Consider the following 57,671-nt stretch of genomic DNA (forward strand, 5'->3'; position numbering starts at 1 on the left):
CTGGGTAGCTGGGATTTATGTTTGAAAGCCGGTCAGGCATTAATGAAATAGAAACATCAAAGGGCTTACGACTCTCATTGAGATAATATAATAACACCGCCAACAGCGCCACAATTGAAATGCCAGGCAAAAACCATTTGGACCGTAAAAAACTTTTCCGCTTTGGTTTGTATGCAGGGTCCTGGTAATCCCTATCAACATATGATGCAATCTGATCAAAATTTTCTTTCTCAAAAAATATTACCTGGAAATAACGCAGACTCGCGGGAAGATCTTCGATCTCAATATCATTGGTAACGACGGTCAGGATATTGCCATTCTTCCTGCCCGCACGTTTTTCATTGATAAAAAAGCCCCATTCCGCTTCTACCCATGAGGAAGATAAGTATTCAACTTTGGAGCCAATAACAATCATATGCCTGCACTGATCCAGGGCATGATCAATGGCCTTTCTATAATCAGCGTTTCCTAGTTTTGGAAGAGATTCGGATGATAAAAAAACGACCAGACCTTTTGATTGTAAATAATGAAACAGTTCTTCGGCCATATCAATATCAGCACTTTTATAAGAGATAAAGACATCTATCGGGGCCGGGTTTTGATTCATATTAGTTGCTTGTGAGTCTAATACTATTTTTTTAACTGTCTGTATTCGGTGATGACCTATTAAACAGACTTATTCAACTAAAAATGACTTAATCTTCTCAAAGCCGGGATGTATAAAGCCTGCGTTTTTTAATTCGGTGATATCATCTAAAAATATGCTGACATAAGTTCTTCCATCCGTATAAGTTTTATCTTTCAGTGCACCATATAGCTTCTTTGCTTCATCATATTTATTTTGCAGCAAAAGAGACATGGCAAGATTAGCTTTCGCATACTCAATTTCTTTATCATAGTCAGCCGGCTTTTTGACTCCCGGTTCAAGAGATTTTCGGGCTGCCAGCTCAGCTTCAGCAAAATTCCGGTTTAGAATGAGATACCAGGATAAATTATTATAGTCATGACCGAGCGAAATCACATCTGTAAACTTACCAGATTTGATCAACTCCAACTTCCTTTGAACCAGGTACTTTAGCAGTATCAGTTTATGATAATCGGTATTAGCCGCTTGTATATCATAGCGAAGACCATCCAGTTCATATTCAGCTTTTTCTAAATCGCTTTTTGGACTATATATAGACGGATCAAGCGCTTGCACCCTGGCGATCTCTTTATTTATCCGTTCTATCGAAGATGAAATACTTTTCAAACTCTCAGCAAACTTACCCCCGCTTTTCTTATCAAGGCGATTATACAGCTCCAGCAATTCTTTATACTTCGCCAGTGATTCTTTTTGGTTGTTCAGATTGTCTTCCTTTGAAAAAACCTGCCTGGAGCTATTCCCGTTAATCGCAATCTCATACATAGTCTCAGCAATCTCCTCCTCCATTTCCAGGGGTTTGACTGAAGCATAACGCTTATAGATACTGATTGCTTTATTGAAAACTATGGTTGCCGATATCGGGTTACCCCACTGGTAAATTTTGCCAAGCTTTCGCAGCACCCTGGCAAAAGGCAAATCGAACATCTGGGGTACCAGCCCGGCATAGTTTTCATAAATCAATGCTGCTTCCGTATAAAATAGTTCAGCTGAGTCCCTGTCATTTACCTCGGTAAAGAAAAAACTTAATTGCTCATCAATCCCTGCCAATGACGGCGAATAAACAGCAGGTGCTGTATTTACAAGCCGCAGCATGGTAACCCTTGATTCTTCAAGACAATTCCTGGCCAGGGCGCTGTCCTGTTTTTCAACCACATAAGTCCCTAGATTAGCTGTCTTCGTATACAGTGAACCTAAATTGGCAAGCACGCCGGCAAGCAACCGATCATAAATACCAGGAGAAGTTTTCTGATACTTTTTGCAGACCGCCAGGGCATTTTGAAGTACAACTTCAGCAGCCTCATTTTTGTTCTGGGTTAAATAAAGGGATCCGAGGTTATTCTGAATTTCTGCAATAGATATCTGATTCGACAAAACATTGAGACTATCATGTTTTTTCAGCATGTTGAGTGCAGTCTTGAATAATGAGTCAGCCGGTTTATACATCCCGGAATGCAGATAAAGCAAAGCGAGCTTTACCTGTATGTCAGAAACAGCTTCCTCATATATATTTATGTTTATCTTTTCCAATGGCTTCACCGCACCCAGTGCCTTTATGAACTCCCCTTCAGCTTGTCGAAACAATTGTTTATCTCCATGTAATACTGCCAGCGCAGACAACGTTTCACCAAGTTTTTGGTTAAATAACAAACCATCTTCTTTATTCGCCTGCGTGTAAAGAGCTAAAGCCTCTTTAAACTTTTCTTCTGCTTCCTGGTATTGATATTTATTTTTGAGGATAGCGCCTGAATGATATAATACATTTGCAAGGTTTGAACCAAATGCTTTGGAATTTCCCTCTTTTAATTCCCGGTAAATCTTCAGACAATTTTCATAAACACCCTGGGCTTTATCGAACTCGTTCTGACTGTAAAGAAACTCACCATAATGAATCAGGTTCTCATGATCAAAACTGTCATTGACAGAAAGAAACTTTAGCTTATCCTCAGCAGTTTTCCAGTCGAGTCGCAGCTTTGCCAGGTTTATTTCTTCTTTGAGGTTTCTCCGGTGAAGGGCAATCAGCTTTTGTATACTAACTATTGATGAATCTGATCCTACCGGCTTATCCGGCAGATCCTTTAATCTTTGTGTAGCCAACAACAAATTCTTTTCGCTTTGCAATGTGCCCCGAAGTAAAACAGCCTCGTCGATCTTTCCTTCCGAAAAATAAGCATAGGCAGCTTTTTCAGTTTCAGACACATCGTCGAGGTTCACCCGGCTGAAAGCATCTGTCAATTCACTAAGTTGGCTTTGGGTTTTTATAAACTGATCCTCTAAAGAATCGATCGTCTTTTGATAATTCTGGCTTTGTTTGTTCAATTGTGATTTTTGCTTCCGCAATGCTTCACGGACCATCTTGTCTAACAGTTGGTAGTTAGACTGGTTAGCTTTCGCCCATTCATCTGCTTTGCAAATAACAACTGTATGGGGATAATTAAACGGGTCCGCAGGCAAATTTACTTCTAACCGGCTTTTTTCAACTATTACCCACTCATCCTTTTCAATTACCAGTACAGCATTATCGCCAGGCTTCGCGTTTTGAAAAGTAAGCGTAAATGTTCCTTTTTCTGTTGTTGCCGTCTGGTTGGCAAACCTGGCCTTAACCATAACCCCGGGAACAGGTTTACTGCCGCTATTTTGTTCAACCACATAGCCAAACAGCTTTTGTGCATGTGCGCGGGTTGCACCTAATACCAGGAAAGCAATTAACATCAGGGGCAGCTTATGCATTGTGGAGATGTTCGTTGCTGACAATTGCGATTTTGTTAGCAAAACTGTTTATGGCTTTATTTACTTTAAATTTAGGTAAATGGAGGGAACTAGAAACAATATGAATTGTTCCACCGGCCTATGATCAAAATGTCAATTATTTTTTACCTGATAGGTCAAGCTCTACTGTTACTCCAGAAACCGGGGCGGGGATTATGACCACCTGGATCTTACCATCAACAAAAAGTGAACTTCCAGAGACAGGCATCCACACTTCTTCAAAGGAATTTTCCGGATTTCGCATCACGACAAGGTTATATCCTTCGTATGCAAGATCATGGTATAGCAGAACTGTGTCGGTCTTACCAAAATTGCACTTTTGGCTCCCTGCACTATCATTTGCAATTGCCGGCTTTACTGTTGGGAGACGTTCACTAAAGAAATCATTTGTTGTGATGGGGATAGTTATGGTCCTGTTTTTCTTATTTTTCGAGTTGTTATGGACATCCCTGTAATTTAACGTCAACGACGGCCTGCTTCGCCTCTGGTGTCACTTCTACGTAGCTACTTGCGAAAAAGGTCAGGATTTCCTTTGATAGATATTGTTTATTTTCATAGTATCGTAAGTAGATTTACTTTGCAATCGTCACTTATCCAATCAAACACAGAATTTTATCCAACCACTCAAAAGAAGCGAGGGATAGTCATCGTAGCTCATGGGCTCAATGTGAAGCCTACCGCAATGCTTTCGTTAATAGGATGGTTTAATACCCACGGTTGTGATTGCTTCCTTCCCAGGTTTTCAGGCCACTACGAAAATCCTTCTGACACTGCCGGCATCACCGTAAAAGTCTGGCAGAAGGAAATGATAAATGGGTATGAAGCTGCAAAAGAAGCAGCCGGACAACATAACATCCCTTTGTTCTTTTTAGGTTATTCCCTGGGCGGTTTGCTCGGAGTAGACCTGGTTCTTTCAGCAGGTAATGATGTTGCCATAAGCAAACAGGTATTGTTAGCCCCAGCTATCGCTGTTCGAAACACGGCAAGCCTTTTAAAACTGTTCTTCTGGTGGAATTCTTTATACCTCCCGAGTTTTACTCCTGCAAAATACAGGGCCAACAAAAGTTTATCTATAAACGCATACAAGACAATGTTCAGGATTGTCTCAAACATCACACAGGCAAAAGCCAGGCTAATTATTCCTACCCTGGCCGTAGTTGACACTATGGATGAACTGATCAGCACTAAAAAACTAGTCAATTTTCTTGACAAGTTCGCTGATGGTCACTATGAACTGTTACGCCTTGATAGTGAGATGAAAAATCGTCAGGGAGGCTATCATCATCTCATCATAAACAAGGAAACTATGGGCGAAGCCAACTGGAAATTGTTCACCGAAAAAATGAAAGCTTTCCTGTTTAACTAATGAATCGTTGTTGGTTGCGGCTTTTTCTTTCTTAACCTGTTAAACATAAAATCATAGGTAACAGTCCAGCAACCAGTCATCAATTTATAGTTATTCTCTTTTATACCGTAGGTCGCATAAAGGGGATTTTCATTGCTGGTTACCATATCCTGCTTCACAATATCGCGCAATAAATAAGAACCTGTAAATCCTATATTTACGTAATTGCGGCCTACGCCAAATTGTGCAAACACCTGTAAAATTAATTCAAGATTTACCCGGTTTCGATAGTCCGTGACATTCTTAGCATAGAATACGTGATTCCCGTTAACATCGACGATAGTTGCATACGACCTGGAAAGGTAATCGACAGCGAAACCGCCACCGAAAAAAAGTTTTCCAATCGGTTTACCATTTTCATTTTTAAATAGGCCCAACTTATTGACGCTACTAATCTGAAACAACGCCGGGATCCTGACCCAATCCTGCTTCTCTTCGTGATAAAAATCAAAATCATTTTGAGATGAAGTTCTCTTCTCTGTATATACGATAGTTGCGCTATTTATCAGGTAACCGGCATTAATTGCAATTGTTGGCTTAAAAAAGTATTTGAACTGAGCGCCCAGTACAATTTTCGCTGTCGATTGATATCTGAAATTTAAATCATAACCACCATTATTTTGTATTGCAGCCGGCACGACATATAACCAGCCCAGGTATGGCCCTACAGACCATTGCCGCACCCTGTCTAATTCTTCAGAATAAGTTCTGTTAAAACCCAGGCTGTCATTAGCCAGTTCCACATCAGGTTCAATCAATATCGCTCTTAGTGCAAAATATTCAGAAAGCCTTATGGCCCCTAGTTGATCATACAATTTTCCAAGCAGCACAAAGGCACGGTTTCTTTCACTCGGCTTAAAGAATTTGTTCCTTTTTTGTTTGAATGCTGATTTTGTATTAACGAAATTAACCCAATAACCCAGCAGTGGACCCAGCTGTTGAGGATACATTGAATCGGCATTTTTCATTTCTCTCATCATAACCTTATAGCCAACAGGTTTAATTTCTCCTTTTTTGTCGTCACGGTAAATGCCAAAGCATTTACAAATCTTCGGTACGATGACTTCAAGTAAGCCGTTGCGATAATCCTGCTCCGCCTGTGACAATAATTCAGCGCACTCCTGCCCTTTGACAGCCGGTGTTAACAATGATAGTAGCAATATGAGTGTTAATCTAGGCATCTTAATTGTTGGCATTTAAGCAATCCGCGATTATTTCATTCCCCGATTCCCATAGATATTTTTTTTACGACAACTAGCAGCAAGTTCATCCTGGTTGAAATTTAGTATGTAAAGTTTTCCTTCTGCAGTCCCTATCAGCAGTTTCATAGGTGCAACAAATGATATCGCATTTACCCATGAATTAAATCTATATTCCAGAGGGGCACTTTCAACTAATTTTGTTGTAGTCAGCCGAAGCCTGGAATCAGCGCCGGCCGTGGCAAAAAACAATCCTTGTTTATCGATTGCAATATCATTGACACGGGAATTTGGCAATTGAAATAAACCTTTAAAATGTTGACCTGATTTAATTGGATATTCAGATAAATACAGCCATCCATTAGTTGTACCAGCGACAACAATATTTTTGTCAGCGCTCAATTCAAATGTGGATCCAAAGTTTTCATCAAAATTGAAGATCAGATTGTTGCCCTCTTTTGCCTGCGTTCTTAATTCCCTGGAAAATAATACAAGGGTTTCCCTGGAGATCAAAGAAGATTTTTCATTGCCTGCCAAATATTTTTCCCTTAGTTCAGCAGCTGAATTATGAATACTGAAAACATAAACCATATTGTCCATATCCTTTATGACTAACTGACTCTTCTGCCTGTCGAAGTATCCCGAATTGTTGACATAATGAAATCTCTTATCGCTCCAAAGTAATTTGCTCGAATCTTTTTTTAATAAATCGAAACTTCTGATTTCTCCGGCATCGGTTATTATCAAAAGTGTTGATCCGGCTACAGGAATGATATCAAGAACGGAATTGGGAAGCGAAAGCACCTCCTGCATGGAAGTATCGGGAACAGCTTTGGCCAACGCCTCTGTAATCTGGGGAACCCAGGCGTTGTGATTATGTTCCGCGTTCAGATCGTAAGATTGCGTTGCGAGACTGATTTTTTCGTAAGGTTTTTCGGACAGGATTGATTCGAGTGCAAATTGTATTGACTGGGTGATATTTTTTTTATTATTCTCAGCAGTCCTTAAGCTGTCTGCGAGGTGTTTCTGCTGATAAGCTACCCGCCTGCTTGAATCAGCAATTTCTGCAGACTCCCTTGCTTTATCCCGATCTTGCCTTGCCTGTTGCGCACTTAAATTTGCAGCGTGCTGGCTTATTGCCAGGCTTGAAGCATATCTTGTAGCTTCCAGGCTGGCAGCATCAGCACGTTTCCTGGCAAGCATTTCATTTTCGGAAGCAATGATTTGTTTTGCCAGTGCACTGTCCGCCTGTTGTTGACTCCTGATGGCATCCTCTTTTGCTTTGTCTGCAACTATCGTGGCATCTTCAGCTTGTTTTCTTGCATCCTGGGCCCTGTTCTTTGCATTATTCATGATAATAGAGACAAGAATTAGTCCCACTATAGTTGTAATAATGATTGCATTTTGAGACAGATTTCTTCTCCTCTCCCTTTTGATACTCAGATCGACAAACCGATTTTGCTCCTCCGTGATCTTAAGCTTACGGCGGATGGGTTTAATATATTCCAACTGCCATGCATTAAGAAAATCCTGTCTTGTCGGATCAGGCGAAAACCTGCTTTTTATTATTCTTTCTGCTTCCAGGATTTTTGATTGTTCAGGCGACCGGTTTTTTGCAATTTCATTTCCGAGGCTGTCATGTGCTATCTCAAACAAATTGTCGTTCTCAAGATATCTCAAAACACGCCTGCTCACCAGGGCATTGATAGCCTCCTCCACGGTCTTTTCAGGTACTTCGCCATTTAGGCGATGTTGGATTGAAGCCAAAGACGCCGGAGCCTTTGTGCCTTCCATTGTAACAAAAGGCCAAAGTATTGACCAGATGTTTTCCCTGGTGACCTGTATTCGTTTGTCCACCAATATTTTTGTCACTACCTGAACCTGGTCTTCAAGAAAATCTTTCAAGACATCATCAATCCCACCAAACGCCAGTAATGCCTCAGGGGAAAACATGGCTTTTGCTTTCCGGGTTTCATCGTTTGTAATATGCAGGTAAAGCTTATCAAGATAAACCTGCAGGTAGGGCAATTGGATGGTCAGCGTTTGCTCACGGCCCCTGACCTTTTTGAATAAATTATCGACAAACAATTCTATATCCGGCTCTTTCAGAATTATATTGGTCTTTCTACTCCCTGCTATGCCAGTGATAACCTGCCTCACTTTATCGAGGTTCATCTTTTCGATCCGAAGCTTTTTGCGCAGTAATTGTGGTACTGATTTTTCGAACTCGTACAAAAAAGCCAGGTATTCTTCCCGTATACTGAAAATGATTTTTACAGGTTGTTCAACCGTGAGGATATTTTTTACAGTTTTTATAAAAAGATCCTGTTCCTCTTTATCTCCAAGAATATAAATTTCCTCCAACTGGTCGAAGATGAGATATATAGGACGGAAATTGTTAAGATAAATTGCTCTGAAAGAGTTTTCAAGTGGGTTGAAATCGTCGGCGACTTCCTCAGTAGTAGTGATATGATCCGTTGAATGTTCATTGTTGCCGGCGGCTTCTGCGATCGCCCGGTCAAAAGATTGATTAATATTGGTGCCCCGACGGATGTTCAATGCCAGCCAGTCATGCGTCTGAAACTTTCCTGCCAGCCCACACTGGATTAAACTGGTTTTACCTGTTCCGGAAGCACCATATACGAGTAACACATTTGTCTGGAAAACCATTTCATAAAGTAGATCAATTTCTTCCTGGCGGCCGAAAAAAATCTCCTTGTCTTTTTCCAGGTATGCATCCAATAATTTAAAAGGATAAATCATATAATATTTATCTTAAGCTTGCTGTGCCGGCTATGCGCTGTTCGATAGCGTTCCTGTTGCGTTCTCAATTATAATTTTTTTTGCTTCGGCAAATTGCCACAATACGATATTTCGTTTCAGGTTTTTTATGCCTTCGCGATCTGAGATCAGCTGACTGGGGCCGCCGGCTATGTCCATCCCTGTAGCTGAAATATTTTCTATGCTATTGTCTTCCCATGAATAATAGTCAAGGCTCTGGCCATCGAAACTAATGTTCGAATAAAAGTAGAGTTTAGCGCTTCCCTCAAGATTTAATGCATTCATATTTAGCATAAAAGGAAAAAGGTTTGTTCCTTTCCAGTAATCCAATTTGAATAGAAAAATCGCATCAATGTTGCCGGGTATATCGAGGTAATGTATTCTTTCGATATTTGATCTTTGCTTCCTGTCGAGACCCAACTCCGTATAGTTGTGGAGGTAGTGGGGTATGGTATTTCTCAAAGCATAATAACTGATATCCTTAATGGAAACCATTTTATATCCTGTCAGGAATGCAAGTGAAGAGAAAAATGACGATAATTCTTTTTCTGCCTCAAGGCAAGTCTCAAAAGATATTTCAATAACTTCCATCTCTTTCTTTATGGCTTGCAGATTTTCGATTGCTTTTACAAAATTGCTGTCAGGATTAGTAGCTTCGTGCAGATCAGCGAATTCAGTGAATGGAGCTTCCTGCGGAAAAGCCTCAAAGATGGAGACCAATGCCTGCAACAAAATAAGGTATCGGTCAAAGCCTGGCGCAATAGTACGTTCAAAAAACTTTCTGATAATCTCAAGCTCTTTTTTTGGTATGATAAATAATTTGTTGATCTCATAATCCCATAGTCTTGAAATAAATGCAAAGGACAATAACTGCAGAGTCATTTTTGTAAGATGAAAACAGTTTTCCAGGTAGGTTGCATGTTTGTTATCAATATCGTCTGTTTTAGTTTTACCTATTGCCCATAGCCTGCTGAACTGTGTTCCGAGTGTACCTGGAAATGCAGAAGAAATAAGGTTTTTCGCGAGGTTGCTGGTGTCAGTATCCCTTTCCCAATTGTCGTAGTTGCCGGACGCATCTTTTAAAAAAGCCGATGCTTCTTCATTGTATTCTGCCATTCCCACCATTAGACTTCGTGTGAGTATTTCATTAAAAACAGGCAAAGGTCTACGGCGTCTCAATTCATCGAAATGAATATCAATGGATTTTTTTAATTCAGAAAAATCATTAGCAAGGATTTTCGCGAGGTCGCTCGCATTCATATCTGCAAGTATCCCCATCAACCTGGCTGTATTGGAAGCAATTTCCCGGTAGGTTGAAAGATCTCCTGATATTTCTGCGCGGTTCGATCCACCTTTCCTGATTTCCTCTTCGAGCTCCCGGTGCTTGTTTTCCCAAAAAGTTGTATGATTTGATATTTGTAAGCCATCAAATATTTTTACGTCATCCAGGAACAGTGGAAATATTTTCTTCTTCATCTCATCAGCATCAGAATTGGAACGCCTGTAAATAGTAAGTAACTCAAACATGCAGTTATGGGACTTCAGGTATTTATCGCTGATTACAACTATGATGATTGCGGCTGAGCCTAATCGTTCCATAAAAGCTTTGATATTGCCCCTGTATCCTACATCATATTTATCCCGAACAACAGTATATCTGTCACGCCGTAGCGATTCGTATAGCTCGTTGACGATCTTCTCACGGTCATAACCTTCTTCAGTGTTATCCGCCCAGGCATACGAAAAGAATATTTCCGGTTTAGGCATAACAATAATTTTCTAATCAGTAAACGCTAATAAACAGATGGGACATTTTGGGATTACTGTTGGCTATTATCAGAGGTTTACAAGAGGCCGGAAAGACGAGTGCAGACGAGTATAGAATGGCTAGTATTATACTAAAGTTAAATATTTTAGATCAAATTGATTGCTTTTCACACCAGAACGATTTTAAGCCTGCACCTTGGCCGTTAAAACATTGATGATAGTCTTCCACGCCTCATCATTGCCGGGGGTTCCAATAAAAAATTCTCTTTTGTCAGTATGGTTCGGGTCAAACATCATCTGGTATTTTTTCAGATCGGTTTCGCCCCAGCTGCAATGAAGTAATTGAATAAAAAACAGCTCGCATTGTTTGCCCATCTCCATGTTCATTGCATTTTTTACCTCCTCATTCATGATATAAGGCGTGGCAAGAAAATCCGGACTCAATAAAAATATTACAAGATCCGAGCTAAGCATTTCCTTCTGAATACTATCATCCCATTTAGCACCGGCTTCTATTTTCCGGTCATACCAGGGCTCAATGTATCCCGCGGTTCGCAATACATCAAGATGAGTCCAGAAACGTTTAACAAATTCAGAATTTTTTGAAGAGTAAGAAATAAATAATTTCTTGGGTACCTTTTCAAAATTAACCAGGTGCTTAAAATCATTAACCGTAAATATCTGTTTACTCCCCTGGAAAATAAAATTTTTGCCCTTAACCTGTTTAATCATTGAACTAACCTCAAAGTAATCTTCACTGTTTATTGAAACTTCCTTTGTAAAGCTCCAGCCCTGATTTAATTCGTCCATTTCTTTTTCTATCTCCCGTTCCAGGCCCGTTCTTCCAAATGGATATAAGGTGCGGATTTCAATCCTGCAGGCAGATGGTTCTTTCAGGAAGTTTATGAATACCATTTGTGGGCGGCCGCCTGTTTCCTTTGATAATATGAGGCCGTTTCGCCAGTAGTAAATAGACTTTATCGCGTTGTCAGCTTCGACTTCGCCAGTTTTTTTACTGACAAATTTTGCGAATAGTGACATCACCAGCAGTTTATGAAAATATGCGGTATATACATACCGGATCTGGCAATGCACAAATGCCCTCGCGAAATTAGCGACATGTGGATCTGCCACAACAGGAAGAAACTGCGGCACGAGGTAAGTTTCATCATCCAAAGGAATTACAGAACTATTTTTTATAAGCAACGGAAGTATGTGATCAATGTATTTAAATTCTTTTATCTGATTCGCTAAAAAAACCCCTTTACTACCACCTTGCTTCGCTTCATTCATTAGTTTCTTAATCAGGTCATTGAGTTCGCTAATACTTGTGAACACTATACCTTCATCACCATTTTTATCCGAAGCAGAATGATCAAAATACAAAGCTCCAAGATTGGTTAATACACTTGCAATTGTTTTAGCATCCGGTATATCCAGGGTCCCCTTGTACTTGGGAATGAGTGACTCGCACTTATCCTTGAATTCGCTAAGTGTCAGTACTTCGAAAGGTATTTGGCCCTGGAGATATCTTTCGATGATTTCATGCTGGTAAGTAACAAGTTTCCTTCCGGCCAGGTTTAGCTTTCCCAGGCAGGCATCGAGTACTTCATTGATACTGCTTACCCGGCTCTTCTTACTCAGTGATACGTTGTAGAATGTAGTGATGTTGGAATATTTCTCACGAAGCAATACCTGGTTAAGCAACCCTTCGCCCTGGTCGATTTTATTCTGAAGCACCAATACCGGGGCCGTAGTAGACAGATCCGCTTTTACAACTGATTCTTCAGCCACAATCTTTGGGTCAGATGGGCTGGTACTTTTTAAGACAGCCTTATTTGTGAGGTCATTAGGCTCTTTCACACCATTGAAGACATGCGCTTCCTTTCCATAAAGGATATATTTGATAGATTCCAACCAGTATTCAATGGGAAAATCTTCATAAATCAATTCAGTTTTGTCAGCAAGTTTCTCTTTTCTTTCAGCATAAAAATTAGTAGCGGTATCCCATAATAGAACATAGGCGGTATCGTGTGAATAATAGAGGCGATGGAGATCATGATAGTAATCCTGCCCACCGAAATCAAAAATGTTGACCAACATAAGCTCTCCACTTTCTGACTTTAGGAAAGGCGCCCTCCAACTTTGAATCTCAAGTGTGTCTGTGGATACATGATTCTGGTTTACTTCCTTATCCCTCAAAAACTGGCTAAAATTCGTCTTTCCCACGCCACTATTCCCCATCAGTATCAACTTAAGGACTTCCAGCTTTTTCTCGCCATGTTCTTTTCCCTTGCTGAAATGATCGACTATGGCAGGAGTTCCCAGCGCAATTACTTCTAATGGAGGGTCAGAAATTGGATTTCCCCTCACAAAGATTCCGGCCTCATCTTTGCTTAGCGCGAATTTCAAGTGTATAGGAAGTCCTCCTTGTAATCTTGGCAATAAAGACCGTATAGACGAGATCCTGTTGTCAGTTAATACAATCCGGTAAAGATTTTTTAACCCTGCAAGGATTGAAACGTCGATTATCCTGTTACGGGCGGCGTATAAGGTTTTTAGATTATTTAAATGCGAGATCCCGGACAACAATTCAATATTATTTGTGGAAAGCCCAAGCAACTCAAGCTTTAAACAGTTTTCCAATCCTTTAATTTCAGACAATCGGTTTCTTTCGAGGTCCAGGTATGTTAAGTTTACTAATTTATCCAGGTTTTCTATCGTTGTGATCTCGTTGTCTGATAAATCAAGATTTTCAAGTCTGACAAGCTTATCAAGGCCATCTATTTTTCTTATGGAATTTTTCTGCAGGTCAAGAATTGTAACCCAATTCATGTCAGCAATATCCCTGGGAATGCTATATAATTTACAATCCGAGAGGTCTAACGTTGTACTTCTTTCCTGGCGACATTTTTTTATTATCCCGAGCGCTTTAGTATTTCTAACCAGATAATAAAGAGGATCCAACGCTTCTGCAACCTGAGAGTATGCTTCTTCCCTGTTTTGAAATTGCGATATTGGCCTGCCAAAAGCAGGAACTGCCTGCCATTTTGCAAACGGCTCATTGAGCCATTCGCAATTATCCAGAATAACAGGAATCAGGTAAGCTTTCCCGGTCTCAACCCTCTCAATAATTTGCGGCATCTCAAAAGAATCAATCGTCCTGGATGTTAAATAATACTGGGATATCAACAATAGAAAAACGTCCGCTTCATTTCTCAACCTTATTAGCACTTCGCGCCAGTTATCGGAGGGTGTCAGCAAATGATCCGATAATATTTCGTACCGCGTACTTGACTGCATTAAGGTTCTTATAATCTCGTCTTTTTCTTTTGTATTGCTATGAGAGTACGATATAAACACTTTTAGCGGTGCGGAAAATTGTTCCATCATAAATAGATTTTCTCAGAATTAGTTACAATGTTAATTTATTCTGCAACTCGTATTGTGAACGCCGGCAACTAGCTGGATTTAAGCAAAGGGATTACTTCTGTTGCAATATCTTTTAATACAGGCGGGTAACTATCTTTATACATCGCCGGCCACCAGTTAATGTATCTTTCAAACTGGCGAAGCGTCGATTCCCGCGCAGCCAGGCATTCGTCGCCGGTTCCCGCTGTCTTAGTAAGATACTCTTTGGCAATTACTATGGCAGCAAGCAGATCTTCATCGGTAATTGGCTTACCGCTAAGTAAAGGTTTAAGAAGATGTATCTCGGCTAAGGTTCCCCATGCCCATGACCTTTGAAGATCCGATTTTGCATTCTTTTCATCTCTTTGCGCCATTCGTTTAGTCACAAACCAGATTTCAACCTCATCCAATAAGGTTCCTTCTGTAATTGCCTTCATACTTAAATACTGCATAGCCGTCCAATGACTGGTAGGATTTGCCTCAAAGCCACCATAGTAATATTCTTTTGCTTTGTTAAGAGCAAACTTTGAGTCCCGGATTAAGTCATGAGCCCTTTCAGCATCTAACCGACTCAACTTAAAAAAAAACTCCGCCTGTCTTTTATAAGCACTGGCGAGTAAACCCAGATGCTCTGCCTTCAGGGCCTCCGTTAATAAACGACTCGTACCGTTGTCTCCAGGATTCAGATGGCGGGAGAGTTGTTTAATGGATTCTGAAAGCCTTTCTTCAAGTCGCTGCAGAGCACGCGTTCTTTCTTCATCATTTAGTTGATCCCAGAATTTAAAAACATGATCAACCCATGCATTCGTGACCCGCATCGAATTAAACATCAAGTGAAGACTTGACGCTTCCAGCTGTTCGTCAATATTTTCGGGAAACCTGGTATATGCAATAAGGCTGGCCCAGTCATGGCTCTGCTCCTGGCTTAAAATAATCCTGGCTTCATACAATGCCAGCCGCGGGTCCGTAGCTTCAACCAGGTATTTGAATAATGTTTCTAACAGTATTACAGAGCCGTTTTGTGTAAGCGGAAATTGTGATGCAAAAACACAGGGTATTCCACAGTTGTGCAAATGATAAACCAGGCTTCCGGCAGAGAAAACTGTGTTTCCCACGTTGCCACTATCACAAACCGCCAATGAAATGATAGCCGGTTTTTCCGCTGGTTGGCCGATAACAATCGCTTCAGCTAATGATTTACCCGTCACCTTCTCTTTTTCTTCATGAGAACCGTGTTGACACAGGATCAACGTGAATTCTTCCGAGCCTCCCCGCAGCGAACGTTTGCCTCCATGAGCTAAAACATGAATATGTGTATAGGGTCGCCCTTCATCATTTGCTTTTTTGATTGCGGCTGTTATTTTTTCAAGCGAGGCGTCCGGTAATTCAGTCAGAATTTGAGATGTATCAGGTAAAGGAAAAGCACTGTCTTTCCGTGGCCTTACCAATGGAGAAACTATGTCTGTAAGTACCCGTCGGTGTTCATCGTGTGGAACGCGGAGTTCTTCCCCCGGTTGTGCCCATACAAATAGTATACGCGGGATCTCTGGCCATGCATATACAGACACTGATTCCTGGCGGACTTCACGGGTTAGTATTATTTTCCGGTTTGGATTTAAGAGTAGCCGCATCGGCTTTCCATCCAAATTCTTATCTGAAGCCAAAGCAAATTCAAACGGTATCTGCGCCAATTCCAATGGAGTTGTGACAAGTCTTAAATGCAGCGGCTCTAAACTCTCTGTCCCGGTTTCAACATATTCCAGACTTAAGAAAATATCGGTTGCCAGCTTCTGAAAATACCTGATGGCTTTCGAAGTAATTGAAGGATCATTGTCATTATAACGCAGATCTTCTATGAAACTGACAAATTCGTCCTGCCTGCAATCGATCGAAAAAGTGATCTCCGGCTTGGACCCGCACATTGAAATGTATCGGGTTTCGGGGTTAAGAAGAAAACCATTAGCAGTACCGGTCCGGGCAATTCCAACTATCAAAGAATTCATTTGTAAAGAATTGATACGACTTTGTCTAAACCGGATCTATTTATCCACCCACCCTCATAACTCATAATTCATAATTCTCTTCAAACGTCATCTCCCGGAACTTCCTGTGGATCTAAAAAGATTGGCATATCATCGTCACCACGATCACCGTCACCCATGATCAGCACTTTCGATCCACCAAATATCTTCGACTTGATACGGAACAAACCAAGACCAATCACGCCGTTTTTGCCATTAATCTTCAGGCCAAGCGCTTTATTTGTGTCGACATTGACACCTACACCTCCAAGTTTCATATCTCCTATCAGTGATGCTTCGCCGGTAAAATCGAGCTTGGTCCCTTTTTCGATAGTGGATACGATGATGGCATCAATGGCATTGTATACCTGGTGTACCACCTTCCATTGACCATCCCAGGCTCCGGTAGCTTTTAACAACTTGGACAAGGCATTCACGTTTTCAATAGTTTTTACGGTGATCTTTGGCGACTTTACCAGGAATGATTTTTCCTTTGAAAACGTAATCTGGATACCAGCTTTTACCTGTCCGGCAGCTGCAACATCTACCGTAGCATTTCCACCCAGCTTAACAACTGTTGCCCCTTCAGATGTAAAATCAATATCAGCTTCAGAACCAACACCTTCTTTGAAAGTCACTTTAAAATCATCAGTGATATTCCCAAGTTTTGAGAACACGCCGTCAGCGAAGATTCCGTAATCGCCAAGGTTAAACTGGTTAACAATTGGCACCCAGGCGGCAAAGACATTTAAATGTTTTTGTATAATATCATTAAACATATTAGGTACTCCCATGGTCGTTAAATGTTTTAAGGTGAAATAATTTGCGGAATTCTTAAATCTTCATTTTGTACAAATGCTGAAAATCAGAGAGGGAAGTTTTCGGAGGGGAGCGGTGTTAATGGCGTTATTCTATAGTAAAATAATAAATTTTATTCAGAACCCGTGAATCAATCCATTTTTCTTAAGACCAGAACCGGTAACGCTTGCTACAAATCCCTGAATCAGATTAGGGCATTAGAATTCAGACTTACGTAACTTCTACTAAATAACTCCAGCTATGAATCCAAAAGAAATTATAAAACGTTGTTTTGTCATCGGTCCTATGCGCGATATCGATCGTTTGCGACGACTGGCAAATGAAATAATATTGCCTATTGTATCCCCCGAAGGTTTTAAAGTGATTACTCCCGAAGAAGGGGAGATAGGCACCATCATGCACCAGATATTATTAAACCTGGAACAGGCAGATTTCCTGGTAGCAGACATATCGAATAACAATCCAAATGTGATGTACGAACTCGGCGTGTACCATTCTTTTGGAAAACCATATATAGTGTTGAAGGATACAAGTATTGATAACGAGGGCACCAAAACACCTTTCGATGTAGCAGCTTTCCGTTATTCATTGATTGATACAAATAAGGCCGGGGAGGCTATCGCCATACTAAAGCCGAACATTGTCAATCTTATAAGGAAAATAAATGTGCTGGATTGGTTCCCAAATCCGGTGACTTCATTTTATATGTCGCCTGTTGCAGAGATACCAACGGCCGTCGGACTGTCGAAAAATTATTTGAAAAATTTCCTTAGCATCGTTCTACCAAAAGTCTTTTTACGAAATGAAATAGGATCGGGATATGAGCTGGACGTGAAAGTGCAAAACGGTAATCACCTTTCTGAATTTGAGACGGTTCCCCTGACACTACGCGACAAACTGAAATTTGAAGTTTTGATTCCTTCAAAAATGCACATGGCAGATCATGATTACATCCGCAATCTCAAGGAGAGTGGAATATTAAAATACAATAACGCAAAAGTTTTCAGACGCTCACGCGATTTCAATGTTCATTTCAGACATGATGAAGAAGGCAACCTTGTCCTGGCCGATATACCAACGGTGTTGTCAACGCTCAATGAATCAATAAGCAAGCGCAGGGGAAATCAGGCAACACAGGTTAATGACGAAGACTGGAATTTACTGGAATACCAGGAGCTTGAACGATTCGCAACAAAATGCGAGATCTTCAAAAAAGATCTTATAAAAAAGTATCCCGGAATAATTGGGAGGATAGATATAAAATGGGGCTGGGATATTTAAAAAAACATTTTTCTTGTTACCTCCCTGTACAAACTTTACGTCCAATCCATCGCACCATTATACAAGGATGTTAATAAGGTCAATCGCCTCGCTGAAAGACAACAAAAAAAAGTCAAAAAAAATATTTTTCAATGTAAAACAAAACTATTTACCTTGGAGCCGGAAATAAAACCCCTTCCCAAATTAAATACTACTACTCTAACCCATTTTTCTGACAGTATTTCTGGTTTTTTCTCCTTATGAGATCTCTGATTTTTTGTAGCTGATCCGCACTTGCTAATTGCGTTTACTAAGAGAAAATTTTCAACCCTTAACAGGTAGGTGTATTCCTATGCAGGATCACCAAATAAAGTTATGTTTCTTGCCCGCAGTTCCGGCATTGCAAGAATCGAAACTTTTGGGGGGACTCATGGAGTACGCCGCAAATAATCGGCTCTTCAAATAAGGTCGGGCTTTAATGCGCCCGTTCAGATACTATTTTATCATACCGCCAAAAGCTATCATTCATAAAAATTTCCATTTGCTTGCTCTGAATATGATTTTCCTTTTGACCCTTTTTAATGTCCAGTTTAAACTATAAACTATGATTACAGCGAATCAGTTTGAGAAAAGCGCTTTCACCCTGGCAGTTGAGCCCGCAGTAATAAAAGCTGTTGCTGAGGTAGAAAGTAATGGTGAAGGATTTTTAGCCGATGGTAAAGTAAAAATTTTATTTGAACCTCACATTTTCTGGAAACAGTTAAGACAGAAAGGAATCAAACCAGAATTGCATCAGAAGGGAAATGAAGACATACTGTACCCTATCTGGAAACCAGGAAAATATGGGCCTGTAAGCAAGCAACACGACAGAATGAACCGGGCGGCCGCTATTGACAGGGAAGCCGCGCTCTTATCTTCAAGCTGGGGAAAATTTCAAATCATGGGCTTTAATTATAGAAAATGTGATTGTGATTCGGTAGAAGCGTTTATTACGCGATTGAAGTCAGGTGAAGATGAGCATCTGAGCACGTTCATCAGCTACATTAAGAACACCTTTCTTGACGATGAACTGAGATCGCGTGATTGGAAATCGTTTGCAAGATCTTACAATGGGCCACTGTACTGGAAGAATAATTATGACAAAAAGCTGCATTTGGCTTATGAAAAATTCAGTAAAGTTCATGCCTTTCCGGGTCAGTAATTGAAACTTTTTCCGACTATCTTCATTAAGTTAGCTATCCGCCCAATTCTCCTGATTAGCAGTTTATCCATAGCCTTTTTCAATCCGCCTTTCAAAATTATCCAGGCTGACAATATCTGCTTATGCGATTTTCAAAATAAGTGAATCATGCGACTTTCAAAGTTTTTTGATCGTGCATGGCTATTTTGTTCCCGACCCGCAAGTTTTACTCTATAAAACTTAACCGAACCCTTATGCCAGTAAGCATCATGGCCAATCTATGCCTGTTCACGTTAAACCTATGCCTGTTTATAGTCTGAAATCATTGTCCATAAATTTTTTATATGTCAACCACTATCTCTAAAATAAAAATTAACCAGGTTATGACACCGAAGGTTGTCACAAACCCTGTGGCAACACCGGTGTTCATAAGGGCTGACGAAATTGCAAAAATAAAAACACCGGCTACGACTGTATTAGTGCCGCCGATTGTTACAAAACCTTTAATTAATCCATTAGACCTATCAGTTCAACTTGTTTCGATAAAACAATTTAATCCCGCACTCTCAGCACTTTTATCAAATGTAACTCCTCCCGTCGAAGGGGTTACACGTAGCGCACTAACCGTTCCTGTCAGCTTAAAAGCTACAGTAACAGACGAACAGTTTTTTGAATCTGCACAAGATGCCTCCAAAAAGTTTTACCTGCCACGATACCGTATCATAGAAAATATTACTACGGCAGGAAGGCAATTTGCTGTCAGCATGAAAGAAACTTCAGACGGTGGAATCCTTACAGTAAAGCTTGAAAAATATCCAGCTTCGCCGATAGAACAAGCCGCACCATCAGCAACCGAAATACCACATCTTATAGCTTTGGTATTACAGTTTAACGTAGTGATTCCGGGCGGTGGTACTATGGTGAAAGAAATAAATTTTCCTCCGGCCCAGCCCCAGGCTTATGGACTGCTTGCGGAATTACCTATCAGGGGATCAGCATTATTTAACCAGGTTTACCTCGCTATAACAGAAGGCGGCGCCAGCGCACATCTTATAGTAAGGCGCGAACTGCCTGTAGCGATCCCGGTGTCTCCACAGGGAGGCGGCAATATAGCAGCGTCGCGCGATATCGGGGCAGCAAGTAGATTTAAACCTGTCAGGAGATCACCCAGGGTGGTAGTGGCTTCGCGTGTAGAGAATGTGCCTGTGCGCACCAAAACAGAAACAGTACCTGTGCCCCCCAAGGCAGAGACAGTTCCATCCCGGCCAGAAGTAACATTGCCATTTCCTCCACCAGTTGAAACATTGTACAAGGCTGTTAGCCGTTCCCTGGATAATGTAATACCATTTACATTCCCGTCGGCAATATCCGGTTATATTTTTACTGACATTACAAGCGCGGGAAATAATGGTGCTCCAGCCCTTCAACAACTGCCGGTGAACGGACACCTTTACTACAAGGATATAGTACAACCTGGTGTTATTTATTACCTGCCGGATAATTTCAAGATAGCACGCAAGCCGGCGCCATCTTTCGCTCCTTTTATGTGTGTGAGTATTGATGGAGATGGATCCCTGGAAGAGACAAGCGTTACCATAGAATATGTGGCAGTACCGTATACGGATCCGGAGCGCATAAAAGCAGCAGAACCACGGCTGAAGGAATCTATCGGGCAGGGGATTGAAATAGATTTTCAACCTCTTATAGCACCTGCAACTTTTGTCCTGGCTTTACCGGGTGCCGGAACGGGTACCACCGGTCCTTTCCAGGAAAGAAATGGTGCACTTGTGGAGATTAGAGAAGGCATACATGATTCTATAACCGTTTCACTAAAAAGTTTTCAGCGATTGTATGATGCACTAATGGGAGCATCGCAAACACTGTTTACGGGGCAGGTAATTGTCTCAGTTTCAGATAAGGATAAAATACAGATTCCACTTTCAGCAAGGATGAGCGACCTGGCAGGAGACATATGTTCAGTGCGCCAGGGTTATGATCCCGAAACTGGAAAAGGAACTGTGATTATACGTAATGAAATTGAAAGCCCTGTTGTTGTTTCTGCCATTGAGATTATGTTGAGCGAGGGATCAAATGCAATACCATTTAATAGTCATCGTAATGATGTGGATGACCAAATGAATATTTTACCACAGGAGGAAATTACAATCAACATTACTCCTGTCGATATAAGCCTGGCAAGAAAACCTCTCCAGTTAAACACGGCTTTATCAAAAGTAGAAACACAACCTGATAAAGAAGCTATCTGGAACGCTATCCTCAATCCTTATTCCCCGATCGATTATGAACGTACAATAACAGTGCAAACTTTTGAAGAAATTTTTGCGCCGGGTCCGCAGGACGCGGGCGACTCAGCCATAAAAGCAATCATAGTTAATTTTTTTAATGGGAATTCAGTGACACTAAAGCCGACTGTATTGGAAGGAACCGCTACTGTTAACGTTTCACTAAGCAATTTCATTTTAGGTAAGATGGACACAAGGGAATATAAATACCAGCTGGAGGTTATAACGCTGGCGGGCAAACGAAAAATAGGCGCACCAGGCGAATGGATAACCGATCAGTCAGATGACTTATTTATAACCAGGGATTCAATCAAATAAGACATGTCATTCAAAGGCACCCTCGACTTTCAACACGTTGTTCAGTTTGATACTGAAGAAATGAGGGTGTATTATGGCTATGAATCAAATGAGGTTTTTGTTTTACCGGATTCGCTTGGGATAGCCGTAAACGGATCCGGCAAGCCTGATTTTTCCATTACCCTGGTAAAAGCAATGCATGATCTTTCACCTGTATCATTATATGGAACACTTGATCTGCAATTATCACTAAACTACCCCTTAGAAAAGGCTGTCAGTACGATGCGGCTGGGAGGCTACACCACGTCAGTAATACCTGCCACATGTTCAGGCGGTTACCTGTCACTTGTGCCTGTCAACAACACCCTTGAGTTCCCTTCGGAACTACAGTCAACAATTTCCTCAAACTGGAATCCTGTTGGTCCAACAAAATATTTATTCAGGCTTGAAGCTACTACTGCTTCACTAATGAAAGAATCATTAAGAAACGGTTCGTTGTTGTTCAAGGCCATTGCATTGCTTGAATGCAAGGGGCTGTCACCACGACTCCCATTGTTAGTTGGATTCTCCCCGGCTGAAGTGTTGAATCAATTACATGCAAGTGTAGCAGATGCGAACGGTGCAGTGGATCCAAATGAAGTCAGGATGTTTTTTAACCGCGACGCTTCACTTCTTCCGATAACAATTACCGGTGACAGGAAAGATGAAATACCTGGCTTGTTTGCAGAGGCGATTTCAGATCGGATATTGAAGCGCTTTGGAAAACCTGCATTCCCAACAGACAAATCAGACAAAGATCTTGTTCAGCTAGGTACTTCTGTAGAGGCTGGCACGGGCTTATTTGAGTGGGACTTGTCAGAAGTTATTGAAGTAAAAAGACTAGTAAGAGTAAATCTGAATCCTGCAGAAGCCGTACAACTATTATCGAACCAGGAAGGGGGAATAGAAAGCAGCATCAAAGAAACATTGGTGCCCAGGCTTCAAACAGGCTTCAAATACCTGAATGTGTCAGCGATCCTTCCGGATCACCGGCCTAACGTGCTTAAAGCGGGCGTGCAGATTGATGTACCACCAAATGTACCCCTAAGAATGCAGGCCATAAGTGAAACGGTAAATTTCGCGGCACCTGGTGATTCATCTGATATAGTGCTTCGTTATTCGCCTGTCGAAACGCTCAACTACAATTACCGGCCGTTCATGCTCGTACAAAGCATTAACGGAGTCAGAAAAATTGCGGGCAGTCCCGGCACAGCGAATAAAGCCCGGCTCCTCTTGAACAGTGATCATTTCAAAGCTAAAATAATAACCATTCAAGCAGCTTCAGACCTGCTTGAAATTGCTTCTCTTAATGTCGTATTTGGTGATGAAACCAGTATAGCTACCATGGCATATACGATTGATAATACAAATCCCATATTATCCGTATGTATTCCTGAAGATGAAGCTTTGCCGGGGATGCAAATCAGCGCTATTTCAATTACATCAGGTGCTATTGCTTCTCTTCCCGATCAGCCTGCTGTTTCAATGCGGGTAGGTCTGCATCATTTTAAAGAATATGGATTTCATTCCGTGAAAGTATGCTGCAATTTCAGCAATGGTTCATCGCCCGTGAAAATTGAACTAATGCCCGATGGAACGACCGATGATTTGCAACCAACCCTACTGTTTTTTACGCCAACCGGGAATTGTAAGGATTTCGGATATTTTACTGAATCCCCTTTTTTATATACCTACAAATACCGGTTTAAAAAGGACGACAATACTAATGGTGAATGGTTTCCTATGCAGTCACCCTGGGTTCCGCTGATACTCGACAATTCGTTGATTTGATTAAAAAAACTCCTGATGACCACGATAGAGATAAAAGAGATTTTGAGTAAATATTTTACAAACCTTGCAGCGACATTGCCAGATGCCGACGCTTATGCTGATCTATTTTGTTATAGAAAGACAACAGACCCAGCCACGATCTATTATATACCACTAAAGCTTAGTCCCGAAAAAGGACAACAGGAGAAACTGCAGTTTAACTTACTTGTTACCGGCACCGTAAATATGATTCAACTGGCAAGCCGATGGGATACTGACCGGAGCCTTTTAAAAAGATTACAGGAATCCCTGCTTGAGAAACTAAAGCCAGAGAGCATTTCATCAATCAACTTTTCTACACCATCGACAACTGTGAAAGAGGCGCGCCTGGAGCTGGCTGATGACAACAAAAAATACAATGTTCTTCAATCAACCACAACATCAGGATTCCCTCCTTTCAATGTGATTTTTAATATAAGCATAGATAACGCACAAAAAGACCGGGTGCTCCATACTTTAAATGGCACAGATAACTATATGCGAACAATATATATTGCAACCATACCTGTTAACAAAACTGCCTCTGCTGCACTAAAAGGAGACCTTACAAAAATCCCTGAATTAACCAAACCAGAATTGGATCACGGAAACATTCCCGCTTTATTAAATAAGGCAATAGAAGACGGCGTTTTTGAATTGCAGATCCAGGGCGATGACGAAATGATGCTCGCCGAAAAACTGAAGCAGTTGATCTTTGATAAGGCAATAGAAGCTATAAAAAATTATGCTGAAAACAATAGGAATTACACCAGTGCCAGCAATGACATAGTCATGAAAGAAGGAAACCTTTCAGTTAAAGCAAGCGCGCAAACAACTGCAGACATAAGCATTGAACCGGAAGGAGATATTTCAAAATGGTTTGAAGGAAAAAATACTACTGATTACATAACCAGAATTTCAGAACAGGATACCATCTCAAATAAATTGTCACCAGGTAAAACAACGGCTGCAGATGATTTTTTTTCAAAACCCGGTGCTGAAATCACCGTTTTTGCACCTCCGGATTTACAGGAGTCTACGATAAACTTTATTACAATCATTTCAGACAATTCCAAAGCAATTTTATCGCCGCCTGATTTTGTACCAGTAAAGATTTCGAGACCTGCCGGGGGTAACCTAAAACTAAACACTACTTATACTGATGGAGGACCTCCTTTCGAAACAACCGTTGCAGAAAAGACTGGTAATGATGTCAGGTTAAACCCATCGGACATCGGTTTGTCGGAAGTGGTCTTTGATGCAGAGAGTCTTGAAACTGAGAAAGCCGATTCATGCAGGATACATATTGTTTATTTACCCAGGACTAGCGGCACCGATGATGATCGCACAATCTACATGAAGCCTGGTGAATGGAAGAGCAGATGGTATGTGTGCAGCAGGGATGCAACCTTAAAAGGCGAACTACGATATGATGTAAAGGTCAAAAACAAAGACGGGAGCAGCTCAAAGTATTCGGGCCGGTCAAGCGAACCGGTTATTCATTTCAAAACCAGTTAATCTTCAAAACCACATTTTATCATTAACACCTTATCATTAATCAAAAAGATAAAACCACAATCATATGTTACAACTTGATAAAACAATCATCCTTCCGGAAGTCGACGGTGTTACCATTTACACTGACGACAGATCCGAGAGCACTTATTACATGCTCGCAGACAGTCCACGTTTTCGCATTGAAAACGGAACACCAGTGTTCAAGTTTATTAAATACAGGAATCCTATCGACCGGCAAAATGGCAAACGCGGTGGTGGGTATGTATTCTTTGATGCCACTTTTGATGTACCAAAAGATAAAAAAGATGCTGCCATTGACGGGCTGCAACAACGTCTCAACAAGATAAGAGCCAACAGGGGTTTGCCCCCCGCCCCGGTGACCATTGGTGAAATTCCCTGGACAAAAGGCTCCGCAAAACTTGTTATGGAGGCTGCTGATGGCACCATGATCGAAAAAATATGGAGCCCGGGTAAGCCTTCTTTATTTGGCAGGAATATCGCCACTTTCACCATGGAGTTGAGCGCAGAAGGTGCTACACTTTTCGAACAGGCCTTGCAGGGCAAAGGCGGTGTGGTAAGCATCGTATATGACCTGTTTACCTTTGTGAAATTGCCTCCTATCAAAGTTGTAGGTCACTTCTCCTCAGAAAAATTTTATTCTTTTAGCCAGACAATCGATACAGAGTGGAATGTATGGGCAGAAGATTCATACCAGGAAACAATACGTGAACAGTTCAGGGATTCGTCATCTTATACGCTTGATTTTGACTGGGGAGCAATGACAGATCAAAAGACCAAAGACCAGATACGTGACTGGGCTACCCGTACCATGGAAGATAATATCGAGAAAAAGATGATAGAGGCCATCGCCCCGGTTTCTGCTGATGACCGGAAAAAGCCCGATGGTATCGAAGATGTGACACGTAACATCAGTACTCAGAAAATCGCGAGCTTCGACCTCAGGTTTAAGGAAGGGGTTACTATGGATTGGAACCCTGCTCCACAGGGCATTCTACCCAATATTACAAATCTTACAGGACCAGATGGCAAGCCACTAAAATGGGAAGACTATGCCAGAACTATTGACCTGGATGACCCATTTTTCAAAATGCTCAACGTCACCATGATCGTGAATGCAGATTTTACAAACCTCCCTATTCACAGTGTTGAGATGCTAATTAAATATCCTGGCGCTGATCCAAAGGAATTCAGTATTTCCAAAGTTGAAGACCGGCCAAATTACCAGGCATTTCTTGTTAATAACAGTTTCAAATACACCTATTCATATGTAGTAAATTATAAGGGATCAAGTAAAACTTTCAAATCGAAGCCCACCGAAACAGAGGAAAATGTGCTTACGGTAAACGTGGATGATCTCGGCTACATGAATATTGCAGTAAGAGCCGGTGATATAAATTTTGAACAGGTGAATAAAGCGCTGGTCACCATCTCATACGAAGACAACGCAAATGATATTGACAAGTTTGAAGATGTGTTTACAATCGATGCTGATCATCTCGAGCACAGCTTCGAAAAACTACTGTTGGTTCCCGTTAGCAATCCTTATACATATCAAATCAAATATTTCATGAAAGGTGGTAAAGAATATTCGGTTAAGCCAAGAGAAGGGAATTCCAGGACATTATTTATAGAAGATCCTTTTGTAGACTTCAAGGATATCATGATACGTGCCGGTGGAAATCTCGACACCGAAATAGATAATATTCTGCTTGACCTGCAATACGATGAACCGGACAATAACTACAGACAAAACAAACAAATCGAGCTGAGTAAGGCAAACCCATTTGGTGAATGGAGTATACCCATTATTGATTCCAAAAGCGGAAAGGTTACTTATAGTGGAACTATAAGATACAAAAGCGGTCTGTCTGAAGATATACCAATTACCACGGCTGAACGAAACTCAATCATCGTAGGGCCGCAGGTGGAAAAGGTTTTGAAAGTGCAGGTGCTCCCGGATCTTCTTGACTTCAAGAGAGTAAAACTCGCAAAAATCACCTTGCATTATACCGATACTGTTAATGATATCGATGAAGTGATAGACTGCATTTTCAGGCCCGGTGCTACTGCGCCATTTGAGTGGACAGTCAACCTGAAGGATAAGCAGAATAGCAAGTTCAGTTGGGAGGCAAACTATTTCCTAGTTGATGGTAGCGTAAAAAGGCCAACCCGGGTTACCACAGATGAATTAACCATTTTACCGGAATTGCCAGTTTAACCACCTAAAAATACAAATATGTTATATCTGAATCCTCCATTCATGATCATAAATGGCGTTGCCGTTTTTGGTGATCACAACGATCCCTTACAATGGTATTTCGCCCCGCTTATGCCGCATCTGACTTTAATAAAAGACCCGGACACTAATGTCGATATGCCCCAGATCCAATTGATCAAATACCGTGGCACAGCGGGTAACGGCGGCTTTCTCAATTTTGATGTGAACCTCGGATTACCTGAAGATGAACTGAATGTAATTGCAAGCAAAATAAGGCAGGACATGCATCTACAGGGTAAGCCGCGTATGGCACCTATTCAATTGGAAGATGGAACAGTCAGGCTGCTCTTGCTTGGTAAACAAACAGAAGTTCCTCCACCGCCACCAGCACCCGGAGCATCAACCCCTCCGCCTCCTCCGCCTGAAACCGCAACTGACCAGCCTCGCTTTGTTATCAAGATGGATCATCATGCAAAACCAGCTTTGTATGGTGATAACCAGGCGACATTTTCAGTGCAGCTTGATCAGAACGGAGTAACAGTTTTAGAAGAAGCACTTAAAGGTCAGATGAGTCCTATCGGGATAGTTTATTCACTTAGCTTTCTCGCACTGAGACCTGCTTATTCTGTAAAGCTGTCGGTCGACTGGAACCGGGTTCAAACACATATGGACGAAAGTTTCAGCGCCTCCTTTATGTTTTCATCTGTTGAGATAGAAAAAGTCGTTGATGAACTGATCGAATCGCGGGCAATTATTATCGAAGTAGACACTTTCGTAACGGAGGACCAGGAAAACAGCGGAGTAATCGGACGGCGTGATGAAGCGGTAAATGAAGTAAAGGAAATGATTACTGAAACTTTTTTTACCTCTTCTATAAGCCCGATCGACACTTCAGCCACCGACCTGGATAAAGCTACCTCAACCGCCCAGAAAGTATCATCAATGCTGGCAACAGGAGGGGCAGCAGGTTTTGCATCTTTCGGTTATAAAAAAATTGATATAACACGTATTGATCATAAAACACTCAATACAAATATTACCGAACGTACCACGGTTAAGAAAAACATTTATCCGCAGGCACATCTATCGGGCCTCGCCTCTGTGCTCCGGAAGCCAGGTGTAAAAATTGAAGACTTTATTGTTGAAGTGGACCTGGATAATCCATGGTTTATCAAACGCCGGATTGAAATTATCAGCCGTGGCAATTTTGAAGAAGATAACATTAGTTCAATAAATGTCACGGTCAGATATAACGGTGAACCAAAAAACATCATACTTGAATCATCTACTGACAAAAAATTATTGCAATGGACAAGCGCGTTTGAACCGGGTAAAAAACTAATACGAAAGGCAACTTATTCATACCGGGTATCATTCAAAAGTGGTGATGGCAGAGAGCGGCCGCTTTTTCTGGATTCGGAAGAACGTGTTATCGAAGCTGAAAATCTTGAGATTCAACCGCGTGAATTGTATGGAATAGTTACGGTGCCTATTGTGGCTTTAGACTTCCCATGGGATCGTTATTCAGCAATAGAGATTGAACTCAGATATTCTGACACTTTCAACAACATCCGGATGGAAGACAGCTATCTGCTTAATAAAGATAAAAAGGAAGCAGCCTGGAAAATTTTTATGATCGATGCTTTGAAGGATGAATTTTCATACAAAATCACTTATCGCTCCAATGATAGCAAGGACGTTGAAATGCCATGGAAAAACTCAACCGAAGAGCGGGTGACATTACGTGATCCATTTCCTCAAAAAAGAAAACTTTCCATTGTACCCAATGTGGAATGGCAAAAAGTGGAAAATGTTTTTGTAGATGTGTCTTATGAAGATCCTGAAAATGAACTGAGCGAAAGCGAAAGTTTTGATTTCAGGGAAACGGACAGCAATCCTAAACAATTCAGTGTCGAGCTGATTGATAAGAATAAACAACTTGTTCAGTTTGATGTGACCATGCTTTTTAAGGATGGATCCCTGATCCGTATACCACCTTCATTTACGATGGAAAAAAGAGTGATTTTAAGAAGCGATATGAAGGGTCATAGAATTGTTACTACACAAACCGACAAAGTCGCTTTTAACAAGAAAAACTTAAGGGAGATAAAAGTTGATATCAGGTACGAAGATGCGGCTCATGGCCTGAGTTATACGGATGCGTTTTCACTCAAAAGCAATGGAGAACAGAAAAATTTTGAGTATGACTATGTTGATGCGAATGCCAGTGCTTACGAGTATAAAACAAGCTACATCTATAACAATGGTCTTTCACGTAGCAGCGACTGGATAAAGGAGAAGGTAGGAATAATTACCATCCCAATTAAATAATGTCACAAATATCTTAAATCATTTTTTATGTTGTTATTAGGTAGCAAGTCAATGACAATCGATGGCATCACGGTATTCTTTGATCATGCAGACCCTTCTCAATTCTGGTATTTGCCAGGACCGGTAAGGATTGCCAGGCGGCGTGAAGACGAAAGGGCTGCATTCACTTTTATTAAGTATAAACCGGCAGCTGTATCCGGTGGTGCGAAAGGCGGCGGTTTTGTAACATTTGAAGTAAACCTAAAACTCGACATGGAACAGGAAAGGCGGATCTTATCAAAATTACGCTCGGTTTCCCGGGGCAAACCAAAACTGGCGCTGGTTCCTTTTGACGAAGGCACAGTACAGTGCATCGCACTTAATATCCAGGGTGCAGGTGGTACTGCGGCAACTGCAGCTACTGAAGGCACCTTTAATGCAGTTGAGAAAATTCTTGGGGCTTCGGTTCCTTCATTACACGGAGATAATTCTGCAGCTTTTAGCCTTACACTTAGCCAGGAAGGAGCAACTATACTCGAAGAAGCTTTCAAAAAGGGCACATCGCCTATCGGTGTTATTTATGATCTGAAGTTTACAGGTATGCGGCCGGCGCTTAATGTAAAAATAACTGCCGATTTCAAAAGAATATACGATCAGTTCAGTGCAAGCCTGAATGCACAGGTATATTTTGTACAGGCGGGTATTGATGCCGGCTTTGAAAAGCTTGTCCAGGATGGTGTAATCAAAATTGAAGTAATCAATTTTACAGGTGATGATGATTTAAAAGAGCAACAGACCTGGGCACTTAACTTTTTTAAGGATACCCTTTTAAATGATTGGTTCAAGCCAACACTTACTCCGGGCCAGCTGGCAGGAGGTGGTGCACAGGCGGGTTCGCTTGATGATGTAATCAGACGGGGAACTCAAATGCGTCCACCCGCAACACCGGCTCCGCCACCAAAAGGAACGCCGGTAGCCCCTCCCACCAACCTTGGCCCCAGCCCAACTGCAGGTATGGGGCCCGCTGATGAACATGCTAATCCTTTTGCAGTTCCGGCTGCAGCCGCCGGCACCCGGCCGGCGAGGCAAAGCACAACAGGTTCAACAACCGGCACGCCGCCCACACCTGCTGTAGGAGTGCCGCCGACACCTGTTGTAGGAGTGCCGCCGACACCTGCTGTGGGTGGACCAGTTCCAGGCACAGAGACTCCCGGCACCCCAACCGTGCCAACCGTAAGCCCTACCGAAGGATTAGGAGTACCTGCGGTGCCTACACCACCAAATACTTCACAAGGTGTTCCGGCAGGAGCCTCAAACGCAGGCGCCAATGCAATATCAGCAGGTTCCAGTGCTATACCTTTCGCTGTTTCATTCAAATTAAAATTTGTAAAACAGGAAGAGCTGAAAAAATTAACCTTCGAATACAATGTGCAGGAAGCAACACAAAGAACATATGCACCACAGGGATTTTTCGGTCTGTTATTGGCCGACCTGACTAAGGAAAATCATTTTATAGAGGTTGACCTTGATGATCCGTTTTTCAGAGTCTTTACAGTAACTGCGGAAGCTCCGATTGATTTCGCGCGTATAGGACTTCAGTCTTTACAGGTTTCACTTGATTATGGCGACCGTTCAAACCCTACTGATCATAAACACGGTGATTTTGTTTTTGACACTGTTCAGAAAGACGCCAGGAAATTTGAAGTCTTTATGAATAAGTCGCGTAACACTGCTTACAGTTATAATGTTCAGTATCATTTTGATCCATTGAGCGAATGGGAGGGATCGAAATTTTCGTATGAGATTCCTGAAAAAATAACTGAAGACAGGACGTTGATGTTAAATCCTTTTAATGATATAGGATTTCTCGAGATTAAAATTAAGCCGCATAAAATAGATGCAGGGGTTGTAGAATCGACAGACGTGTTTCTGAATTATGACGATGGTAGTTCATTCAGAAAAGAAAAGACCATCACTGTTTTGCCGGATTCGCCGGAACAATCATGGAAGCTTCGCATACCGAATACAGCAGGCAGAACAATCAGTTATCGTCTTATTCATCATCTCAAAGATAGATCAACGCTCGAAATACCGGTTGTGACAACCAGGGCAACAACCATATTTGTAGATGACCCATTCCCTGCTGCACTGGAATTAAAACTCATTCCATCGTTCGACGACACGGCTATAAGACAAGCATTCATTGACGTCGAATATAAAGATGATGCCAATTCATATAGCAGGAATGAGCAAATAACAATAAAAGGCACCGAAACGGATATTGTTCCGTTGCGTATTTCGCTTATGGATAATAAAAAGAAAATATTCAGATATCGCATAACCATGGTTGGCAGGGACGGCAAGATTCAACAAAACCCATTCGTAGAGACAGACAACGAGTTCATACAAGTTGCATAATTATCAAATTCAAAGAAAAGTATATGACAAAAAGAGCAGTTATAGTTGGCATCAACGATTATTCCGTAATTGACCCGACTGGAGCATCAAACCTTCGCAGCTGTGTGAATGATGCCAACGAAATGTACCACATGCTTGTGGATGCCTTTGGGTTCGATCCAACCCAGGTATTTTGTTACAAGGACAGGAATGCCAGCAGTGCTAATATCCTCCGGGCAGTGGCGTATATTTTACAAAATTCTGAAGCAGGTGATGTGGCTTGCTTTTACTATTCAGGTCATGGCAGCCGCTTCCCGGCGGTGCAAGGGCGGTTTGACAGCGACAGGCATTATGAAGCGATCATACCTGCTTCAGGTGCACCAATCACAGACTTTGATTTATTCCGGCTGGCTGATTCATTGAATCCATCGTTTGTAAATTTTAATGTGATACTCGACTCCTGTCACTCAGGCGGAATGCACAACGCAGACGATATAGTTAAAACCAGGTCGCTAAGAATGATCCAGGAATATATCGATGCATTACTCAGGGCTTTAAGAACACTGATTCCGATGGGTGTATGCATACCGCCATCATCCACTGTGATGAATAATAATATCAGAAACGTACGCAAGGGCGCAGATGACAGGTTAGACCTTGACGTGGATCCCAATAAAACGCTTGTTCAGTTTTCTAAGTCTACCCTGATTTCAGGATGCCGCTTTGATGAACTTTCATGGGAAGTGAGTGGTAGTAATGGAGCTGCAGGTCATGGACTACTAACACAATCGTTCATAGATTTGGTAAATGCAAGTAATTTTTCAATCACTTACCATGATCTTATGACGCAACTAAATACCAGGGTTAGCCAAAAAATAACTTCCCAGATTGTTCCTCATCATCCGGGAGTTACACAAACTCCCCAGTTGATGGGTCAGATGAACAGGATGGAAGAACAATTTCTTGCAGGATGGAACGACTCAAGATAAACTACCAGGCTATTGACCGGGTATTGGGGATATTCGGCGAAACCAATGCTGAACCTGCACTTCGTGCCGCATATTCACTATCAGGGTTCCTCTGGCCTCTGCAAGAGTCTATATGGCCCGAGATTAAGTATTCTTTTAGCAGGCTAACGGGAGATGGGTTCCCGGTTGAGTTTACTTTTTCTTCTGTAACCAACGCTATCAGTTATACAACTGAAATAGCGGGTCCGGAAACAGGAGAAGCAAAAAAGATTGAGATTGCATCTGCGTTGTTACAGAGAAAATCAAATGCTTTACCACCTGTTAGTATATCAACAACAATAAGCAAACTTGTGCAACAGCCCACATTAACTTATGGGGCATGGATGGCCGGGCGTCATGACAATGGAAAAACTGATCGCTTTAAAACTTACCTGGAAGTAACTGAAACCTGCGCTGAAATCGGTGCATCCTTTTTGCAAAGATTTTTACCTGATTTTTCAGTGATGAAAAGACAGCACTTTTCATTGCGCATGTTAAGTGCAAATTCTACCGGTAAAATTGAATACTATTTCAGGCTCTCATCGATTGATGTCTGGCAGTTGCTATATCTTATGCGTTGCCTGGGGTTTGCCGAACAGGGAAAAGAGTTACTTGAATTTGTAGGTTTACTAAGTAAACGAAAGTTCGACAAATCATTTATAGGTGATAGCCTTGGCTTCAGTGTAGCCCTTGATGAAGTCGGACTACCGGAAGCCATCACGATATTTACATTCAATTACAAAGTGTTTGAGCCAGGCGATCCCTGTATCCGCAATAGCTTATTAAGATATAGCGATTGGTTTGGCTGGGACTTTGGCATTTATGCGCAGATTACAGAGCCACTTGCCAATAAAACCGGCAGGTTAACCAATCACGGCCTGGTAGCTTTTACTATTACACCTGATGGAAAAAAAATATTTCAGATTGGATTAAGACCACCAGAAATCGCGTAACATGTCATAGCAAGTCATAGCATGATGTTAATTCAATCAATATCAGAGTTGATTAGCGTAAGCCAGCAGTTAGGTGGAGGTTTTGAAACAGTGATCCGGCTAAACAATGATAGCCGAAAAGATGTAAATTCATGTATCACTTCACTGGTCTTACGCGAGTTGCAAAAAAGACCTGGCCTGGCTCCTCCAAATGTAATTAACAAAGCATTTGACTTCCTCTCCTCATGCGCTTCTTCATCGACAAAGGGTGCTTACAATTTTTATCCGTCGGAACACAACGCACAAAATATAAGTGTGCCTTCGAAAATAACAGTGCCCGATGATGCCGATGATACTGCCCTGATCACTTTGCTTCTTCTACAAACAGGCAGGATAACCCGAAATTCAATAATCAGGGATACCTGCATCGTGCTTGATAAGTATCGATTACCGGCAGTTGGGAATCGTGATCCGCACTGGTTTAAGGCAGGGGCTTTTTATACCTGGCTTGAAGCCGGCAGGAATAATATGATGGATTGTTGTGTGAATGCTAATATCGTTGCGTTATATGCCTATGCGGGCCTTCAGCATTTAAGGGGACACAAGGAAGCCTGCCGGTTGATTTCAAATGCCGTCAACTGGTGCGGAAGGTCGGCTACAAGGCTTGCTTCAATCATGCCATTTTATGCAGATAAGCAGGAATTGTTTTATGCCGTTGAGCATGCAGTCAGAATGGGAGCGGCAGAATTGACCCCTGTTCTTAAAAAACTTGAATGGGCAAATCCAAAAAACGAACAATTCGATGCTGATCGTTCAGTTTGCTGCAGCGCTTATGGAAAGATAACCTGGCATTGCTCATTGCTGCAGCGATTAAGAAATCATAGCTCGTAAAGGCATTGCAGACTTCATCTTTCGGGTGCAATGCTCAACACTAAAATTTAATCTTATTATTGCCATAATAACTGCAGCAGCTTTCATATACCCGAAGTGCTTATATTCCCATTTCTAAAGCGCTCTTAAAAGGAGATAGACCAGTCGATCATAAAACAATGGCACCGCTCTTTTTTTATATTATTTCCAAATCTTTTGAAATATAGCTGCCATGGAGATTGATTAAGTTCTCAAGAATACTTAAATTAGTTAGAATATTTCCTCATTTCATTAGATTTTCTAATACCCCCATATATCGCTGCCACCGTTAAATGATACCAAATGACCGAACGGGAATGGAACAAATTGTGCAGAAATATTTTCGAAAGAAAGTGTATCCTGATGATTGGATCAGAATTTCAAATCGAGATCCAGGATGGGAATATTAAAAAACACACCACTTTCAATGAACTTCTAATAAAAAAGGTCTCTGAAGACATTCTCCAATACCGGCGACTTCCTGAAGACTACAGTAGGCAAATTGGTGAGAAGGATTTTTGCCAGATAGTCCGGGATTTTATTGCCTATAGTGACAATAGTCATGTGCAGGCAAGGGAGGAACTGGAGACCCTTATTACAGATTACCTTTTTGAAGTCTCTCCCGAATTATCATCTGAAGGTTTTTCAAAACTCGCAACTCTTCCTTTAAACTTTATCATTGACACAAATTATAGTAGCTTTTTTCTTGATCAGGTGAACAAAGCCGGCAAATTTCCAAAATCAGACTTCTATCATTTTAAAAGTAATAAAGCCACTTTTTCGGATGATGGAACAGATACAGACCCATTTCTGTTTAGTTTGTATGGCTCGGCTCAGCAACCAAACTCTTTAGTAATTACTGACTATGATATGATTCAATTTCTAAGTAACATAATATCAAAATCGCCGGCCTTACCGCCATATGTTCGTGCTAAATTGATTCATGAAGAAACTTCTATACTCTTTCTTGGATTTGGAATTCTTGCAAAAAACTGGTATTTCAGATTATTACTTCATGCACTTACAATGGGAAATAAAAAAACAATGTCATTTGCCTTGGAATATTTGTCAACCATAAATGATGAGAATCAACCAGCCATTTTATTTTTTAAAGACGAATTAAAAGTGTGTCTCTATCATTTTGATCAGGAATCTTTTATTGATACACTGACGGAAAAATACCAACTCTTTTATGAAAAGTTTAAAAAACATTCAGGAAACAACGATAAAATTCCTTCCTCATTTAAGGAAGAAATAAAGGTTTTTATTAGTTATAAAAGGGAGGACTTAAGATTTGTTAAACCAATAGTAGAAAGGTTAGAGGCAAAGGAAATCTCGGTTTACTGGGATCACGGATCTGAATTTATAGGCGATTGGAAAAACAGGATTGAAAAAATGATTGAAGATTCGGATGCGTTTATACTGTTACAAAGCAAAAACCTTCGGGATAACCCGGTGAACTTTTTAAACAAAGAGATAAGACTCGCAATCGAAAGGGCATCCAAGTTTCCACGTGACGAAAATTATCTCTATCCCGCCTACATTGATACAATAGAGTCGAAATTGACGGATACTGATTTCAAGTTTATCAATGCAATCAATAATTGGGATCTGAGTGTAATGAGCAATGTTGATAAACTTGCAATAGAACTATTTAGAAATCAGGAACGCCTTAAAAAATCAACCGCAAGATAATGTACAAAAGGTATCCAGGCTTCAATTCATTTACAGACACGGACCTTTCCAACCAGCTTTTTTTTGGTAGAGAAAAACTTAGCCAGACTCTCTTATTTTCAATTCTCTCTGAAAACCTTACAGTTCTATATTCTAAATCCGGGTATGGAAAAACTTCGATTCTCCAGGCAGGCGTTTTCAAATTGTTAAGAGAGCAAACCTATTATCCTTTGTATCTGCGCCTTAATAAAAACGATGGGAATTTGCAAGACCTGATAAAGTCTGCATTATCCGAAAATATTCATAAAGACTTTGAAATATTGGTCAAACAGGAACAAGTATCGCTTGAACAGTTTCTTGCAGAAACAGAGATATGGTCAGTTGACAATAAGTTAGCGACTCCTGTTTTAGTTTTTGACCAGTTAGAAGAAATATTTAGTGTTGACTATAGTGATTCGGATCGCAGGGATTTTATCGGGCAGATATCTGATCTTCTTTTAAAAGCTAAGGAAGGAAGATTACGTATAAAGATTGTAATCTCATTGCGGGAAGAGTATTTAGGAAATTTAGAAACCCTTGTTGATAAAATCCCTTCGCTTTATTCAAATCGTTTTCGCTTAGAGCCATTAACTCCCGATACAGCTAGTGAGGCAATCACCAAACCAGGTCTTATTGAGATAGACGATATTGTTTTCGCCTCCCCAACACTGAGTTTTGCTCCCGATGCATTGGATGAAATAGTTAAGTTTCTTTCTTTAAGATTGATAGAAAAAACATGGATAGAGACAAACGAGATCGACCCGGTACAATTGCAGATCATATGCCGAACCCTGGAAGAAAGATCAATACAATTAAAAGCAAATCACAAAATTAAAGAACATCAAATCACAAAAAAAGACCTGGCAGGATTTGCCGGGCTTAGAGGAATGCTCTCCGCGTTTAAAGACCGGTCCACCTGGAAAATACTGGCAGATCGCAAGCTTACTAAAACTTGGGGGACGACTTTTAAAAGTATCACGGTCCCCGGAAAAATACAAAAAGTATTGTCATTTGCAACACCTCCTTCCCTTCAGTATGTTGAAAGTTTTTTGCTTTCTGAACGTGACTTAGATAGTAAAATCACTCATTTGATAAATATTGAGCAAAACGATAAAATCTTTGAATTTGTTTTTGATGACAATTCGACTTGGATTTGCGATGCAACAACCATGCATGAATTATTTCCCAATTTCGCTGATACGACAATGAGTCCAGACGAGTCTTTTTGGATTCCCCTGAAATTGCCTCTGGTAGGAGACAATGAAAATGGGGTCTTCTTGAAAAACGTGCATGTATATCTTAAGAAAGAAGTATATGGAGGAGTGGTTATTGCTGCTGATAAAGTCGAAGAAAAACTTATGGCCCAGGGAGAAGGTTTATTTTCACTTAACCGTGATTTCTGCCTGGCTCCTCTGGACCCTACAATAACCAAGCAACCTTTTCTACTTTTTCTCCATGGAACAATTTCGAATACGCATATCACATTTTCATCGTTACAGGATTCAGACACATGGAGGTATATACATAAAACTTATGGGCCAAATGTACTAACCTATCAATACCGCTCTCTTACAAAAAGTCCATTAAGGAATGTTGTTGAACTCGTAAAAGCACTGCCAGACTTAGTAAATATTCATATTATTAGCCATGCAGGCGGTGGCCTGCTGGGAGAAATACTTTGTAGATATTCCCGAAACGGAAGCAATTCTATCGCAGGCTTTTCCAATGAAAATCTACAACTCCTCGAAAAATACGACAGGGCAGATGACATCGCCTGTATAGAAGAACTGAACATCCTTTTCGCAACCAAGAAAATAATAGTCCGGAAATTTATTCGGATTGCCTGTCCTGCAGCGGGCACGAGCCTGGCTGCAAGACGGCTAGATACAATTCTGAATGTATTCTTCAATTTCCTGAGCGAGCATTCTGGTCCGATTGCGGATTTGTCGAAGGAGCTCATTGTTGAAGCTTTAAGTACAAAAGATAATATCAGTGTATTACCTGGCCTCGAAGCCCAAAGTCCTGAATCACCTTTCATCAAGATCTTAAATGATATGGCAGATATGGAACTACCAAGTTCTGGCTTAGCAATAATTTCAGGTAACACCAATCTGGGTGGCACCCGGGAAGCATTGTTCGCAATCATCGGTAGATGGTTTCACGGACAAAGAAATGACCTGGTCGTTAATACCGATTCGATGTACCTGGGTGCAAAAAGAACTGGCAATATCCAGTATTTCTTTGATCAGGGGCCGGAAGTTGACCACTTCAAATATTTTATGAATGTCTCAACAAGGCACTCAATTGCCTTAGCACTAAAAACCTCTGATGGGGATGAAATACCGGGGTTTAAAAGTGTAAAACAATACGATATTCCGGCCAGCGACAGGGGCCTGGTCGGAATCGAATACGGTGAATTATATACCTCTCCGAATCTGCCGACCGGCAATAAGCCGATAATCGTTTTAGTTCCTGGTATCTTGGCTTCAAACTTATCCCGAAAAAACAATAAGTTATGGCTCGAATATACATCGTCAATTTCAGGAGGATTATTTGAACTGGGTGATATCACAGACCCTTCAATTACCGCCACATCAATAATGAAATCTGCTTATAGCAGCATCGTCGACAGGTTTTCTTATACCTATGATGTTATTGTATATCCATTTGACTGGCGCAAGCAGTTGAGCGCCTGTGCTAATGAATTTAACGAGGTGGTCATTAGTTTAATGAAACATAATCAACCCATCAAAATTATCGGGCATTCTATGGGTGGTGTATTGGTACGTGATTTCATCATTAATCATCCGCAAAGCTGGGCCAGGTTAAATACTTCGGCAGGTTTCAAATTATTATATCTTGGTGCACCGCTGCTCGGATCTTTCAGAATCCTTACTCTCCTCTTTGGCAACGATCCAATCATCAACGCATTGAATTTGCTTGACCGCAAGCATACTAAAAAAGAATTGATTGAGTTGTTTGCGAACTTCCCAGGCATTTTAAGTTTGCTCCCGCTTACAACTGAAGATAACAACGACTTCGCAAATCCGGACACCTGGAAAAAGATGGCCGAGGCGAGCGGCGAGAACTACTGGCCGGTACCAACCCATACTCAACTTGAAATTTTTAAAACATATAGGGATAATATTATTTCAAAGAGCAGCAGTATCGATTATTCAAATATTATTTATATAGCGGGTAAAGATAAATTCACTCCTTCCGGTTATTATAATCACATGATACCACCGAGGACGGAATTGGTCTTTTTGTGTACTAGTGAAGGTGACCAGACTGTAACCTGGGAGTCGGGTATTCCCAAACAACTGGTAGATTCCAAATCGGTATATTATGTGGATGTTACGCATGGTGCGTTGGCAGACGAGAGTGATATATTTGACGGCATAGAGGAAATACTTGAGAAAGGATACACCAGTATGCTTAGCAGTTCAAGGCCTTCCACCAGCAGAGAATCTGACATGTTCCGGATGCCTGAAGTGTACAATTTTAATTTTACAGAAAGAGGTGTTGGAAACGCCATATTCGGAAGAGCAAAACCAACAATAGCTGCTGTAAGCCAGATTCCAGTTTCAGTAAGTATTAGCAATGGCGATCTCGCATATACATCTTTCCCCGTGTTCGCAGGTCACTTTAAAAATGACGGAATTTTAAGTGCTGAAAAAGCGATTGATATTCTTTTGAACGGAAGCCTTTCATCAAGACTCCATTTAGACTTGTACCCGGGAGAGATAGGCACAAACACTGTTATCTTACCAACATATAAACAAGGCGATTTTCCCGGGGCTGTAATTGTAGGATTAGGTGAGCCCGGGTTTTTGACCAGCCACCAGTTAGCCAAAACGGTCGAGCAGGGAGTTATGAAATATCTGCTCAACATTAACAATCAGCCCACTACTAAAAAAGACGTTGGAATATCATCACTGATCATTGGATGCGGTTACGGTGGACTTTCACTCGAGAATTCACTCAAAGCAATCATTGACGGTGTTAACAATGCCAATAAAAAAATTAAAATCGTTAACCGTGCGGGTTTGAAATTAGTGAGGCATATTGAATTCATTGAGCTACTTGAAGACAGGGCCCTCGGCGGTCTCTACTCGCTCAGTAAAATTGAAAGCAAAGAGAATAGTATTTACAATATCAAAATTGCAAATAAGAAGATAAAGAAGCTGTTTGGTTTCAGAAAACGATTACCAATGAATATTGGTGAAGAGTGGTGGAACAGGATAACTGTTAAACATAAAACAGTTATCATAGGAACAGAAGAAGTATCAAGTTTAGTTTTTAGTACCTCTACCAGGCGAGCCAGCGAAGAGGAGAAGGAATTGTTTACCAACACAATGCTGATAGATCTTTTTCTCGAACGGGTTTCGACACAAAACAGGTGGACTTCAACATCTGCAAAAGCTTTGTTTGAATTAATGATACCCAATGAGTTTAAAGACCAGCTCAAAAAAAAGGGAAGCATAAACTGGATACTGGATGAGCACACAGCAGCCTATCCCTGGGAACTCTTGCAGGAAAATATTAATGACACCAAACCCCTGTGTATAGGTTCCGGGATGATCCGCCAGTTGTCTACAAGGGATTATGCCTCAAATATACAACGGGTAGCAACCGAGCTGGCGCTTGTAATTGGCGACCCTATGCTTAACGGTTTTGTCAGCCAGTTGGAGGGGGCCAGGGATGAAGCATTGCAGGTTCAGGATCTGTTAAATCAATACGAGTTCCCGAATATTACATTGGTGAATAAAAATGCATCACAACTAATATTAAATCTTTTCAGCAATGATTTCAAAATCATCCATCTTGCCGGTCATGGAGTTTTCAATCCCAACGAGCCAGGAAAATCGGGAATGGTTATCGGGAATGATGTTTACCTGACTACTTTTGACATAAAACAACTGAGCACAATCCCGGAATTAGTATTTGTGAATTGTTGTCATCTCGGAAAACATGAGACGGTCAGCAACAAATATTTCAGGGATAGATTCCGTTTGGCTGCTAATATTGGAACCCAACTCATACAGGCAGGTGTAAAAGTTGTTGTTGCCGCGGGATGGGCGGTTAATGATAAGGCAGCCCAGGACTTCGCAAAAATCTTTTATTCAAATATGTTTGCCGGTTACAATTTTGGGGATTCGGTCACTGCTGCGAGATCTTTCCTCTATGAAACCTATCCTTCCAATAATACCTGGGGAGCCTATCAATGTTATGGTGATCCATTTTACAAGTTAATAAACCGGACGGCGGAGAAAAAAGACAATATCCCCGACTACGCAATTGAAGAAGAAGCACTCGTCGATCTTAACAACCTGAAAAACAGTCTTGATACCCGGAACATTACCAGCGACAACGCTCTTGCAAGATTATACCTGATTTCTAAAGCTGTTTCAATAGCAGAAATTAACACCGGGAGTGTGCTCGAGTTGGAAGCTTCAATATTATTTGAGTTGGGTGAATATGACCTGGCCGTTGACAAATATGAAATATTAAGGCAGCAGGAAAATGCTACGTTTTCAGTGGCCTCATTGGAAAAGTTATGCAATCTAAGAAGCAAAAAATGTGTACAGGATTTCAGGTGCAATAAAGAAAAAGAAAAACTACCGCAAATCATGAATGATTTAATCAGCGAGTTAAATCAATTGGTTAAGATCAACCGTACTTCTGAAAGACTTAGTTTATTGGGAAGTGCCCACAAAAGACTGGGGCTGATAAGTGATAAAGAAAAAAAAGAAGCAGCCTACAGGAAATCGGTAGAATATTACCGGGAGGCGTATGCTGTCAGTAAGAAATCATATTCATTAAACAACTGGATAATGATGCAATGCATTTTAGATCTCATCCACCCAAATGATGCCGTCTTCGATCCTGAAAAACATCTTAAACTGTCAGAGCAGATAAAAAATAATAAATCACAGTTAAGGGTAAGTTATCGCAACATGGATTATTGGGAACTGCTGGAGGATGTGACTTATGATCTGAGTTTAGTGATGCTGAGCCAGGATACCATCTCAACCGAAAAATGGAATGACTTGTTCAGGAACATTACAAACATCTGGAATGGTGCCGGATCAAAAGGAAAAAAACTGGCAGAAATTGAGAATATGGAGATCATCTCGGATATGTTGTCACTCGCAGAAGATGAGCGGGCACAGGAGTTGAAATCGCAGTTTGATAAATTGAGGGAGCGATTACTGATATTGATCTGAAATTAATTATCCTCTAAGATATTAATTACTTAGATAGACGCTGATCTGGCTCTTGCCAGGCCGGGTTCATCAGGTTACCATTTACCAACAACAAATTCCTGAGTTTGTTTATCTGGCCTTCAAAACTTTCCATCATCCAGGGTTTATGTTCTATGGATTGGGCGAGTTTTTTGCCGTTTTCATATTGCTCAAACATGCCCAGGCCAAAATAAGCTTCGGCCTTGTTGACGGATATCCAAAACTTTTGTTCTGTATCAAGTGCCTGTTGATTTAAAAACTCTTCATCAGCATTTTTCTCCTGGGATTCCCTGTTTTTACGCTCCTCAATCTTAGCCAGATCTTTGTCGCATAGATAAATTACCCTTTCCCTGGCCCGGCTGGCATTAACAAGATCTGCAATCTGCTCTTCTTTAGTAACGCAAAGCGTTGAGTTTGCACGGCAATTCAACATATAAGCCAGGTTAATGCCGTTATATCTGTTATTCAACAAAAAATATCCTCTTTGATAAAATAAAATCGCGTTACTGAGATGTTCTTCGTTACCGCTGATATCATACCATTTTTTTTCTATGGCTCCTGCTATAGTCACCGTCTCCGGATCATTGGTGTGAGCTAAATCGAGGTGTACCAATAGTTGAAGGGCTTTCTGCAAAGCGGAGACAGGATCCGGTTCTTCGGATTTATAAACCGCGAGTGCGAGCCTGTGTATTACATAATCATACCCCGATGATATATTAGAGGACTCCCCTTTCCCAATATTGTGCGCAGATTCAAACAATACTTTTGCACGGGGATAGTCTTTTTGATCGAGCGCTTCTTCACCTTTTTCGATCAGCAGGGACAAAGTTTCATCCCTGGGTTTATCTCTTGTCTCGCCCGTTCCGGAAGCCGACACTTGTGTTTCCTTTGATCTTCTTTCACTTTGCACAGCTTTTTCTATCTCCTCCTCGAGCCTTGGTGGCGTTAGGCCATTTAAAAATGTGTAAACAGGACTATCAGCCGACTCACGGTCTAATACAGTTTGTAAAATTTCTCCCAACAATTTTCGGAACCTTTCTACTTCTTCGTACTCGATCCCTTCACCCAGGTGAGTATAGGGTGTAATATTAATATGATTTAGATCAAAAGGATATGCAAGTTTATCTTCTGAAATTACGATCGTGGTCCTGGGTCTGAGCGCATGTCTTATACCCAGTTCATAGAATGTATTCATATTTGCTGTTGACAGGTCGGCAATTACAACGTCTGCCTTTAATAGCTCCTGGTACATTGGAACATCGATCGCGCCCGAATGCCTGATCTCGTCTGCACGAATACATATCAGTCCTTTTTGTTCAACCACCGGCTTTATTAGTAGTCTGTATGATTTATTGAGATCAAGTTTACGCCCGGTAGCATAATCGGTTTTTGTACCAAAACCCATAACAACAAAACACCGCTTTCTTTGAGAAGAATCATTGGAAGTACTTACTGCCATAATAAAACAATTAGAAGCTGCAAGGAACTGACTTGATTAAAGTTAAATTTTATAATCACTCCATCGATGTATACAGACAGAAATTTTGAATAATTCTTTCGATATTATCCTTCCTGGAACAACCCGCAAAACAGTTTCCGGAGCGATGGCAAACAAATCTTATTAATTCCTGTTTGAAACCAGGAACCATGTATGCTGTTCTGTAAATTTGTATTATGTTTCTTTAAACAACGTTTTCCGTTTGTTTATATGAAACAAATATCTTTATACCGGCGATCTTTTTATAACCAGGTAGGCAAGTTGAGTTTTTGTACCCTTTCAATCAGTACGGCCCTTACAGCTTTTCTACCTTTTAATAATCATACCTGTTTTATGAGATTAACAAAATTGTTGCTGGTCGCGTTTATCCTCATGGAATGCTTAGCCTGCAAATCAAGCAACGAAATGGACAACAAGAAAAATGAAAATATTATCAAAGAATTGTCGGTGATTGATTCCTTGCTAAGAGATCAGGAGTTTGCATATCTCATGGCAGCCAACCTTGATTCGGCATATTATATTGGAGTCGGTGAAAACCCGCAGGAATTTATCAGTGCGAAGGATGATACCAGCTTTTTTTTTATTTCTGAAAAAGACGAGATGATTGCTACCAATATAGCAGGATTCTATGCCCTGGAGTGCGGGATAGGTTTTATCAGTGCAACTTCGAACAGACCATTCACTTCAGTATTGCAGGCAATGCTGGAGGGCAAAATAGATTCTGCTGAGATACTTATACTGAATCGTTTTGCAAACGCAACCTGGAAAGCAAGCCAGCCTTTCAGAGGATTCGAGAGAATTAAGCGCCCGATTTTTATGATCGCAAATTTTCTTCCGGAAGACGAGATTAAAAAAGATTATCACCAGGTTGAAATCGCAGGAAGAAAATTGTGGGAAACAATGAAGTCAGTTGCAGACAGTTCGAACCATGTTCAGATGCAAAAGTTGCGATCGTTGTTACAGGATACGGCCTATGCTTTTGAGATGGCCACATATATCGATTCGTCTTATGCTGCGACCCAGGGACAAAAGCAAAATCCCAATGACTGGGGTGATTCTACGATCCGTAAAAGCACAATGAGCCAAAAGATTGCCGGAAGTATTGCTGGTTTTTATGCCCTGGAATGCGGGCTAAACTATTTTGTAAAAACCAGCGATAGATTGCCTTCAGAAATGCTTAAAGCCTTAATAAACGATTCATTAAACCAGGAAGAATTGCAGGTCTTTGCGCGGTTTGCAAATGCCACCTGGAAAGCCGGCCAGCCCTTTAAAGGATTATCCAGGATCAAAAGGCAGACATTTACTCCTTTCTATTTTCTTACAAAAGCTGATATCGATAAGGATCTTGTTCAAATTAAGGCCGCGGCTAAAATGCTTTTACAATATTTATAATAATCCGGAGTCACTATGAATGCCCCATCTGTTAATGCTATTCGTATTATGCTTATGCCTTCAAGTCATTAATGTTTTAACTCCTTGATCGCGTTCAACAACTTCTGAAGATCATCTGCAATCGCAGGATCTTTATGCAATTGAATAGCCAATTCCAGATCCCCGACAACGGCGTCTCTTTTAAATGGCTGTATCCCGGTATCTGACATTTCATTGTATAGCTCGGTTGCCTTTTCTACATTTCCCGAATCAAAAGCAGCTGCAAGATATGTGGGCAACAACCACTCATTAGAAGGATCAAGTTTGCGGGCCCTCTCACAAGCAATTAAGGTAACGGTAGCGGCGGCTTTTGCTTTTTCAAAATCACCAGGCCGGTTACGGGTCTGATAGAGTCTGGAAAGGTTACTGGATGGATAAAAATCATTGAGATCAAGTCTCATACCCTGGTCATAAGCATTTATTGCTTTATTAAGATGGGCAGAATCTTTTGAGTCCTTATATAATTTTTTATATCTGCCGCCGATAAGACCCTGCCGTTCCGAAGTATCCCCGAAACGTTTTACAAGATCCTCTAAAACTGCAATCGCCTGGAGATGATCACCGGATTTCGATCTTGCCAGGCTCCGTTGCTCTTGTACAACCGGTGCACTTTTCAAAGGCTCAGACAAGGTATCAATAAAGGTTACCAGGTTTTCCCAATCAGCATTGTCCCTGAGCAGATAAATTATTTCCATGCTGATCAAGGGCATAATTGCAGTTAGCTTTTTATACTTATCAATCAGCTGCTGTGTAGATGCAGCTCTTTTATCTTGTGCCATCAAACGAATATTCTTCAACTCTGCAGAGAATACCGAAAGATCATCCATCTGTTTTCTAAATGCTTCAATATTTTCAATTTTTACCTGGCCGGGATAACCTGGAAGACATTCATAAACCGGCGAAGTACCATTGATCATGGGAATCACTCCTATTTTTAATGTGTCTCTTGCCAAACTCGCGGTATTGTCGCTGATAGTTCCTTCACTCAGCGGATACCTTACCTGGGCTATCTGGTTCAGATCAAAATTTTGTTTTGACCAATCTGCACTGATGAGCACACAGCCGGTATTTTTTGCCGCATGCCTTACACCTATTTCGTAATAAACATTTGCATTGGAAGTAGTTACCTCGGCAATTACAAGATCAGATAAAGCCAGGCGTTCAATCATTTTCTTTATAATCAAAGCGCCAAGATCCTGGTCTGCACGGATTGCCAGGTAACCAAGATCATCCTCAATAAGTGGTCGAAAAGTCTTTTCCCATAACTCGTCATAATTTATTGTGGCTGGATTGCCTGGCACATCTGTCATGGTAGGCTTGGTGCCATAAGGCATAATCATGAAGCAAACGGGCTTCAGAGAAGGTTGCGATGTATCGTTATGGGGCATAGGTTTAGGCTTTAGGCCTCTTTAAGTAAGTTAAGAAATTTGACTGTATTTAATTCATATCGATTAGGAATTTAAGAGGCGAAAAAATATCTCGATATAGATTTGATAATGCTACTAAGTTTCCGATTAGTGATATAATTATCACTTCCTACCTTCCTTATATTCTGTAAATCAACCTCCAAATGTGATACCCGAATCTTTTGTCAAGATCTCGAAAAGTGTTAATGATGGGTCGGGGAAGCTTACTACCAGATTTACGTTTATAGAGTTCTTACTATCGTTCATAGATTAACTCTAAGTACAGGCTCATGCCGACCCCATCTTTGATACGACAAAGATTCAAGCAAAAATAGGTCAGTCGCTTAGCAAAATCAATTAACCGCGGAATTGAACAAAACAGGTGACCCCAATCTCGCTCGGTCAATGCGCAGTATCGTTTGCAAATAAATGCAGGCGATGAATAGTCACTAAATGTAAACCTTCAAAATCAAACAAGATGAAAAAGTCAATTTTAATTATCCCGAAAATCGTTGCAATGCTGATAGCAATAATGTCATTCGGACAAGTGCCGTCACAACAAGAAAGTTTTAATGGCATTTACACAGGAATCGTCCTGGGAGAACTTCATATTATGCAATTAACAAATAATAATGGAACTGTTACAGGTACAGTTTATAAGGATGAGCCAGATCCAATTGTCGCCACCTTATATGGTAAAACCAATGGGATCAATCGGATGTCAGGCGTTCAGGAGGCATTGTTCATCCTTATTGAATTTGTTGCAATAGAGCATAACAACACAATTACGCTAGAGATAGTAGGGCATCCTTGGGTTGATCTGTACTCTCGTGACGAACTCACCTCTCAATTCAAAAAGGTAATGAGGTAAGCTACTAAAATCAAAGATAAAGATCAGTCTTACTAATTAACTCCCTTCATTCGAAACAACATCTTCAATAATTAAAAATTAAATTTATGTCAAACAATTCAATCAGAGCGAAATATCGCGCTCAAAAATCAACTACAATCCCAACGGGCGGTTTTGAATGGTATTTTGCAGACTTAAAAAGAAACCAGATTTCAGAAGATCAGTCTCAGGAACCCAAAGTTCTTGCCAAACAGGTGAACGGCAGAGATATTGTCGAAGTAGGTATTGGATTGAAATCCGCAGGTCCTGCATTTCAACAAAATGGCGCATCCAAAATTGTAGCTAATGGTGATATAAATAAGGAAATCCAACCGATGAAAGTGGACTTCTGCACAGGTGAGGACTTCGATTTGTATAGTACCAGCTTGTCAATATATCCGGGTCAGTTTGTTAGTATTAACTCATTGCTCACGCCGGGAATGTCAGCTTTTGAAAGCCCCAGGAGGAAAGCTTTCGATCTGGGAATAGACATATCCACTTCAACGAATCAAGAATTGAACATTCTTAAGGTGACTGATCTTACACGAAGTCCAGATCCTGAAATCACCCGGACTTTGCTTAATCGAAATCACGGAGCGTATTTCCCTGCAAAGGTCTTAGGTGACATTACAAAACTTAAATCTACCATTCAACTCAGCGCAAGTTTAAGTGTGAGACAAGGCATTTTTTTACCCCTGGAAGAGTTTGGAATCCCAGCTGATATAAACGCAGGTCTATCTGGAAACGTCTCTACTGCGAATTTGCTTGGAATGAAATATTTTATGTATAATTATTTCCAGCCGATGTATACAATAAAAGTTTTAACGCATCACAACGAATTATTCGAGCATGCAGGCGATCACAAATTATGCACACAAGGCGCTTACGTTGAATCGGTGGCATATGGAAGAAGAATATTAGTTATTATTGGATCGATGGAATCTGAAAACAAAATCCACGCGGCGTTGTCAGCGGCGCTGGGTGCAACAGTTACTGGTGGAGAATTTGCAGGTATTGAACTGGGATCAAAGTTTTCAGGTGAAACCGATATAAGCTTAAGGAATACAGCAAGCGTCTTTCATGCTGCGGTATATGGCGGAGAAGCTGGGTTCGGCAACCGGATATTCAGCGACATTGTGAAATTTAAAGAATCACTTGCAAACTATATCGAATCACCATCAGCAAGCCGGCTTTCGGACAAAACAACGGCCGTGCCCTTACACTATGTTCTCCGCAGAATTTCCGACAATGCGTTACTTTCAGTCAGATCGGTTGGCAGTTATGATGAATTAATATCTACTAACGTTGCGAAATACAAGGTCGAGGTGCATTGGAAAGGGGTCAAGGTTACTAAGGTGCTCGAGGGATTTGGTGACAATAAGGAAGATATCTGGGGTTCCCTGAAAGTCCGTTCTGCTAATATCAATGGAACAAATAAAATCCTGGACATCAATATCGTCAGTATCAAAAAAGGAGACCCCATATCCCTGCGGGCTAATCAGACGGATTCGGACAATATTAAGGTTAAGGTTCTGGACGGTCTTACTAAACAGCAGGTAAGTAATACCATTCTGAATTTTGAGCAAAGATTCTTTGATTGGGAGCCTTTGCATACCCCGGAATATGACGAAAACAACTCAAATCAGTTGAAATTTGATTTGTCCACAGAATCTCGTGACATACAGGCAATGAAATCGGGAGATGCTATATCATTCACGAAGGAAATGAAATTAACTGAAAGTGGATTTGCAAATCAAACTTCAAAAATTACACTATTAACAAAAATTGTCGTTAAGAAGTACTAATTCAAAGTTGACGAATTGATGAGCCAGGGCTTAATTTATGTCCTGGCTCATCATCTTTTTGCTGAGACTCATCATACAATTGGGGCAGCGTTAAAGTCACCTTGTAGACGAGATCCGAATCCTGAAATTCCAAATCGCCATTAAGCCTCTTAACAAATTCTGATATGAGTTGGTGTCCGAAACCATGAGCCCTTGACCCAGTGGCAATTTTATGGGATTCACTCAGCATCTGAAGGCTATTGTCTTTTGTATTTGACACTTCAATTTTGATCATCCCCGATTCTTCCGTCGTTAGAACCAATATAACAGTATCATTTTCACAGTAGCTGACAGCATTCTGTAAGATATTGCGAACAACAATCTTCAACATCTCCCTGTCCGTACTTAATTTTAGCCCCTGCGCAGGGCGATATTCAAATTCTGCATGATTATCATCCGCAATCGGCTCAACAATATGAAGGATTTCCCTGATCAGGAGATCAAGGTCAATGCTTCCATTTAAAAATTCAAATTGATCCAATTGTGACCTGCTCCAAATAAGAAGGTCCTCTAACGTATCAAGTAAAGCCTCACTTTTTTTGGCAATCGTATCTAACGCAAGATCAACTTGCTCTAACGACTTCCCTCGCGTCATTTCGCAGAATGAGTAGATATTGCTGATAGGACCCCGGATATCATGACCAATTACTGAAAATAGCGTAGTTTTTACGCGATTTGATTCATCCAATTTAGTATTCAATGCAACAATAGCATTGTTCTGGGATGTTAGCATATTATTTCGTCTTCTTATTCTTCTATTAAAGAAAATACTCACTGAGATCAGGCTGATCGCTAAACCAAGCGCCACTACCAAATAGACCAGATTACGTTCCCGAAGATTGGCTTCCAATAATTGGGATTTTATGGTTGCATCTTTTTTGTCTGACTCGTATTTCTCCGAAAGCTCAGACCTTGATAAGGCAAGCTGAGCATCATAAATTTTGTTTGATAGTACATTAGATTTCGCAGAATAATTATATGCATTTCCGTAGTCATTTAAATTATTATAAACTTCTGCAAGATTAGAGTAAGCCACGGCCAGATTACTTGAATCGCCATGCCTTAAACTCAAATCCAGTCCATTCAAAAAATATTTAAGGCTCTCCTTATGAAGACCCTGTTTATTTAATATCTCGCCTATATTATTATAGCAATAGATTAAAGTGACACTGTCCAGGGACCTGCTCGCCTCCCCTTCCACAAGTCTGAAATAATACAAGGCACTGTCCATATTCAGCTTTATGTATGAAGCGCCGAGGTTAAGAAGGTGATCCAATTTGGACTCCTTAGTAAGATGAGTCTGATAGCTGTTTAAAACCAATAAATGAGTAGCTACTGCTTGTTTAAAATTGCCATGTTTATGTAAAACTATTGCCAGATCGTTTAGAGTGGTCGCGGCTGATGAAGAATCCTTGAGGTCCAGATAGTTCCCGCAAGCACGCCGGAAATATTTGTCAGCATTAGCATAATCTTTTTTAGTGAAGAAAACTGCACCGATATTCGACGCAGCTGCCGCAATTCTTTCAGGCAAATTAATTTTCTCAAAGATTGTTAACGCGGTAAAATAATCCAGTATTCCTTTATCATTGAAGTCTTGAAGAACTAAACACTTTCCTCTTCGTAGATAAGCATTACCTAAATCCAGTGAATCAATCTTCTTATGCTCTATTAAATTACTATATTCAACTATTGCTTCGTCGAACCTTTGGAGATTCATTAAGCTATCACCTAAAAGGGTAGCAGGAAGCTGACCGTTTGATGACTGCCAGGTCAGCAAACAAGTGAACAATAAGATTCCCGTGAGTTTCAATTACTTTGGTTTAAAGGGAATACTTGGAATGGTACTAAACAATATTTTGATGAATTCTTGATCGAAGGCAGAGTCAGTCGTGGCATTGAAACTTTCGACCAGCTGCTCATCGACTATTTTTTTGCCTGCGTTTTCTGAAAGATATTCACCATTGCTGTTTGCTATAAAATCCATTGACAGGGATTCGAAGGTTTTATGGTAAACTGATAGTCTAATCGTTAAGTTTTTTCGTGGGGTAAATTTCAGCCTTGCGATTGATGCTAACTTTTTAAACATCTCTTGAATTGGGATACTCTTAACGCCAGATAATTTAACCATAATTTCTCCACTCAAACGGAAGCCATCCGCATTAAATGTTGGGATGTTCCCGCAGACTGTGTCCTTGTTAAAAGATTCATCTGCGCACAACTTTGTTGTATCGTTAAATTCGACATTACCAGGACGCGAAGAATTACAAGCTAAAATAATAAATGCAAGTATGACATAAATCCATCTCATAAAATCATATTTAAATTAGTTCTGAATGTTTTGCCTATAGGTAACTTCACCCCTGCAACCCAGACATCGTTGGAATCCTTTTTTACAATCTTATTTTTAGAAATAGTATAACTTCTATGGATCCGGATGAACTTGTCATTAGGAAGTCTTTCCGTTAAATGCTTCAATTTAGAAAGTGTCATTATAGAGCTGGAAACGGTGACAACTTTGCTATAATCTTTCAAAGCTTCAATGTATAAAATATCATCAAAGTTGATTTGATATTTAGTATAACCATCTTTGACAACAATTTGATATTCGTTGACCTGAGAATCATATATGTCTGCCCTTTTACGCAAACTAATGTATTCTTTAAGTCTATTCATGGATATTCTAAATCTGTCATCTTTCAAAGGTTTCAGAATAAAGTCGAATGCTTGCGACTCAAATCCTTCCCAGGCAAATTCGCTGTGGGCTGTAACAAAAATGCACACTGGAGCTGGCGAAATCATTTTGAAAAAATCCATACCATTCAGAAATGGCATATCAATATCGAGGAAAAGAACGTCGGGATTAAATTGATCCAAAAATGGTTTGGCTTCTAATACATTCCCAAAGCTTTGTTTAAGTAGTAAGAAATCATACCTAGTGATAAATGATGCAAGAAATTCTGCGTCAATCCGATTGTCTTCAATAATGACACAAGTTAGCTTGTCCATAATAATAAGAATTATGATTGCGCTACTTATCAGTCATCAACAAAGTGTGATTTTGATCCTGAATTTTATGAGTTCACTAAGAATAAAGAAGGATCAATTCCTATATTAATATAATAACTTTTTGTCACGTGACCAAAAGTATATGCGTGTTAACTGCTATAAATGATATGCCGAATACTGCACATCAACCCAGAACAAAAAACACTAATTTGTGCTTCGGCTTTAACAGGTTTTGATCAAAAACATACTGCGTTAGGGTTGACTCTGCATATTAAAGCCAGCGCTTAACAGGGAACCTACAATTAGTAAAATATTACTTTAGACCAAAACACTATTCCAAAGTTTTCAAGCCAGTATAATTAGACGGATAATTCATACAATGACTTCAAAACTGCTTGTAATTATAACCGAGGCTAGTATCATTTATTGATAATTAATTCTAAACAATATGTATGATCTCAATAAAATGGTCACCAAGTTTCTGCGTGATGATCTTAAAACATTCCGTGCCTTCCAGGTGGTGATCGCATGCATCTGCATTTTGATCCCATTGTTATTGAGGTGGAGCGACAAGGACACTTTTTATCCTAACAAACCACCGTCTGCGAAAATAGCTGAGTTGGATAATGCAGATTGTGGCTATGATCCTGATACTACGTCCAGGATCTGTAAAGACAAATTAGGATTCAGAGCCAGCCTTAGCGATTATGTATATAGCTCGAATAGCTACATATTCGGAATATTGTATTGTATGGCAGCAATGTTATTTATTTTCAATGGCGCTGTATATTTCAAATGTGAAAAATATTTAAAAACAAACCATAACGGAAGATGGTATAATATTGCCTTAGGAGTCTTTTTAATTGCGGTTATATTAAATCCCCAACATCAAAGGCCGTTTTGGCATTATGCGTTTACCATTTTGTTTTTTGTAGGTAATGTGATTGTCATCGCTTTTTTGCATCAGAGGAAGAACAGGATCATATCTATAATCCTGGCAATGATTACTGTCCTGGCAATGATACTGGCACTCATACCTTCAAAAATAATAAGCATTCTACTGGCCGAATGGATTTCACTTACCGCGATTGCTATATATCTGATATTAGAGGCCGTGGCTTCAAAACGTTATCATGAAGAAACTCCGGATGCCCGTTGGAGAGATGTCCAGGTTAGTTAGAATGTAAATATGATGAGCTTCATGCAAAATTAAGGTGCCCATGACCCTGGCCGGCGCTAATCATGAACATGCCTTAACATCGGGATCACCAATTGCACACATTTTTTCCTGGTAATTGACCTGCCAGCCATGACCTTTCCGTCAAAACTTTTCAGCAGCTTGAAATTTGTCTTCAGATATGGCGAACCCAGGCTGGGTGACGCAGATGTCAATCTACCAATATTTAATGGCAAACCAGCATAACTAATGACGCATCTGACATCCGAAGCAGAACCGTAAACACAAATTGAATTCAACCTTCGTTTCTGCTTAGTTATGATAACAAGCAAGTTGTGAAGGATCAGAAATAAGTAAAGGAAGTCTGTATTTGTCAATCTCCCGAACATCCCTTTCATCCTGATATTGGATATGCCTAGTTTCAAAACAAAATTAGCGACTTTAAGCAGATCCCGAAGTTGCGCTTCGCTTTCTATATCTGAAGCGGCGTAACATGTTTTTGAAAGTTTTCTCAAATCGCGGACCGACTGGAGGATAAGCCCCGAAAGCTCTTTAAGATCAACTGTTGATTGTTCCAAAATCGGGATAGAAGCTAATTTGAAATGAACCATCACCAGGTTTTGACAAACAGATTCATAAATCTCCAGCTCGGCACTCCTTGCAGAAAGTTCCGCAATCTTTAACCGGGCCTTGGTAAGCTCATGCTGAAATAATACTACCGGCAAATCTTTTAAATTCATAAATTGTGCTACGCGTTTCGTTGATTATAACTGCAATGATCATTGTAAATGGCGGTAAAATAAAAGGTGAAAACACGGTCTTAATCCCCTTGAATTTCTGATAGTTTCGTTCTGAAAACAGCTTGTTTATCGTTACACTCTGAAAACTCCAGCAGGCTTAATTCCTGCCCTTCTGTCTTAACAAACAGACATCTGTTTCAATCAAATCTCCACCACCTGGTTAAACCGTCCATAATCCCATCCCGTTAATTTTTATCAGAATCATTCCTTAAAACCAACCTCAAAAATTATGCACAGGCTTCACTCCGGACTAACCGTAGCGGTTGCTATCAAAGATGGCAGATCGCCTGAACTGCGGGCTCTCTTAAGGAGTCTGAATAACAGCATCGCTAAGTCCGAAGCCCGGAATACCAATCATCATAGCAACGAGCCTCTACCGCAGGGAACTGATACAAATTCCCCTGCAGAGGATTCCGATCAGCATGACAACAATAACAAGCTTTGTGATTTTGAAAATTCCGAAACGACATTAGTTGTTTCAGGCGTGATTCTTCCTGTTCAAAATTATAATGGTGAAACTCTTCCATCTACTCTTGTATTTGCAACAACTTACTCCGGCCCTCTTAAGAAACACCTGGAAGAATTAGTTAAAACCAGCAAGACCGGTCTATGCCAGATCTTTAAAAACTGTGTGGGTTTCCCTGATGGAGAGTCAATAAATGATGATGCACTGATCTCTTTTATCAAATCGCATAGCCAGGGAGGTGCTTTTGGTTCAAGATATACCTGCATCACAAAACAAGATGTGAAAAATGAAAAAGAATTAAGAAAAGAAATAGAAGACTATCTCGATAATGTACAGGAATCTAACTCTACCGTTCACAAAAAAGCCCTCGATGTCAAAACGCTCATCCAACTACACCTCAAATCCAGGGGTGACAAATTCAAATGGGCAATGAAACCAGCCCGGGACAACCTCGTAGAATTTTTATCAAAAAACAGGGCGTTTATACTGGTTGGCTTTTTAGCCTTAGCCATCATAGCAACTACAGTGATCATTAATCGCGAATCTTCGGGATGGCCTATGTCAATTCTGCTGGGTATTGCAGTTTTAATCGCTGTGATTGCTGTTACAATTATTGTTGGATTTGGTATGATTTATTTTATCGCGAGGTCAAAACATAATACAGCAGACCGCCCACCGGATGATCATGTAAGACAGGTAACAGCCACTCAACTTCGTCCCATTATCAATGAAATGACGGCTGCGGCACCACTGAAAAAAGGAGCATTACGCAGAGCTTTCTACTCAACAGCATTAAAGATTATCAATCTTCATAGCTGTTACCTGATGAAGGTGCCTACAGTGAGTAGCCTCCGGTGGCTGGCAATCGATAACCATAAAAGACTGCTGTTTTTATCAAATTATTCCAACACTACAGACTTCTATGTCCGTGAATTCTTAAACGGCAAAACCCCGGAGGGAGTTAATTTTATGTTCACCCATGGCGAAGGATTCCCGGATGCAAAATACTTAAGGAAGGGAGGCATTACTGAAGATCCCGAAGGGTATATGAATGTTATCCATACTCATCAGCATCCCACTGATCTTTGGTACGTCCATGACTCTGAGCTCACAATCGACCAGATACTTAGAAATCGACAAATACGCAACGGATTGTATAAAGAAATGAATGAACAGGAAGCGCTAAACTGGTTAAGATTATTATAGTGTATCTATGATTTATAGTGAAATCATTGCAAACCCCACTAAACCAGCAGTTATGAACCATTCTCAAAACAAACCAGAAGATCTAAGTTCATTTTTTTTGGAAATGGATAAACAAATTAATGATGTACAGGGATTGATCAGGCGGGGATACAAGTCGCTGCCCGCTGCTCAATTCCTGTTACTGAGAATAGAAGATGGCACTGAGGCAAAAAAATACTTTAATCTTTTAGCTGATTCATTTATCACAAGCTCAAATAAACCGAAGACTGGTGCACCGCCTAATTATTTTGATGACAAAAAAGCTGTTCAAATTGCTTTTACCAGTTCAGGGTTGAAGCAATTAGGATTAGCAGAAAATATCCTTTCTACTTTTTCACGCGAGTTCATAGAGGGAATGAGCTTCAGTTATCCCGATCCTCATAACCCCGGAGAAAAAATCAGGGAAAGATCAATCCTGCTTGGAGATGTTAAATCCAGTGATCCCAAAAACTGGCATTGGGGAAATGAAGATCAACGCGTCGATGCCATTTTGTTGCTGTATGCTGAAACAAAAGAAGCCCTTGAAAAATTAAGGACAGATTGTTACGAGAGTTTGCAAAAAGGTCTAAGCTTGGTTTATAATGCAGAAACATATCCTTACAATCCAAAAGAAGCAATAAGAGAGCATTTTGGATTCAGCGATGGAATTTCGCAACCAATTATCAAGGGATTCAAAAAATCAGCCGAAGCTTCAAAAGAGCAGTTGCTGAACCCGGGTGATATCATCCTGGGTCATAAAAATGAATATGGGAGTTTTTCTCCAAGTCCATGGTTCGAAGAAAATGGCATGAAGACTGACCTCGATCCTGTTCTGGGATTCAATACCAGGAAGGATCTCGGAAAAAACGGATCATACCTTGTTTTCAGGCAGATGGAACAACATGTTGAAAGTTTTTATCATTTCGTTTTTACTTCTTCAAAGGAAATTGCAGC

36 protein-coding genes (2 of these 36 cut by a window edge) are annotated in these 57,671 nt (G+C 40.7%); 21 read left to right on the top strand and 15 right to left on the bottom strand.

The features are described from left to right. The 3 genes from VK664_RS06430 to VK664_RS06440 all read right to left on the bottom strand — a co-directional run. Positions 1-607: the 5' portion of a TIR domain-containing protein gene (locus VK664_RS06430; protein ID WP_461397803.1), read on the bottom strand. Its footprint begins 455 nt before the window's first position; only the first 607 of its 1,062 coding nucleotides appear in the window; its start codon is at positions 605-607; the stop codon falls past the left edge of the window. A 69-nt stretch (positions 608-676) separates the two neighbouring features. Continuing rightward, complete coding sequence (locus VK664_RS06435; RefSeq protein ID WP_461397804.1) at positions 677-3,373, bottom strand: tetratricopeptide repeat protein; 2,697 nt, start codon at positions 3,371-3,373, stop codon at positions 677-679. Positions 3,374-3,509: 136 nt separating this feature from the next. Continuing rightward, on the bottom strand, positions 3,510-3,878 hold the full coding sequence (locus tag VK664_RS06440; RefSeq protein ID WP_461397805.1) for a hypothetical protein: 369 nt from the start codon (positions 3,876-3,878) through the stop codon (positions 3,510-3,512). A gap of 42 nt (positions 3,879-3,920) precedes the next feature. On the opposite strand from VK664_RS06440, the gene VK664_RS06445 reads away from it, so the two are divergent. Continuing rightward, complete coding sequence (locus tag VK664_RS06445) at positions 3,921-4,778, top strand: serine aminopeptidase domain-containing protein (protein WP_461397806.1); 858 nt, start codon at positions 3,921-3,923, stop codon at positions 4,776-4,778. Here VK664_RS06445 and VK664_RS06450 read toward each other — a convergent pair. The 6 genes from VK664_RS06450 to VK664_RS06475 all read right to left on the bottom strand — a co-directional run bounded on the left by VK664_RS06450 (position 4,775) and on the right by VK664_RS06475 (position 16,790). Continuing rightward, on the bottom strand, positions 4,775-5,998 hold the full coding sequence (locus VK664_RS06450; RefSeq protein WP_461397807.1) for a hypothetical protein: 1,224 nt from the start codon (positions 5,996-5,998) through the stop codon (positions 4,775-4,777). The two genes, VK664_RS06445 and VK664_RS06450, sit on opposite strands and share 4 nt — an antisense overlap. Before the next feature lie 30 nt (positions 5,999-6,028). Beyond that, positions 6,029-8,779 (bottom strand): ATP-binding protein, encoded by a 2,751-nt coding sequence (locus tag VK664_RS06455; protein WP_461397808.1) that lies wholly within the window; start codon positions 8,777-8,779, stop codon positions 6,029-6,031. 30 nt (positions 8,780-8,809) lie between these two features. Next, complete coding sequence (locus VK664_RS06460; RefSeq protein WP_461397809.1) at positions 8,810-10,564, bottom strand: toll/interleukin-1 receptor domain-containing protein; 1,755 nt, start codon at positions 10,562-10,564, stop codon at positions 8,810-8,812. A 183-nt stretch (positions 10,565-10,747) separates the two neighbouring features. Then, positions 10,748-13,957, bottom strand: a complete 3,210-nt coding sequence (locus VK664_RS06465; protein WP_461397810.1) for a TIR domain-containing protein — start codon at positions 13,955-13,957, stop codon at positions 10,748-10,750. A 68-nt stretch (positions 13,958-14,025) separates the two neighbouring features. Continuing rightward, positions 14,026-15,978, bottom strand: a complete 1,953-nt coding sequence (locus VK664_RS06470) for a CHAT domain-containing protein (protein ID WP_461397811.1) — start codon at positions 15,976-15,978, stop codon at positions 14,026-14,028. Positions 15,979-16,058: 80 nt separating this feature from the next. After that, entirely contained in the window at positions 16,059-16,790 is a 732-nt protein-coding gene (locus tag VK664_RS06475) for a hypothetical protein (protein WP_461397812.1), read from the bottom strand. 265 nt (positions 16,791-17,055) lie between these two features. On the opposite strand from VK664_RS06475, the gene VK664_RS06480 reads away from it, so the two are divergent. The 14 genes from VK664_RS06480 (at position 17,056) to VK664_RS06545 (ending at position 42,958) form a co-directional block, all read left to right on the top strand. Further along, positions 17,056-18,096: an STING domain-containing protein gene (locus VK664_RS06480; protein ID WP_461397813.1), complete on the top strand. Its 1,041-nt coding sequence runs from the start codon at positions 17,056-17,058 to the stop codon at positions 18,094-18,096. 13 nt (positions 18,097-18,109) lie between these two features. Beyond that, positions 18,110-18,265, top strand: coding sequence for an ABC transporter ATP-binding protein (locus tag VK664_RS06485; RefSeq protein WP_461397814.1), 156 nt, complete (start codon positions 18,110-18,112; stop codon positions 18,263-18,265). A 414-nt stretch (positions 18,266-18,679) separates the two neighbouring features. Beyond that, positions 18,680-19,276: an N-acetylmuramidase family protein gene (locus tag VK664_RS06490; RefSeq protein ID WP_461397815.1), complete on the top strand. Its 597-nt coding sequence runs from the start codon at positions 18,680-18,682 to the stop codon at positions 19,274-19,276. Between the two features lie 323 nt (positions 19,277-19,599). Continuing rightward, positions 19,600-21,876: a hypothetical protein gene (locus tag VK664_RS06495; protein WP_461397816.1), complete on the top strand. Its 2,277-nt coding sequence runs from the start codon at positions 19,600-19,602 to the stop codon at positions 21,874-21,876. Between the two features lie 3 nt (positions 21,877-21,879). Further along, positions 21,880-23,685, top strand: a complete 1,806-nt coding sequence (locus tag VK664_RS06500) for a hypothetical protein (protein WP_461397817.1) — start codon at positions 21,880-21,882, stop codon at positions 23,683-23,685. A 15-nt stretch (positions 23,686-23,700) separates the two neighbouring features. Continuing rightward, the gene (locus VK664_RS06505; protein WP_461397818.1) at positions 23,701-25,221 is read left to right on the top strand and encodes a hypothetical protein; all 1,521 of its coding nucleotides are present in this window, start codon (positions 23,701-23,703) and stop codon (positions 25,219-25,221) included. A 64-nt stretch (positions 25,222-25,285) separates the two neighbouring features. Next, the gene (locus tag VK664_RS06510; RefSeq protein WP_461397819.1) at positions 25,286-27,460 is read left to right on the top strand and encodes a hypothetical protein; all 2,175 of its coding nucleotides are present in this window, start codon (positions 25,286-25,288) and stop codon (positions 27,458-27,460) included. An 18-nt stretch (positions 27,461-27,478) separates the two neighbouring features. Then, the gene (locus VK664_RS06515; protein ID WP_461397820.1) at positions 27,479-29,791 is read left to right on the top strand and encodes a hypothetical protein; all 2,313 of its coding nucleotides are present in this window, start codon (positions 27,479-27,481) and stop codon (positions 29,789-29,791) included. 27 nt (positions 29,792-29,818) lie between these two features. Beyond that, on the top strand, positions 29,819-32,188 hold the full coding sequence (locus tag VK664_RS06520) for a hypothetical protein (RefSeq protein ID WP_461397821.1): 2,370 nt from the start codon (positions 29,819-29,821) through the stop codon (positions 32,186-32,188). Between the two features lie 23 nt (positions 32,189-32,211). Beyond that, the gene (locus VK664_RS06525) at positions 32,212-33,156 is read left to right on the top strand and encodes a caspase family protein (RefSeq protein ID WP_461397822.1); all 945 of its coding nucleotides are present in this window, start codon (positions 32,212-32,214) and stop codon (positions 33,154-33,156) included. Then, positions 33,138-34,127 (top strand): hypothetical protein, encoded by a 990-nt coding sequence (locus VK664_RS06530; RefSeq protein WP_461397823.1) that lies wholly within the window; start codon positions 33,138-33,140, stop codon positions 34,125-34,127. The genes VK664_RS06525 and VK664_RS06530 overlap by 19 nt, the downstream gene beginning before the upstream one ends. 48 nt (positions 34,128-34,175) lie before the next feature. Then, positions 34,176-34,997, top strand: coding sequence for a hypothetical protein (locus VK664_RS06535; RefSeq protein WP_461397824.1), 822 nt, complete (start codon positions 34,176-34,178; stop codon positions 34,995-34,997). Between the two features lie 321 nt (positions 34,998-35,318). Next, complete coding sequence (locus VK664_RS06540; protein WP_461397825.1) at positions 35,319-36,710, top strand: toll/interleukin-1 receptor domain-containing protein; 1,392 nt, start codon at positions 35,319-35,321, stop codon at positions 36,708-36,710. Beyond that, the gene (locus VK664_RS06545) at positions 36,710-42,958 is read left to right on the top strand and encodes a CHAT domain-containing protein (RefSeq protein ID WP_461397826.1); all 6,249 of its coding nucleotides are present in this window, start codon (positions 36,710-36,712) and stop codon (positions 42,956-42,958) included. The genes VK664_RS06540 and VK664_RS06545 overlap by 1 nt, the downstream gene beginning before the upstream one ends. A gap of 25 nt (positions 42,959-42,983) precedes the next feature. On the opposite strand, the gene VK664_RS06550 is transcribed toward VK664_RS06545, so the two are convergent. Continuing rightward, a complete protein-coding gene (locus VK664_RS06550; RefSeq protein WP_461397827.1) occupies positions 42,984-44,435 on the bottom strand; it encodes a tetratricopeptide repeat-containing protein in 1,452 nt (483 codons plus the stop codon). 372 nt (positions 44,436-44,807) lie between these two features. Between VK664_RS06550 and VK664_RS06555 the strand changes: the two genes are divergently transcribed. Then, positions 44,808-45,866 (top strand): hypothetical protein, encoded by a 1,059-nt coding sequence (locus VK664_RS06555; protein WP_461397828.1) that lies wholly within the window; start codon positions 44,808-44,810, stop codon positions 45,864-45,866. A 68-nt stretch (positions 45,867-45,934) separates the two neighbouring features. Here the strand turns inward: VK664_RS06555 and VK664_RS06560 are convergent, their stop codons facing one another. Continuing rightward, positions 45,935-47,293 carry a TRAFs-binding domain-containing protein gene (locus VK664_RS06560; protein ID WP_461397829.1) on the bottom strand — a complete coding sequence of 453 codons (1,359 nt, stop codon included), beginning with the start codon at positions 47,291-47,293 and terminating at the stop codon, positions 45,935-45,937. Between the two features lie 496 nt (positions 47,294-47,789). Here VK664_RS06560 and VK664_RS06565 point away from each other — a divergent pair, with 496 nt between their 5' ends. Both VK664_RS06565 and VK664_RS06570 read left to right on the top strand, forming a co-directional pair. After that, entirely contained in the window at positions 47,790-48,182 is a 393-nt protein-coding gene (locus tag VK664_RS06565) for a hypothetical protein (protein WP_461397830.1), read from the top strand. Positions 48,183-48,268: 86 nt separating this feature from the next. Then, the gene (locus VK664_RS06570) at positions 48,269-50,005 is read left to right on the top strand and encodes a thiol-activated cytolysin family protein (protein ID WP_461397831.1); all 1,737 of its coding nucleotides are present in this window, start codon (positions 48,269-48,271) and stop codon (positions 50,003-50,005) included. Position 50,006: 1 nt separating this feature from the next. Here VK664_RS06570 and VK664_RS06575 read toward each other — a convergent pair whose 3' ends face one another. From VK664_RS06575 to VK664_RS06585, 3 genes are read right to left on the bottom strand one after another with little or no spacing between them, the layout of a single operon-like run. After that, complete coding sequence (locus VK664_RS06575) at positions 50,007-51,854, bottom strand: tetratricopeptide repeat protein (protein WP_461397832.1); 1,848 nt, start codon at positions 51,852-51,854, stop codon at positions 50,007-50,009. Further along, positions 51,855-52,352: a hypothetical protein gene (locus VK664_RS06580; RefSeq protein ID WP_461397833.1), complete on the bottom strand. Its 498-nt coding sequence runs from the start codon at positions 52,350-52,352 to the stop codon at positions 51,855-51,857. Then, positions 52,349-53,050, bottom strand: a complete 702-nt coding sequence (locus VK664_RS06585) for a LytR/AlgR family response regulator transcription factor (RefSeq protein ID WP_461397834.1) — start codon at positions 53,048-53,050, stop codon at positions 52,349-52,351. The genes VK664_RS06580 and VK664_RS06585 overlap by 4 nt, the downstream gene beginning before the upstream one ends. 448 nt (positions 53,051-53,498) lie before the next feature. Here VK664_RS06585 and VK664_RS06590 point away from each other — a divergent pair, with 448 nt between their 5' ends. Further along, on the top strand, positions 53,499-54,230 hold the full coding sequence (locus tag VK664_RS06590; protein ID WP_461397835.1) for a DUF7103 family protein: 732 nt from the start codon (positions 53,499-53,501) through the stop codon (positions 54,228-54,230). 56 nt (positions 54,231-54,286) lie between these two features. On the opposite strand, the gene VK664_RS06595 is transcribed toward VK664_RS06590, so the two are convergent. Then, positions 54,287-54,967, bottom strand: coding sequence for a hypothetical protein (locus VK664_RS06595; protein ID WP_461397836.1), 681 nt, complete (start codon positions 54,965-54,967; stop codon positions 54,287-54,289). Positions 54,968-55,256: 289 nt separating this feature from the next. Here VK664_RS06595 and VK664_RS06600 point away from each other — a divergent pair, with 289 nt between their 5' ends. Further along, positions 55,257-56,699 (top strand): hypothetical protein, encoded by a 1,443-nt coding sequence (locus tag VK664_RS06600; protein WP_461397837.1) that lies wholly within the window; start codon positions 55,257-55,259, stop codon positions 56,697-56,699. A 52-nt stretch (positions 56,700-56,751) separates the two neighbouring features. Beyond that, positions 56,752-57,671, top strand: partial view of a Dyp-type peroxidase gene (locus tag VK664_RS06605; protein ID WP_461397838.1) — the 5' portion only. It continues 676 nt past the right edge of the window; 920 of the gene's 1,596 nt are visible here — the first part of the coding sequence; the start codon lies at positions 56,752-56,754; its stop codon lies off the right edge, out of view.

The sequence above is a fragment of the Flavitalea sp. genome (genome assembly GCF_035489435.1).
Classification (GTDB): domain Bacteria; phylum Bacteroidota; class Bacteroidia; order Chitinophagales; family Chitinophagaceae; genus DATHKG01.

Coding starts and splice junctions, on each gene's coding strand:
- VK664_RS06505 (WP_461397818.1), top strand. CDS start 23,701: ATGACCACGATAGAGATAAAAGAGATTTTGAGTAAATATTTTACAAAC.
- VK664_RS06555 (WP_461397828.1), top strand. CDS start 44,808: ATGAGATTAACAAAATTGTTGCTGGTCGCGTTTATCCTCATGGAATGC.
- VK664_RS06455 (WP_461397808.1), bottom strand. CDS start 8,779: ATGATTTATCCTTTTAAATTATTGGATGCATACCTGGAAAAAGACAAG.
- VK664_RS06550 (WP_461397827.1), bottom strand. CDS start 44,435: ATGGCAGTAAGTACTTCCAATGATTCTTCTCAAAGAAAGCGGTGTTTT.
- VK664_RS06540 (WP_461397825.1), top strand. CDS start 35,319: ATGACCGAACGGGAATGGAACAAATTGTGCAGAAATATTTTCGAAAGA.
- VK664_RS06545 (WP_461397826.1), top strand. CDS start 36,710: ATGTACAAAAGGTATCCAGGCTTCAATTCATTTACAGACACGGACCTT.
- VK664_RS06475 (WP_461397812.1), bottom strand. CDS start 16,790: ATGGGAGTACCTAATATGTTTAATGATATTATACAAAAACATTTAAAT.
- VK664_RS06465 (WP_461397810.1), bottom strand. CDS start 13,957: ATGATGGAACAATTTTCCGCACCGCTAAAAGTGTTTATATCGTACTCT.
- VK664_RS06515 (WP_461397820.1), top strand. CDS start 27,479: ATGTTATATCTGAATCCTCCATTCATGATCATAAATGGCGTTGCCGTT.
- VK664_RS06510 (WP_461397819.1), top strand. CDS start 25,286: ATGTTACAACTTGATAAAACAATCATCCTTCCGGAAGTCGACGGTGTT.
- VK664_RS06595 (WP_461397836.1), bottom strand. CDS start 54,967: ATGAATTTAAAAGATTTGCCGGTAGTATTATTTCAGCATGAGCTTACC.
- VK664_RS06490 (WP_461397815.1), top strand. CDS start 18,680: ATGATTACAGCGAATCAGTTTGAGAAAAGCGCTTTCACCCTGGCAGTT.
- VK664_RS06600 (WP_461397837.1), top strand. CDS start 55,257: ATGCACAGGCTTCACTCCGGACTAACCGTAGCGGTTGCTATCAAAGAT.
- VK664_RS06590 (WP_461397835.1), top strand. CDS start 53,499: ATGTATGATCTCAATAAAATGGTCACCAAGTTTCTGCGTGATGATCTT.
- VK664_RS06435 (WP_461397804.1), bottom strand. CDS start 3,373: ATGCATAAGCTGCCCCTGATGTTAATTGCTTTCCTGGTATTAGGTGCA.
- VK664_RS06525 (WP_461397822.1), top strand. CDS start 32,212: ATGACAAAAAGAGCAGTTATAGTTGGCATCAACGATTATTCCGTAATT.
- VK664_RS06470 (WP_461397811.1), bottom strand. CDS start 15,978: ATGAATTCTTTGATAGTTGGAATTGCCCGGACCGGTACTGCTAATGGT.
- VK664_RS06565 (WP_461397830.1), top strand. CDS start 47,790: ATGAAAAAGTCAATTTTAATTATCCCGAAAATCGTTGCAATGCTGATA.
- VK664_RS06460 (WP_461397809.1), bottom strand. CDS start 10,564: ATGCCTAAACCGGAAATATTCTTTTCGTATGCCTGGGCGGATAACACT.
- VK664_RS06450 (WP_461397807.1), bottom strand. CDS start 5,998: ATGCCTAGATTAACACTCATATTGCTACTATCATTGTTAACACCGGCT.
- VK664_RS06585 (WP_461397834.1), bottom strand. CDS start 53,050: ATGGACAAGCTAACTTGTGTCATTATTGAAGACAATCGGATTGACGCA.
- VK664_RS06570 (WP_461397831.1), top strand. CDS start 48,269: ATGTCAAACAATTCAATCAGAGCGAAATATCGCGCTCAAAAATCAACT.
- VK664_RS06560 (WP_461397829.1), bottom strand. CDS start 47,293: ATGCCCCATAACGATACATCGCAACCTTCTCTGAAGCCCGTTTGCTTC.
- VK664_RS06580 (WP_461397833.1), bottom strand. CDS start 52,352: ATGAGATGGATTTATGTCATACTTGCATTTATTATTTTAGCTTGTAAT.
- VK664_RS06500 (WP_461397817.1), top strand. CDS start 21,880: ATGTCATTCAAAGGCACCCTCGACTTTCAACACGTTGTTCAGTTTGAT.
- VK664_RS06520 (WP_461397821.1), top strand. CDS start 29,819: ATGTTGTTATTAGGTAGCAAGTCAATGACAATCGATGGCATCACGGTA.
- VK664_RS06530 (WP_461397823.1), top strand. CDS start 33,138: ATGGAACGACTCAAGATAAACTACCAGGCTATTGACCGGGTATTGGGG.
- VK664_RS06495 (WP_461397816.1), top strand. CDS start 19,600: ATGTCAACCACTATCTCTAAAATAAAAATTAACCAGGTTATGACACCG.
- VK664_RS06480 (WP_461397813.1), top strand. CDS start 17,056: ATGAATCCAAAAGAAATTATAAAACGTTGTTTTGTCATCGGTCCTATG.